46 protein-coding genes, 2 tRNA genes and 3 rRNA genes (2 of these 51 running past the window's edge) are annotated in these 57,671 nt (G+C 47.2%); 25 read left to right on the forward strand and 26 right to left on the reverse strand.

Translation table 11 applies throughout. From position 1 onward, the window contains the following. The 7 genes from murB to murI all read right to left on the reverse strand — a co-directional run. Nucleotides 1-588: the 5' portion of a UDP-N-acetylmuramate dehydrogenase gene (gene murB, locus QJR74_RS13895; protein WP_304372368.1), read on the reverse strand. It extends 444 nt beyond the left edge of the window; 588 of the gene's 1,032 nt are visible here — the first part of the coding sequence; its start codon is at nucleotides 586-588; the stop codon falls past the left edge of the window. A 136-nt stretch (nucleotides 589-724) separates the two neighbouring features. Further along, nucleotides 725-840 (reverse strand): 5S ribosomal RNA (gene rrf, locus QJR74_RS13900). 207 nt (nucleotides 841-1,047) lie between these two features. After that, a 23S ribosomal RNA gene (locus QJR74_RS13905) occupies nucleotides 1,048-3,955 on the reverse strand. 182 nt (nucleotides 3,956-4,137) lie between these two features. Further along, nucleotides 4,138-4,213, reverse strand: a tRNA-Ala gene (locus QJR74_RS13910). A gap of 114 nt (nucleotides 4,214-4,327) precedes the next feature. Beyond that, nucleotides 4,328-4,404: transfer RNA gene (locus QJR74_RS13915), tRNA-Ile, on the reverse strand. A 74-nt stretch (nucleotides 4,405-4,478) separates the two neighbouring features. After that, nucleotides 4,479-6,021 (reverse strand): 16S ribosomal RNA (locus QJR74_RS13920). The 16S, 23S and 5S rRNA genes sit together here with 2 tRNA genes alongside, the layout of an rRNA operon. Before the next feature lie 364 nt (nucleotides 6,022-6,385). Continuing rightward, nucleotides 6,386-7,246 carry a glutamate racemase gene (murI, locus tag QJR74_RS13925; protein ID WP_304372370.1) on the reverse strand — a complete coding sequence of 287 codons (861 nt, stop codon included), beginning with the start codon at nucleotides 7,244-7,246 and terminating at the stop codon, nucleotides 6,386-6,388. A 145-nt stretch (nucleotides 7,247-7,391) separates the two neighbouring features. Between murI and trmA the strand changes: the two genes are divergently transcribed. Beyond that, nucleotides 7,392-8,492, forward strand: a complete 1,101-nt coding sequence (gene trmA / locus QJR74_RS13930) for a tRNA (uridine(54)-C5)-methyltransferase TrmA (RefSeq protein WP_304372371.1) — start codon at nucleotides 7,392-7,394, stop codon at nucleotides 8,490-8,492. A 12-nt stretch (nucleotides 8,493-8,504) separates the two neighbouring features. Here trmA and fabR read toward each other — a convergent pair whose 3' ends face one another. Next, the gene (fabR, locus tag QJR74_RS13935) at nucleotides 8,505-9,167 is read right to left on the reverse strand and encodes an HTH-type transcriptional repressor FabR (protein WP_304374060.1); all 663 of its coding nucleotides are present in this window, start codon (nucleotides 9,165-9,167) and stop codon (nucleotides 8,505-8,507) included. 191 nt (nucleotides 9,168-9,358) lie between these two features. On the opposite strand from fabR, the gene sthA reads away from it, so the two are divergent. Then, nucleotides 9,359-10,759: a Si-specific NAD(P)(+) transhydrogenase gene (sthA, locus tag QJR74_RS13940; RefSeq protein WP_304372372.1), complete on the forward strand. Its 1,401-nt coding sequence runs from the start codon at nucleotides 9,359-9,361 to the stop codon at nucleotides 10,757-10,759. On the opposite strand, the gene oxyR is transcribed toward sthA, so the two are convergent. Beyond that, nucleotides 10,742-11,659 carry a DNA-binding transcriptional regulator OxyR gene (gene oxyR / locus QJR74_RS13945; RefSeq protein WP_304372373.1) on the reverse strand — a complete coding sequence of 306 codons (918 nt, stop codon included), beginning with the start codon at nucleotides 11,657-11,659 and terminating at the stop codon, nucleotides 10,742-10,744. The two genes, sthA and oxyR, sit on opposite strands and share 18 nt — an antisense overlap. Nucleotides 11,660-11,787: 128 nt before the next feature. Here oxyR and QJR74_RS13950 point away from each other — a divergent pair, with 128 nt between their 5' ends. Then, nucleotides 11,788-12,522, forward strand: coding sequence for a glutathione peroxidase (locus QJR74_RS13950; RefSeq protein WP_304372374.1), 735 nt, complete (start codon nucleotides 11,788-11,790; stop codon nucleotides 12,520-12,522). Between the two features lie 57 nt (nucleotides 12,523-12,579). On the opposite strand, the gene argH is transcribed toward QJR74_RS13950, so the two are convergent. The 4 genes from argH to argC are packed head-to-tail and all read right to left on the reverse strand — an operon-like array spanning nucleotide 12,580 to nucleotide 17,039. Continuing rightward, on the reverse strand, nucleotides 12,580-13,953 hold the full coding sequence (gene argH, locus QJR74_RS13955; protein ID WP_304372376.1) for an argininosuccinate lyase: 1,374 nt from the start codon (nucleotides 13,951-13,953) through the stop codon (nucleotides 12,580-12,582). A 53-nt stretch (nucleotides 13,954-14,006) separates the two neighbouring features. After that, complete coding sequence (locus tag QJR74_RS13960; RefSeq protein ID WP_304372377.1) at nucleotides 14,007-15,215, reverse strand: argininosuccinate synthase; 1,209 nt, start codon at nucleotides 15,213-15,215, stop codon at nucleotides 14,007-14,009. A gap of 27 nt (nucleotides 15,216-15,242) precedes the next feature. Next, on the reverse strand, nucleotides 15,243-16,019 hold the full coding sequence (argB, locus tag QJR74_RS13965; protein ID WP_304372378.1) for an acetylglutamate kinase: 777 nt from the start codon (nucleotides 16,017-16,019) through the stop codon (nucleotides 15,243-15,245). 15 nt (nucleotides 16,020-16,034) lie between these two features. Beyond that, nucleotides 16,035-17,039, reverse strand: coding sequence for an N-acetyl-gamma-glutamyl-phosphate reductase (gene argC / locus QJR74_RS13970; protein ID WP_304372380.1), 1,005 nt, complete (start codon nucleotides 17,037-17,039; stop codon nucleotides 16,035-16,037). A gap of 160 nt (nucleotides 17,040-17,199) precedes the next feature. On the opposite strand from argC, the gene argE reads away from it, so the two are divergent. After that, complete coding sequence (argE, locus tag QJR74_RS13975) at nucleotides 17,200-18,345, forward strand: acetylornithine deacetylase (protein WP_304372381.1); 1,146 nt, start codon at nucleotides 17,200-17,202, stop codon at nucleotides 18,343-18,345. 232 nt (nucleotides 18,346-18,577) lie between these two features. Further along, on the forward strand, nucleotides 18,578-21,229 hold the full coding sequence (gene ppc / locus QJR74_RS13980) for a phosphoenolpyruvate carboxylase (protein ID WP_304372383.1): 2,652 nt from the start codon (nucleotides 18,578-18,580) through the stop codon (nucleotides 21,227-21,229). Nucleotides 21,230-21,279: 50 nt separating this feature from the next. Here ppc and QJR74_RS13985 read toward each other — a convergent pair whose 3' ends face one another. Next, nucleotides 21,280-23,715 (reverse strand): bifunctional aspartate kinase/homoserine dehydrogenase II, encoded by a 2,436-nt coding sequence (locus QJR74_RS13985; protein ID WP_304372385.1) that lies wholly within the window; start codon nucleotides 23,713-23,715, stop codon nucleotides 21,280-21,282. 2 nt (nucleotides 23,716-23,717) lie between these two features. Continuing rightward, nucleotides 23,718-24,881 carry a cystathionine gamma-synthase gene (gene metB, locus QJR74_RS13990; protein ID WP_304374061.1) on the reverse strand — a complete coding sequence of 388 codons (1,164 nt, stop codon included), beginning with the start codon at nucleotides 24,879-24,881 and terminating at the stop codon, nucleotides 23,718-23,720. Nucleotides 24,882-25,140: 259 nt separating this feature from the next. On the opposite strand from metB, the gene metJ reads away from it, so the two are divergent. Then, nucleotides 25,141-25,458, forward strand: a complete 318-nt coding sequence (gene metJ / locus QJR74_RS13995; protein WP_048912975.1) for a met regulon transcriptional regulator MetJ — start codon at nucleotides 25,141-25,143, stop codon at nucleotides 25,456-25,458. 81 nt (nucleotides 25,459-25,539) lie between these two features. Here metJ and rpmE read toward each other — a convergent pair whose 3' ends face one another. Beyond that, complete coding sequence (gene rpmE / locus QJR74_RS14000) at nucleotides 25,540-25,752, reverse strand: 50S ribosomal protein L31 (RefSeq protein WP_062814690.1); 213 nt, start codon at nucleotides 25,750-25,752, stop codon at nucleotides 25,540-25,542. 233 nt (nucleotides 25,753-25,985) lie between these two features. Here rpmE and priA point away from each other — a divergent pair, with 233 nt between their 5' ends. The 6 genes from priA to rraA all read left to right on the forward strand — a co-directional run bounded on the left by priA (nucleotide 25,986) and on the right by rraA (nucleotide 33,138). Beyond that, nucleotides 25,986-28,181: a primosomal protein N' gene (gene priA, locus QJR74_RS14005; protein WP_304372387.1), complete on the forward strand. Its 2,196-nt coding sequence runs from the start codon at nucleotides 25,986-25,988 to the stop codon at nucleotides 28,179-28,181. Nucleotides 28,182-28,330: 149 nt separating this feature from the next. Then, nucleotides 28,331-29,335, forward strand: coding sequence for a substrate-binding domain-containing protein (locus QJR74_RS14010; RefSeq protein WP_304372389.1), 1,005 nt, complete (start codon nucleotides 28,331-28,333; stop codon nucleotides 29,333-29,335). A 155-nt stretch (nucleotides 29,336-29,490) separates the two neighbouring features. Further along, nucleotides 29,491-30,555, forward strand: a complete 1,065-nt coding sequence (gene ftsN, locus QJR74_RS14015; RefSeq protein ID WP_304372390.1) for a cell division protein FtsN — start codon at nucleotides 29,491-29,493, stop codon at nucleotides 30,553-30,555. An 87-nt stretch (nucleotides 30,556-30,642) separates the two neighbouring features. Further along, nucleotides 30,643-31,179, forward strand: a complete 537-nt coding sequence (gene hslV / locus QJR74_RS14020) for an ATP-dependent protease subunit HslV (protein WP_048912993.1) — start codon at nucleotides 30,643-30,645, stop codon at nucleotides 31,177-31,179. Nucleotides 31,180-31,182: 3 nt separating this feature from the next. Continuing rightward, complete coding sequence (gene hslU / locus QJR74_RS14025) at nucleotides 31,183-32,517, forward strand: HslU--HslV peptidase ATPase subunit (RefSeq protein WP_048912979.1); 1,335 nt, start codon at nucleotides 31,183-31,185, stop codon at nucleotides 32,515-32,517. Between the two features lie 132 nt (nucleotides 32,518-32,649). After that, the gene (rraA, locus tag QJR74_RS14030) at nucleotides 32,650-33,138 is read left to right on the forward strand and encodes a ribonuclease E activity regulator RraA (RefSeq protein ID WP_304372391.1); all 489 of its coding nucleotides are present in this window, start codon (nucleotides 32,650-32,652) and stop codon (nucleotides 33,136-33,138) included. Nucleotides 33,139-33,179: 41 nt separating this feature from the next. Here the strand turns inward: rraA and zapB are convergent, their stop codons facing one another. Then, a complete protein-coding gene (gene zapB / locus QJR74_RS14035; protein ID WP_048912981.1) occupies nucleotides 33,180-33,419 on the reverse strand; it encodes a cell division protein ZapB in 240 nt (79 codons plus the stop codon). A 341-nt stretch (nucleotides 33,420-33,760) separates the two neighbouring features. On the opposite strand from zapB, the gene QJR74_RS14040 reads away from it, so the two are divergent. The 6 genes from QJR74_RS14040 (at nucleotide 33,761) to tpiA (ending at nucleotide 39,506) form a co-directional block, all read left to right on the forward strand. Then, nucleotides 33,761-34,612 carry an MIP/aquaporin family protein gene (locus QJR74_RS14040; RefSeq protein WP_304372392.1) on the forward strand — a complete coding sequence of 284 codons (852 nt, stop codon included), beginning with the start codon at nucleotides 33,761-33,763 and terminating at the stop codon, nucleotides 34,610-34,612. Nucleotides 34,613-34,637: 25 nt separating this feature from the next. Beyond that, on the forward strand, nucleotides 34,638-36,149 hold the full coding sequence (glpK, locus tag QJR74_RS14045) for a glycerol kinase GlpK (protein ID WP_304372393.1): 1,512 nt from the start codon (nucleotides 34,638-34,640) through the stop codon (nucleotides 36,147-36,149). Between the two features lie 120 nt (nucleotides 36,150-36,269). Continuing rightward, the gene (glpX, locus tag QJR74_RS14050; protein ID WP_304372394.1) at nucleotides 36,270-37,247 is read left to right on the forward strand and encodes a class II fructose-bisphosphatase; all 978 of its coding nucleotides are present in this window, start codon (nucleotides 36,270-36,272) and stop codon (nucleotides 37,245-37,247) included. Between the two features lie 34 nt (nucleotides 37,248-37,281). Beyond that, on the forward strand, nucleotides 37,282-38,028 hold the full coding sequence (fpr, locus tag QJR74_RS14055; RefSeq protein ID WP_304374062.1) for a ferredoxin--NADP(+) reductase: 747 nt from the start codon (nucleotides 37,282-37,284) through the stop codon (nucleotides 38,026-38,028). 9 nt (nucleotides 38,029-38,037) lie between these two features. Further along, nucleotides 38,038-38,625 (forward strand): DUF1454 family protein, encoded by a 588-nt coding sequence (locus QJR74_RS14060; protein ID WP_304372395.1) that lies wholly within the window; start codon nucleotides 38,038-38,040, stop codon nucleotides 38,623-38,625. A gap of 116 nt (nucleotides 38,626-38,741) precedes the next feature. After that, the gene (tpiA, locus tag QJR74_RS14065) at nucleotides 38,742-39,506 is read left to right on the forward strand and encodes a triose-phosphate isomerase (RefSeq protein WP_304372397.1); all 765 of its coding nucleotides are present in this window, start codon (nucleotides 38,742-38,744) and stop codon (nucleotides 39,504-39,506) included. 37 nt (nucleotides 39,507-39,543) lie between these two features. Here the strand turns inward: tpiA and QJR74_RS14070 are convergent, their stop codons facing one another. From QJR74_RS14070 to QJR74_RS14085, 4 genes are all read right to left on the reverse strand, one after another. Then, nucleotides 39,544-40,293 carry a CDP-diacylglycerol diphosphatase gene (locus QJR74_RS14070; protein WP_304372398.1) on the reverse strand — a complete coding sequence of 250 codons (750 nt, stop codon included), beginning with the start codon at nucleotides 40,291-40,293 and terminating at the stop codon, nucleotides 39,544-39,546. Between the two features lie 61 nt (nucleotides 40,294-40,354). After that, the gene (locus tag QJR74_RS14075) at nucleotides 40,355-41,347 is read right to left on the reverse strand and encodes a sulfate ABC transporter substrate-binding protein (RefSeq protein ID WP_304372400.1); all 993 of its coding nucleotides are present in this window, start codon (nucleotides 41,345-41,347) and stop codon (nucleotides 40,355-40,357) included. A 105-nt stretch (nucleotides 41,348-41,452) separates the two neighbouring features. Continuing rightward, the gene (gene pfkA, locus QJR74_RS14080) at nucleotides 41,453-42,415 is read right to left on the reverse strand and encodes a 6-phosphofructokinase (protein ID WP_048912990.1); all 963 of its coding nucleotides are present in this window, start codon (nucleotides 42,413-42,415) and stop codon (nucleotides 41,453-41,455) included. Between the two features lie 168 nt (nucleotides 42,416-42,583). Further along, complete coding sequence (locus tag QJR74_RS14085) at nucleotides 42,584-43,516, reverse strand: omptin family outer membrane protease (RefSeq protein ID WP_304372402.1); 933 nt, start codon at nucleotides 43,514-43,516, stop codon at nucleotides 42,584-42,586. Between the two features lie 329 nt (nucleotides 43,517-43,845). Between QJR74_RS14085 and gmk the strand changes: the two genes are divergently transcribed. The 7 genes from gmk to QJR74_RS14120 all read left to right on the forward strand — a co-directional run bounded on the left by gmk (nucleotide 43,846) and on the right by QJR74_RS14120 (nucleotide 52,940). After that, entirely contained in the window at nucleotides 43,846-44,469 is a 624-nt protein-coding gene (gmk, locus tag QJR74_RS14090) for a guanylate kinase (RefSeq protein ID WP_048913034.1), read from the forward strand. Nucleotides 44,470-44,522: 53 nt separating this feature from the next. Beyond that, complete coding sequence (gene rpoZ, locus QJR74_RS14095) at nucleotides 44,523-44,798, forward strand: DNA-directed RNA polymerase subunit omega (RefSeq protein WP_304372403.1); 276 nt, start codon at nucleotides 44,523-44,525, stop codon at nucleotides 44,796-44,798. A gap of 21 nt (nucleotides 44,799-44,819) precedes the next feature. Beyond that, on the forward strand, nucleotides 44,820-46,937 hold the full coding sequence (gene spoT, locus QJR74_RS14100) for a bifunctional GTP diphosphokinase/guanosine-3',5'-bis pyrophosphate 3'-pyrophosphohydrolase (protein ID WP_304372405.1): 2,118 nt from the start codon (nucleotides 44,820-44,822) through the stop codon (nucleotides 46,935-46,937). Nucleotides 46,938-46,940: 3 nt separating this feature from the next. Beyond that, nucleotides 46,941-47,636 carry a tRNA (guanosine(18)-2'-O)-methyltransferase TrmH gene (trmH, locus tag QJR74_RS14105; protein WP_304372406.1) on the forward strand — a complete coding sequence of 232 codons (696 nt, stop codon included), beginning with the start codon at nucleotides 46,941-46,943 and terminating at the stop codon, nucleotides 47,634-47,636. Next, nucleotides 47,633-49,711: an ATP-dependent DNA helicase RecG gene (gene recG, locus QJR74_RS14110; RefSeq protein ID WP_304372407.1), complete on the forward strand. Its 2,079-nt coding sequence runs from the start codon at nucleotides 47,633-47,635 to the stop codon at nucleotides 49,709-49,711. Before trmH ends, recG begins: the two co-directional genes overlap by 4 nt. Before the next feature lie 93 nt (nucleotides 49,712-49,804). Then, nucleotides 49,805-51,187, forward strand: coding sequence for a uracil-xanthine permease family protein (locus QJR74_RS14115; protein WP_304372409.1), 1,383 nt, complete (start codon nucleotides 49,805-49,807; stop codon nucleotides 51,185-51,187). Nucleotides 51,188-51,299: 112 nt separating this feature from the next. Then, nucleotides 51,300-52,940, forward strand: a complete 1,641-nt coding sequence (locus QJR74_RS14120) for a hypothetical protein (RefSeq protein WP_304372410.1) — start codon at nucleotides 51,300-51,302, stop codon at nucleotides 52,938-52,940. A gap of 40 nt (nucleotides 52,941-52,980) precedes the next feature. On the opposite strand, the gene fabY is transcribed toward QJR74_RS14120, so the two are convergent. From fabY to typA, 5 genes are all read right to left on the reverse strand, one after another. Further along, nucleotides 52,981-53,922: a fatty acid biosynthesis protein FabY gene (gene fabY / locus QJR74_RS14125; protein ID WP_304372412.1), complete on the reverse strand. Its 942-nt coding sequence runs from the start codon at nucleotides 53,920-53,922 to the stop codon at nucleotides 52,981-52,983. A gap of 14 nt (nucleotides 53,923-53,936) precedes the next feature. Further along, nucleotides 53,937-54,374, reverse strand: a complete 438-nt coding sequence (gene dtd, locus QJR74_RS14130; RefSeq protein WP_304372413.1) for a D-aminoacyl-tRNA deacylase — start codon at nucleotides 54,372-54,374, stop codon at nucleotides 53,937-53,939. Then, nucleotides 54,371-55,228: a virulence factor BrkB family protein gene (locus tag QJR74_RS14135; protein ID WP_304372415.1), complete on the reverse strand. Its 858-nt coding sequence runs from the start codon at nucleotides 55,226-55,228 to the stop codon at nucleotides 54,371-54,373. Before QJR74_RS14135 ends, dtd begins: the two co-directional genes overlap by 4 nt. Before the next feature lie 15 nt (nucleotides 55,229-55,243). Then, the gene (locus tag QJR74_RS14140; protein WP_304372417.1) at nucleotides 55,244-55,849 is read right to left on the reverse strand and encodes an HAD-IA family hydrolase; all 606 of its coding nucleotides are present in this window, start codon (nucleotides 55,847-55,849) and stop codon (nucleotides 55,244-55,246) included. 182 nt (nucleotides 55,850-56,031) lie between these two features. Continuing rightward, nucleotides 56,032-57,671: the 3' portion of a ribosome-dependent GTPase TypA gene (gene typA, locus QJR74_RS14145; RefSeq protein WP_304372418.1), read on the reverse strand. The gene runs 184 nt beyond the window's last position; only the last 1,640 of its 1,824 coding nucleotides appear in the window; its start codon lies beyond the right edge, outside the window; it ends in the stop codon at nucleotides 56,032-56,034.

Consider the following 57,671-nt stretch of genomic DNA (forward strand, 5'->3'; position numbering starts at 1 on the left):
AGCCTTCAGCGGCCCATAAGACAGGTTTGGTTGCCATTGCTTAGCTAAACGAAAACCTACCGCAATAATGACATAACCTTGCTGGTACTGATGCTTGAAAATACTTTCCCGATAACCGAAAAGGCACTCTTTGTTAGTTAATCTTACTACCTTGTTCTGATCAAGATCGAGGATATCAACATATGCGCAAACGTCCTTCAATTCGACACCATAAGCACCTATATTCTGTATAGGTGCTGATCCTACCGTTCCTGGGATCAGTGCTAGATTTTCTAGCCCGGCCATACCCTCCCTTACGGTAAACTCGACGAACTGATGCCAATTCTCACCCGCCGCACAATGAATAAGCCAGTCCTCTTGCGTTTGCTCAATACTTATTCCTTTAAGTTGATTGACGACAACCGTGCCTTCAAAATCGCCGAGGAATAGCATATTACTACCTCCTCCCATCAGCAACCACGGCTTCTCTTGATGAGCTTGCCAGCTTTCACTGAGAGTTTGGATATTCTGTGCATAAACAATACGCTTTGCACTAACAGAAAGGCCAAAGGTATTTAAGGATTTTAAAGAGTTCTGCGAACAAGTCATGGCTTCACCTTGATAGGATATTCATGACTAGTTTACCTGATTTGATGGGATTTTTTTCATTAAACACTACAAGAAGTTAGCGTTTTTGCAACGCAAAAAGGCCATCCGTTAGGATGGCCTTTTTGACTTATTGGATGCCTGGCAGTTCCCTACTCTCGCATGGGGAGACCCCACACTACCATCGGCGCTACGGCGTTTCACTTCTGAGTTCGGCATGGGGTCAGGTGGGACCACCGCGCTAGTGCCGCCAGGCAAATTCTTGGTGCTAAAAACGTGTCTTTTTAACGTACTCGGCGTTAACTTCCCTCGCGCTATTCAGTCACATACCGGTGTATGCTCCTTCTTATCGCTCGGTTGTCGCCTTGATTACGATAAAAATCCATCGTTTCTACAAATTCGTTTCTTAAAATCTGTCAACGCGCTGATAAATCTCTCAATCCAAAACGCCTCTGGCGTTGTAAGGTTAAGCCTCACGGGTCATTAGTACTGGTTAGCTCAATGCATCGCTGCACTTACACACCCAGCCTATCAACGTCGTAGTCTTCAACGTCCCTTCAGGACTCTCAAGGAGTCAGGGAGAACTCATCTTGGGGCAAGTTTCGTGCTTAGATGCTTTCAGCACTTATCTTTTCCGCACTTAGCTACCGGGCAATGCCATTGGCATGACAACCCGAACACCAGTGGTGCGTTCACTCCGGTCCTCTCGTACTAGGAGCAACCCCCCTCAATTCTCCAACGCCCACGGCAGATAGGGACCGAACTGTCTCACGACGTTCTAAACCCAGCTCGCGTACCACTTTAAACGGCGAACAGCCGTACCCTTGGGACCTACTTCAGCCCCAGGATGTGATGAGCCGACATCGAGGTGCCAAACACCGCCGTCGATATGAACTCTTGGGCGGTATCAGCCTGTTATCCCCGGAGTACCTTTTATCCGTTGAGCGATGGCCCTTCCATTCAGAACCACCGGATCACTAAGACCTGCTTTCGCACCTGCTCGAACTGTCACTCTCGCAGTCAAGCTAGCTTATGCCTTTGCACTAACCTCACGATGTCCGACCGTGATTAGCTAACCTTCGTGCTCCTCCGTTACTCTTTGGGAGGAGACCGCCCCAGTCAAACTACCCACCAGACACTGTCCGCAACCCGGATCACGGGTCTACGTTAGAACATCAAACATTAAAGGGTGGTATTTCAAGGTTGGCTCCATGCAGACTGGCGTCCACACTTCAAAGCCTCCCACCTATCCTACACATCAAGGCTCAATGTTCAGTGTCAAGCTATAGTAAAGGTTCACGGGGTCTTTCCGTCTTGCCGCGGGTACACTGCATCTTCACAGCGATTTCAATTTCACTGAGTCTCGGGTGGAGACAGCCTGGCCATCATTACGCCATTCGTGCAGGTCGGAACTTACCCGACAAGGAATTTCGCTACCTTAGGACCGTTATAGTTACGGCCGCCGTTTACTGGGGCTTCGATCAAGAGCTTCTCCTTACGGATAACCCCATCAATTAACCTTCCAGCACCGGGCAGGCGTCACACCGTATACGTCCACTTTCGTGTTTGCACAGTGCTGTGTTTTTAATAAACAGTTGCAGCCAGCTGGTATCTTCGACTGGCTTCAGCTCCAGGAGCAAGTCCCTTCACCTACGCGCCAGCGTGCCTTCTCCCGAAGTTACGGCACCATTTTGCCTAGTTCCTTCACCCGAGTTCTCTCAAGCGCCTTGGTATTCTCTACCTGATCACCTGTGTCGGTTTGGGGTACGATTCAATGTTACCTAGAGCTTAGAGGCTTTTCCTGGAAGCATGGCATCAATTACTTCAGTTCCGTAGAACCTCGTCATCACGTCTCAGCCTTAAGATAGTCCGGATTTACCAAAACTATCAGCCTACTCGCTTAAACCGGGACAACCGTCGCCCGGATAACCTAGCCTTCTCCGTCCCCCCTTCGCAGTAACACCAAGTACAGGAATATTAACCTGTTTCCCATCGACTACGCTTTTCAGCCTCGCCTTAGGGGTCGACTCACCCTGCCCCGATTAACGTTGGACAGGAACCCTTGATCTTCCGGCGAGCGGGTTTTTCACCCGCTTTATCGTTACTTATGTCAGCATTCGCACTTCTGATACCTCCAGCAAACCTCACAGTTCACCTTCAACGGCTTACAGAACGCTCCCCTACCCAACAACACATAGTGTCGCTGCCGCAGCTTCGGTGCATAGTTTAGCCCCGTTACATCTTCCGCGCAGGCCGACTCGACCAGTGAGCTATTACGCTTTCTTTAAATGATGGCTGCTTCTAAGCCAACATCCTGGCTGTCTGGGCCTTCCCACATCGTTTCCCACTTAACTATGACTTTGGGACCTTAGCTGGCGGTCTGGGTTGTTTCCCTCTTCACGACGGACGTTAGCACCCGCCGTGTGTCTCCCGTGATAACATTCTTCGGTATTCGTAGTTTGCATCGGGTTGGTAAGCCGGGATGGCCCCCTAGCCGAAACAGTGCTCTACCCCCGAAGATGAGTTCACGAGGCGCTACCTAAATAGCTTTCGGGGAGAACCAGCTATCTCCCGGTTTGATTGGCCTTTCACCCCCAGCCACAAGTCATCCGCTAATTTTTCAACATTAGTCGGTTCGGTCCTCCAGTTAGTGTTACCCAACCTTCAACCTGCCCATGGCTAGATCACCGGGTTTCGGGTCTATACCTTGCAACTTAACGCCCAGTTAAGACTCGGTTTCCCTGCGGCTCCCCTATTCGGTTAACCTTGCTACAAAATATAAGTCGCTGACCCATTATACAAAAGGTACGCAGTCACACGCTCAAGGCGTGCTCCCACTGCTTGTACGTACACGGTTTCAGGTTCTATTTCACTCCCCTCGCCGGGGTTCTTTTCGCCTTTCCCTCACGGTACTGGTTCACTATCGGTCAGTCAGGAGTATTTAGCCTTGGAGGATGGTCCCCCCATATTCAGACAGGATACCACGTGTCCCGCCCTACTCTTCGAGCTCACAATCAGTGCATTTTCATGTACGGGGCTATCACCCTGTATCGCCGGACTTTCCAGACCGTTCCATTAACACACTGACTGATGCAGACTCTGGGCTCCTCCCCGTTCGCTCGCCGCTACTAGGGGAATCTCGGTTGATTTCTTTTCCTCGAGGTACTTAGATGTTTCAGTTCCCTCGGTTCGCCTCGTTAACCTATGTATTCAGTTAACGATAGTGTGTCGAAACACACTGGGTTTCCCCATTCGGATATCGTCGGCTATAACGGTTCATATCACCTTACCGACGCTTTTCGCAGATTAGCACGTCCTTCATCGCCTCTGACTGCCAGGGCATCCACCGTGTACGCTTATTCGCTTAACCTCACAACCCACAGACGTCTTAGACGCTGTAGACTGTAAAAGTCTTTGAGAGACTCCGAATAATTTTCATTATTCAGTGTTTTCAATTTATCAGCTTGTTTCCAGATTTTTAAAGAGCAATATCTTAAAGACGACTCGTAAGTCAGCTTTAAGATAATTTTATTTTCAGTGAGATACTGAAGATGGTGGAGCTAAGCGGGATCGAACCGCTGACCTCCTGCGTGCAAGGCAGGCGCTCTCCCAGCTGAGCTATAGCCCCATCGATTTTGCAAACATCAGAGTTACCGAAGCAATTCATTCTCAAGCAAGGCGTAACGTTACGAAGCATACATCAGTATGCGAGTGGCGTTACAACACAGCGTGAGGATGAATTTGGTAGGCCTGAGTGGACTTGAACCACCGACCTCACCCTTATCAGGGGTGCGCTCTAACCACCTGAGCTACAAGCCTGCAGATGTTTACTGCTCTCTTTAATTTTCATCAGACAATCTGTGTGAGCACTTCGCAGCAATGTATCTTACAGGTAAGGAGGTGATCCAACCGCAGGTTCCCCTACGGTTACCTTGTTACGACTTCACCCCAGTCATGAATCACAAAGTGGTAAACGCCCTCCCGAAGGTTAAGCTATCTACTTCTTTTGCAACCCACTCCCATGGTGTGACGGGCGGTGTGTACAAGGCCCGGGAACGTATTCACCGTAACATTCTGATTTACGATTACTAGCGATTCCGACTTCATGGAGTCGAGTTGCAGACTCCAATCCGGACTACGACGCACTTTATGAGGTCCGCTTGCTCTCGCGAGGTCGCTTCTCTTTGTATGCGCCATTGTAGCACGTGTGTAGCCCTACTCGTAAGGGCCATGATGACTTGACGTCATCCCCACCTTCCTCCGGTTTATCACCGGCAGTCTCCTTTGAGTTCCCACCATTACGTGCTGGCAACAAAGGATAAGGGTTGCGCTCGTTGCGGGACTTAACCCAACATTTCACAACACGAGCTGACGACAGCCATGCAGCACCTGTCTCAGAGTTCCCGAAGGCACTAAAGCATCTCTGCTAAATTCTCTGGATGTCAAGAGTAGGTAAGGTTCTTCGCGTTGCATCGAATTAAACCACATGCTCCACCGCTTGTGCGGGCCCCCGTCAATTCATTTGAGTTTTAACCTTGCGGCCGTACTCCCCAGGCGGTCGACTTAACGCGTTAGCTCCGGAAGCCACTCCTCAAGGGAACAGCCTCCAAGTCGACATCGTTTACGGCGTGGACTACCAGGGTATCTAATCCTGTTTGCTCCCCACGCTTTCGCACCTGAGCGTCAGTCTTTGTCCAGGGGGCCGCCTTCGCCACCGGTATTCCTCCAGATCTCTACGCATTTCACCGCTACACCTGGAATTCTACCCCCCTCTACAAGACTCAAGCTTGCCAGTTTCAAATGCAGTTCCCAGGTTGAGCCCGGGGATTTCACATCTGACTTAACAAACCGCCTGCGTGCGCTTTACGCCCAGTAATTCCGATTAACGCTTGCACCCTCCGTATTACCGCGGCTGCTGGCACGGAGTTAGCCGGTGCTTCTTCTGTCAGTAACGTCAATGCATGAAAGTATTAGTTTCACACCCTTCCTCCTGACTGAAAGTACTTTACAACCCGAAGGCCTTCTTCATACACGCGGCATGGCTGCATCAGGCTTGCGCCCATTGTGCAATATTCCCCACTGCTGCCTCCCGTAGGAGTCTGGACCGTGTCTCAGTTCCAGTGTGGCTGGTCATCCTCTCAGACCAGCTAGGGATCGTCGCCTAGGTAAGCCATTACCCTACCTACTAGCTAATCCCATCTGGGTTCATCCGATGGTGCGAGGCCCGAAAGTCCCCCGCTTTGGTCTTGCGACATTATGCGGTATTAGCTACCGTTTCCAGTAGTTATCCCCCTCCATCAGGCAGATCCCCAGACATTACTCACCCGTCCGCCACTCGTCAGCAAAGTAGCAAGCTACTCTCTGTTACCGTTCGACTTGCATGTGTTAGGCCTGCCGCCAGCGTTCAATCTGAGCCATGATCAAACTCTTCAATTTAAAGTTTGATGCTCAAAGAAATTGTTCTGTTATTCGTAAATGAATTTTCAGTGTCACTCTTCAAGACTTGATACTACAAAGTTTTTTGTGATATCAATCCTGCGAGTGCCCACACAGATTGTCTGATAAATTGTTAAAGAGCATTGCGAATCAACGTTTTAACTCGTTGTCGCGAGGTGGCGTATATTACTCGCTTCACCTCAGGAGTCAATCATTATTTTGATTTTTTCTCCTGGACCGAATCGCTTCAGTCCCTGTCACCGCGCTGCGTATCGTGCTTTGCCGTGTCAGTGGATGCGCATTATAGGGAGTTCCGCTCAGAGCGCAAGGGATTATTTAAAAAAAATCATCAGTTGCTGGAGAATCATGCAATCCGCTCAATATTTGTAAGATTTTCGAGTTTTTCAAACCGATATTGCTGTAAAACTGGCAAAAGTAAGGTCGATTTATCATCGTTAAGTGTACAAAATGCAATATTAGAAGATCGCGGCAAGGTCGGTAAAGCATAGTCTTTTAGTAGAAATACCGCTCTGCGAGCAACTGCGATGCCTGAATCGACGAAAATCGTCTCTTTCGGGAAAACTTCTCTCAACTCTTCTTTTAATAAAGGAAAGTGTGTACAGCCTAGAATGATAGTGTCTGGAACACTAGGCAGTCTCAACCAAGTCATTACCGCTGCCTTCACCTCATCTAAGCTTACCTCCTGTCGGTGAAGCTTGCGTTCTGCTAGCTCAACGAGAGATGTCGCCCCTAACATTTCAATCTGGCAGTTGGTAGCAAACTGCTTAATCAAGTCATAAGTATATTCCCTGCGTATTGTTCCTTGTGTTGCTAGCAAACCAATCACACCATTACGTGTTAATTGCGCCGCAGGTTTTATCGCAGGTACTACACCTATAACAGGAAAACTAAAAGTATCTCGAAGTCGAGGTAAAGTAATAGTGCTTGCCGTATTACAGGCAATAACCGCAAGATCGATCGAAAATCTCTCTGTTATCTGTTTGGTGATCTGCACAACGCGTTCAATAATAAACGACTCTTCTTTAGTTCCATAAGGGAAGCCTGCATTATCGAACACATAAAGATATCGAGCTGATGGTAATAGCTTTGCTATTTCGTCGTAAACCGAGAGTCCGCCGACGCCAGAGTCAATAATCAATATTGTTGGTACTGTGCCACCATTGGACGAACGTGTTTCTGAAGGATATTGAATCGGTATAACCATTTTTCTCTCGTGCGCTTCTGATTATAGTGACTATGATACCACCCTAGACGACGTTAACTCAGCAACTGATAACGATAGAAGCTGGACATCGTGAAGAGAATCCCTACAATTCTCCGCTGATCAGGCTATTCTATAGGTTCAATTTATGACTCCGGAACATCTTCCCACAGCACAATACGATTCGCAGCTCACTGAAAAGCATCAACGCCTTAGTCAGCTATTATCGTCCTATCAGCACCCTGAGATCGAAGTTTTCCGCTCGCCTGTGAGTCATTATCGTATGCGTGCAGAATTTCGGCTTTGGCATGAAGGCGACGACCTTTACCACATCATGTTCGATCAAGCGACAAAGTCACGCATACCTGTCATGCAGTTCCCTGCAGCGAGTGAATTAATTAATCAGCTAATGCCAATCATGATTGATGCACTTAAGCAGGAGCAAGTACTGCGACACAAAATTTTCCAAATCGATTATCTCACCACCTTGAGTGGCGAAGCGTTAGTCACGCTACTTTATCATCGGCCACTGAATGATGAGTGGATCGCTGCTGCAAAAGTATTACGGGACAAGTTAAGGCAGATGGGGTTCACCATCGACATCATAGGTCGAGCGACAAAAACGAAAATCGTCCTTGATAAAGACTATATAGAAGAAGCACTCAACGTAAATGGCGAAAGACTTATTTATCGACAAGTTGAGAATAGCTTCACGCAACCTAACGCAGCAATCAATATATCCATGCTTGAATGGGCGCAATCTATCACACAAAACGCCACAGGCGATCTGTTGGAACTCTATTGTGGGAATGGTAACTTCTCGATTGCATTAGCGAAAAACTTCAATCAGGTGCTCGCCACTGAAATAGCGAAACCTTCCGTGGAGTCCGCGCAATATAATATTAGCGTTAACAATATCGATAACTTACAAATTATCCGGATGTCCGCAGAAGAATTTACACAAGCGATGCAGGGCGTTAGGGAGTTTAACCGCCTCAAAGGCATTGATTTGAAGGCTTACAATTGCGAGACCATTTTTGTTGATCCCCCTCGTAGCGGGCTCGACGAGAAAACGCTGAGAATGGTACAACAATATCCGCGTATCCTCTATATATCCTGTAATCCAGAAACACTCTGCGAGAATCTGTCTGTACTTTCGGAAACTCACGCGATTTCTCGCGTAGCGCTATTCGACCAGTTCCCTTATACCCATCATATGGAATCTGGGGTGTTGCTGACATTGCGTTAATCTTTCGGAACCCTATTTACGAATAGGGTTCATCTCTTCATGCCCTTCATTATGTAACGCCAACCGTTCTTGCTCACGACGATACCAATAATAAGCCCCTTTCGAAATCATCCTAAGTTGGAGTACAAGGCGTTCCTCGAGTAAACGTCTATGTGTAAGGTCAATATCCAGCGCTTCTGCACCAGCACTAAACACTATTGTGACCATCGCTTCAGCCTGAGCCTCAGTGAAGCTTCGGGGCATATGATTTTCTAGTTCCAGATAGTCGGCCAATTCTGCAATAAAATGTTGAATCTCGCGCGCGACTGCAGCACGAAATGCAGAAGATGTCCCAGAGCGTTCACGCAAAAGAAGTCTAAAGGCATTAGGATTATTACCAATAAACTCCATGAAGGTCGAAACCGAGGTGCGGATGATACTCCCCCCTTTTGCTATACGCTGTCGTGCTTGACGCATAAGTTGGCGAAGCATCAGGCCACTTTCGTCAACCATCGTCAGACCTAGTTCATCCACATCTTTGAAATGTCGATAGAAAGAGGTTGGCGCAATTCCTGCCTCACGAGCGACCTCCCGTAGACTTAGGCTAGCAAAACTTCGTTCAGCACTGAGCTGGCTAAAAGCCGCTTCTACAAGTGCACGCCTTGTACGTTCTTTTTGCTGCGCTCTAACGCCCATGACTTCTGCCTTTTTATCTTTCATGGTAAGACTATACCAAAGTTTGAGCGTACAGCGTTGGAAACATTATTACGCTCTGTTACTTAAATTTTTGCGCAGAAATGCGGAAAATTGGTTTTACCATTTAGCAAATATCGTGAAGATGTTAGAATCTAGTTGTAAAAATGTATAGAGAAATAGGACATATGGGTATGAAACAGTCTTACGATTACGACGCCATTGTCATTGGTTCTGGACCTGGTGGTGAAGGTGCCGCAATGGGCCTAGTTAAACAAGGTGCTCACATTGCAGTTATTGAACGCTATCATAATATCGGTGGTGGTTGTACGCACTGGGGCACGATCCCCTCTAAAGCTTTACGTCACGCAGTTAGCCGTATCATCGAGTTCAATCTGAACCCCCTATACAGCGACCATACTCGCCTACTACGTTCTTCTTTTGCTGATATTCTCAAACATACTGAGAACGTGATTCAACAACAAACTAATATGCGCCAAGGGTTTTATGAAAGAAACCACTGCGCCTTATTCCAAGGTGATGCACGGTTTATCGACGAACACACCATTGAACTCACCAGTCACGACGGTTCGGTGGAAGTCTTAACCGCAGAAAAATTCGTTATTGCTTGTGGTTCTCGTCCTTATCATCCCGATAATATCGACTTCACGCATCCTCGTGTCTACGATTCCGATTCGATCCTAGATTTAAAGCATGAGCCAAGCCATGTCATCATTTATGGTGCAGGCGTAATTGGCTGCGAATATGCCTCGATTTTCCGAGGGCTAGGTGTGAAGGTCGACCTCATTAATACCCGTGATCGCCTACTGGCATTCCTAGATCAAGAGATGTCGGACTCTCTCTCTTACCACTTCTGGAATAATGGCGTGGTGATACGTCACAATGAAGAGTTTGAGAAAGTTGAAGGCGTTGAGGATGGCGTGATTATGCACCTCAAATCCGGCAAAAAAATGAAAGCGGACTGTTTATTATTTGCAAACGGTCGGACAGGGAATACCGATTCTCTCTCATTGGAGAATGCCGGACTTGAAGCCGATGGGCGCGGCTTGTTAAAAGTCAATAATATGTACCAAACCAATCAACCACATATTTTTGCAGTAGGGGATGTGATTGGTTATCCAAGCTTAGCTTCTGCAGCGTATGACCAAGGTCGTATTGCCGCACAAGCCATTATCAAAGGCGAGGCAACAGCACATCTCGTTGAAGATATCCCGACAGGTATCTACACCATCCCAGAGATCAGCTCGATCGGGAAAACTGAGCAACAACTCACTGCAATGAAAGTCCCTTATGAGGTGGGTCGCGCGCAGTTCAAACACCTTGCTCGTGCACAAATTGTAGGGATGAATGTCGGTAGCTTAAAAATCCTTTTCCATCGTGAAACGAAAGAGATCCTTGGGATACATTGCTTTGGTGAAAGGGCTGCTGAGATTATTCATATCGGCCAAGCCATTATGGAACAGAAAAATGGTGGTAATACCATCGAGTACTTCGTTAATACCACCTTTAACTATCCAACAATGGCCGAGGCTTATCGCGTCGCCGCATTAAATGGTTTAAATAGACTGTTTTAGAACATCTGCCGGTAGAGCGTACATATGTGCGCTTATCGCCTCTGCGAGTTGCTCATAGCGGCTACGCAGAGGTGATCCTGGACGGTAGATTAATGCTACCGTCCGTTGTGGCACTGGCAATTCACATCCAATGTAGCATACACCGTCTCTTTCCCTTTCCGCCGGAACGGACAGCGCGGGCATCAACGTCACGCCGCTACCCGCTGCAACCATATTCCGTAGTGTCTCAAGGCTGGTCGCACGAAAATGCGTATCCTCGTCAGCTCCCGCTTGGAAACAGAATCCCATCGCTTGATCGCGTAGACAGTGACCGTCCTCTAACATGAGTAATTTCTCACCGGAAAGCTCGCTCATTGAAATAGTCTGCCGCTGGCACCAAGGGTGATCACTGTAAACCGCCAACTTCATTGGTTCGTCGAATAAAGGCACTTCAATGAAAGTTTCTGACTCTTTAACTAACGCCATAATGGCACAGTCTAATTTACCGCTATCGAGCTGGGCTAATAGCTGATGGGTTTGTGCTTCATGAAGGTACATCTCAAGTTTCGGAAAACTTTTATGAAGCATAGGAATTATATGCGGCAATAAATAGGGGCCGACGGTAGGGATTAAGCCGATGTGTAAAGGTCCTGACATGGTTTCGCCTTGCTGGCTCGCCATCTCTTTAAGGATTTTCACTTCTCTCAAGACGGTCCGAGCTTGGTCGACAAGGAGTAAGCCTGCTTGCGTGAACAGAACTTTGCGACTGGTTCTTTCAAGTAACATGACGCCTAGCTCATCTTCCAGCTTGCGTATTTGTCCACTTAAGGTGGGTTGGCTAACATGACAAGCGTCCGCTGCTCGTCTAAAATGACGATGTTCTGCGAGCGAAACAAGATATTCCAGATCACGGATGTTCATTAATCCCCTTCCTTCATGATAGGTCGTAACGATAGGTAGCATAGCAACGAACGATTGGCCCTATCAAGGAATGTCTCATATTATTAACTCATCAAACAGTTAACCTATATCAAATAGTGGAGTACAACATGCCATTAGAGAATCAAGAAGGTAAAAACGTCCCGCAAGTAACATTCCACACCCGTCAAGGTGACAAATGGGTCGATCTGACAAGTGATGATTTATTCAAAAACAAAACTGTAATTGTTTTCTCATTACCTGGCGCCTTCACGCCAACTTGCTCTTCAAGCCATCTTCCACGCTACAACGAGCTACACAGCGTATTCGCTGCTCATGGCGTCGACGAGATCTTATGTGTCTCAGTTAACGATACTTTCGTTATGAACGCTTGGAAACAAGATCAACACGCTGAGAAAATTACCTTTATTCCAGACGGTAATGGCGATTTCAGTCGCGGCATGGGTATGTTAGTCGGCAAAGGTGATTTAGGCTTCGGTGAGCGTTCGTGGCGTTACTCTATGCTGGTGCGCGATGGTAAAATCGAGAAGATGTTTATCGAGCCGGACCAACCAGGTGACCCGTTTGAAGTTTCCGATGCTGACACCATGCTGAAATATTTGGCACCAGACCACAAATTACAGGAGTCTGTGTCAATTATTACTAAGCCAGGTTGTCCTTTCTGTGCAAAAGCGAAACAACTTTTGCAAGATAAAGGTCTACAATATGAAGAGCTGGTATTGGGACAAGACGCTACCACCGTTAGCTTACGTGCTATCACAGGACGTTCTACCGTACCGCAAATCTTTATCGGAGGCCGCCACATCGGAGGCAGCGACGATTTAGAGAAGCACTTCGCAGTATAAAATTATAAGAAGCTAGTGCCACACCAGGATAGCGGACGATTTCTCGTCCGCTTTTTTTTATGCTAAACGCGCCCGTGCTTGCTCAATCGCATAGGTAACTTGCTCGCGTGCTACGCCGCCTTTGGCATTACGCTTATCTAGGCAAGACTGAAGCGATAATAGTGGATAAACGTCTTCCTCAATCGTATCGCTAAATTGCTTGAAATGTTCCAAAGATAATTGTTCCAAAGGTATACCTTGTTTAATCGCTGCCACCACAACCTCACCGACAATATGGTGAGCTTCACGGAAGGGAACACCTTTAGCAACGAGGTAATCGGCCAATTCAGTGGAGTTAGCATAGCCTTGTTCTGCCGCTTCTTTGCAGCGAGCGGAATTAAGCTGAATATCTTCCAATACCAAACAGCTCATATGCAGACACTCTAACCAAGTATCTAACGCGTCAAATAGCCCTTCTTTGTCTTCTTGCATATCTTTGTTGTAAGCAAGAGGTAATCCTTTAAGCGTCATCATCATACCGGTCAAAGCACCCTGTACGCGGCCACACTTGCCACGAATCAGCTCTAACGCGTCAGGGTTTTTCTTCTGCGGCATTAAAGATGAACCAGAGGTGACTTTATCCGAAAGTTCGATGAACCCCGCCTCACCTGAGTTGAAGAAAATCATATCTTCAGCGAAGCGTGAAAGATGCATCATACTAATTGAAGCATGGCCCATTAATTCCAATGCATGGTCACGGTCCGAAACTGAATCAAGACTATTACGGGTAGCACTAGAGAAGCCTAACCACTCAGCAAGTTGTTCACGATCAATAGGGTATGCAGTTCCAGCTAGGGCGCCACAACCTAAAGGGCTAACATCAAGGCGCTTCAACGCATCTTCTAAACGACTTTGATCACGCGCTAACATCTCGGTATAAGCTAAACACCAGTGCGCAAAAGTGATAGGTTGAGCGCGTTGTAAATGGGTATAACCTGGCATTACTACGTCTTGGTGGGCTGCAGCAGTCTCGACCAGTGCACCTTGTACCGCACGCACCGCAGTAATTAATTCGTTGACTTGGAATTTACACCATAACTTTAAATCGGTTGCGACTTGATCGTTACGACTCCGGCCAGTGTGGAGTTTTTTCCCTAAATCCCCGACCTTGTCGATAAGTTTACCTTCGACCCAACTATGGATATCTTCTGCATCGCTTTCCAGAATCTGCATTGGGTTATCGCGTACTTCGGCCAATAATTCAGCTAAAGCTTGCTCCAGACGTTGTTGCTCTTCATGAGTCAAAACATTGACGGTAACTAAGGCTTTTGACCATGCCACCGAGCCAGTAATATCTTGCTCAGCCAATCTATAGTCAAAACGTAATGAGTCGTTGAAATGTTTGAACCGTTGATCGGCTGCCTGGGTGAACCGTCCGCCCCACAATGCCATGGTAACTCTCCTGAAAAATAGATAAGGAGGTGGCCCTGCGGCCACCTAAAGACTTATTGTTGTTTTAATGCCCGGATACGAGAAGAGAGCGAGTAAAGACGGATGAATCCTTCCGCATGGCTATGATCATAAACTTCATCTTCACCAAAGGTCGCGAACTCTTCAGAATAGAGACTATTCTCAGATTTCTTCTTAATTGCCGTGGCGTGTCCTTTATAAAGGCGGATAACGACTTCGCCATTTAGCTCTTCTGCTAATGATTCAGCAGAGGCTTGCAGCGCTTTACGGATCGGAGTAAACCAACGTCCGTCATAAACCACATAAGACATTTCTAAGCCAAGCTGCTCACGCCATTTGAAACTATCACGATCTAATACCAGTTGTTCAACAGCACGTAAGGCATTCACCATAATGGTACCGCCCGGCGTTTCATAACAGCCACGTGACTTCATACCAACTAAACGGTTCTCAACAATATCAATCCGACCAACACCGTGTTTGGCACCAAGAACATTCAGTTTTTCTAACGCTTGGAACGGACTTAATCTTTCACCATTGACGGCGACGACTTTACCTTTCTCGACCGTCAGGGTCACTTCTTCTGGTTGATCTGGCGCTTCTAATGGGTCGACTGTCCATACCCAGCAATCTTGATTTGCAGCATTGGCAGGGCTCTCTAATACGCCGCCCTCAGTGGAGATGTGCCACGCATTTTCATCACGGCTATAAATCTTTTCTAAACTGGCAGTGGTAGGGATATCACGCTGCTTGAGGTAATCCAAGAGGGCTTCACGAGAACGTAGATCCCACTCACGCCAAGGTGCAATTACTTTCAGCTGTGGCGCTAGGGCCGCGTAAGTGCTCTCAAAACGAACTTGGTCATTACCTTTACCCGTTGCACCGTGGCATAGTGCGTCTGCACCCACTTTTAGAGCCACTTCAACTTGGGCCTTAGCGATAATGGGACGTGCCATAGAGGTACCTAGCAAGTAGGTTCCCTCGTACAGAGCGCCGGTTTGAAGTACTGGATAAACATATTCACGGATGAACTCTTCACGCAAATCAACGACGTGACATTCGCTCGCGCCAGACTGCATCGCCTTTTTCTCAACACCTTCTAAATCAGCAGGATCTTGGCCAACGTTGGCAACAAATGCGACAACTTCACAGCCATAATTTTCTTTTAACCACGGAATAATCGCCGAAGTATCAAGACCACCTGAATACGCTAAAACAATTTTATTAATATTTTGAGTTTGCATTATAGATCCTTGAAAATATTCTTTAGTTCACGCAACAATTCGCGTACCAATGGCTAGGCCATTAAATAAGTCTGGCAGTTTTTCGGCATGTCGCCAGCTGGCAATATCGACCGGTCTGTTTAAGGTCCGTGCAGCATCTAACGCCGCATTCACCTTCACAATCATTCCATCAGTAATGATGCCTTGTTCAATCAACGTTTCCGCCATTTGTGCTGACATCTCATCAATCTTTTGCCCTTTGCCGTCCAAAATACCGCTTACGTCGGAAAGGAGAATTAAATCTGCACCTAAAGCTGCTGCCAGGGCCGTCGCCGCTTGGTCTGCATTAACATTCATGAGCAGCCCCCCATCAGTAATACCGATAGAACTGATAATTGGCAAATATTCAGCTGCTAAAAGTGTATGTAATAGTGCCGGATTCCCGGCAGTGGCCTTACCTACGTGGCCAAGTGATTCATCTAATTGTGTGACGTCTGTGATATTGCCATCGCCCAGCGACAGTCCAACAGCAGAAATACCATATTTTTTTGCCCAGGCTAACAAAGTCTTATTCGCTGTTCCGGCTAAAGCACCAGTGATGATATCGATTTGGTCAGCAGGGGTGACACGTAATCCGTTCTGCTTTTTCACTGGAAGATTAAGTTGGCTCATGAGTTCATCAACCAAACAGCCCCCACCGTGCACAATAACTAACGGTCGTTGATGTTGCATACGATACTGCTGCAGGGCGTCAAAGAGCCGAGACAGAGCTTCTTCACTGTCTAGCAGAACCCCACCTAGTTTAATAATTAATGGATTTTCCATAATCGATAACTCTTCTTAAAGTAAAGAAAGGGTGGATGAAAAATTAAACCGAATATTCAAGCATTGTACTGCTTGGGAAGCCGCCCCTTTTAATAAATTATCTTCAACACTCACCAGGATCAGATGCTGATCTTCGACGGCAAAGCCAATATCACAATAAGGTAGCCCTACTACGGATTTCAATGCAGGAACCCCTTCATCATAAATTCTGACTAACGGCTGACTATCGTAAGCTTGATGGAAGATTGCCAAAATGTCTTCACGAGAGACCGCCTGTGTTAATTGGCAAGTGATTGTTTCTGATATGCCTCGAGGAAAATTGCCCAAATGAGGCGTAAAGATAACTGGTGTACCGAGATGTGTCGCAATCTCAGGCTGATGACGATGAGTAAAAATACCATAGGGTTGTAAGCTGACTTCGCACAGACTTGTTTTCAGTGAAGCCTTACGTCCTGCTCCGCTCACACCGCTCGTCGCATTGATAACTGGCCAGAATTCGGTGTTCAGTAATTGGCGGTCCAGTAAAGGTTTTAACGCTAATTGGGCAGCTGTTGGGTAACAACCTGGTACTGCAATCAGTTGTGCAGTTTGAATTTTTTCAGCCTGCCACTCGGCTAAACCATATACTGCCTTCGCTAACCAGTCTGGATGTTGGTGAGTAAAACCATAATAACGGGTATAAAACGCCGGATCATTCACCCGATACGCGCCAGATAGATCGAACACAGTACAACCTGCATTAAGAAAGATTGGGGCGAGATCATGGCTTACTTCATGAGCAGTAGCTAAGAACACTACATCGTGCTGGTCAGCAAGAGCTTGTGGGTCAGACATACCGTGTAAAGGGATATCAAGGCAGCCTTTGAGTTGCGGATAAAGATCTGATAATAATTTACCTGCATCTTCACTTTTCGCAGACACTGCCAGTGTGGCGAGGTTAACTTCAGGGTGACGATTCAAGTAGGTTGCCAGTTCCGCACCGGCATACCCGCTAGCGCCAACAATTAATGCATTTAACATTAGAAAAGACCTTTCTTAGCTCTCGTAAACAGGTGCGGGTTAAGTTACTACTTTCCCTTGAATCGTGAATAAATCGTTGTCATCTCAACGGTCAATAATGTATTTTTATTCACATAATTTGCATGATTATTTGTACATCCTAATCAAAGGAGCGTCAACAGTGAATAACAAATTACCACCATTTATTGAGATTTATCGTCAGTTAATTGCCACCCCTTCTATTAGTGGTACAGAATCTATACTAGATCAGAGTAATGAACCTCTCATTACGTTACTCGCAGGTTGGTTCGAAAATTTGGGATTTCAAGTCGAACTTCAGCCCGTGCCGAATACACGGAATAAATTCAATTTATTGGCGAAGTATGGGCAAGGTTCTGGTGGTTTGTTATTAGCGGGACATACTGATACGGTACCCTATGATGAAGGGCGTTGGACACAAGATCCTTTCACGCTTACAGAGCGAAATGACCGTTTATATGGGCTAGGGACCGCAGATATGAAAGGTTTTTTTGCGTTTATTTTGACGGCATTAACGCAGTTGGACCTGAGTAAGCTCACTAAACCACTCTATATCCTCGCCACCGCCGATGAAGAAACAACAATGGCGGGTGCAAGTTACTTTGCGCAATCGACTTCTATCCGCCCTGATTGTGCCATCATTGGTGAGCCAACCTCATTACAGCCGGTACGGGCGCACAAAGGTCACCTCTCTAAAGCCATTCGCATCGAAGGCCATTCGGGTCACTCCAGCGATCCGGAAAAAGGGATCAATGCGATCGAGCTCATGCATGATTCCATTACCGCACTTCAAGGTTTGCGCCACCAATTAAAAGATCGTTTCAACCATGATGGGTTTGTTATCCCTTACCCCACGATGAATTTTGGTAAAATTTCTGGCGGGGATGCCCCAAATCGAATTTGTGCCTGTTGTGAATTGCATATGGATATACGCCCTCTTCCTGGGCTCTCTCTTACCGATTTGCACGACTTGCTCGCACAAGCATTAGCGCCAATTAGTGAGCAATGGCCTGGACGGTTAACAATCACTGACTTACATCCGCCTATTCCCGGTTATGAATGTCCGGTACATCACCCATTGGTAGCATTAATCGAAAAAGTATTAGATACCGAAACCGCGATCGTCAATTACTGCACTGAAGCTCCTTTTATTCAGCAGCTGTGTCCGACCTTAGTGTTGGGGCCAGGTTCAATTGAGCAAGCGCACCAACCTGATGAATATCTTGAGACAAAATTTATCGAGCCCACTGATCAATTGCTGAAAAAATTAATTCATCATTTTTGCTAAGTGAGAGATCGGGTCTCTGCTTCAAGAGATAGCTTAAAAAGCTTTATGACTTGAGTAAGCTCAACATAATTCGCTCCTAAAGTACTCATTGAGCATTCACACACTAGGTTTTGAAAACACTGGACACTTTACTGGCATTTGACGTTCTTTCCGTTACATGGCTAGATAGGTATACAGAAAACCAATAACAATAATTAATGGGCAGACAACAGTTAAGGGGTTAACGCGTCACATGAACGAACAATATTCAGCTATGCGTAGTAACGTGAGTATGCTTGGAAAACTACTTGGCGATACGATTAAAAATGCCCTCGGCGATGAGATTTTAGAACGTGTTGAATCGATAAGAAAACTTTCCAAGGGTTCACGTTCTGGAAGTGATGAGGACCGTGAAGCCTTACTGAACACTTTACAGAATTTATCTAATGATGAGTTGCTCCCTGTAGCCCGAGCATTCAGCCAATTCCTTAACCTAACGAATGTTGCAGAGCAGTATCAAACTGTTTCACATCAATCTCCCGGCGAAAGCCCACCGGAAGTATTACAAGCGACCTTCGAACGTTTGAAAAAAATCCAAAACATTTCTGAAAAAGATATTTGTCAGGCAATCGAAGAACTTTCTATCGAGCTGGTATTGACTGCGCACCCGACCGAAATTACCCGTCGGACGCTCATTCATAAGCTAGTCGAAGTTAATAACTGCCTTGAACGCCTCGACCATAATGACTTAACCGAATATGAGACGTCGAAAATTATGCGTCGTCTCCGCCAGCTCGTCGAGCAAGCTTGGTACACCGATGAAATACGTAAACAACGGCCAACTCCTATCGATGAAGCGAAATGGGGCTTTGCAGTCGTTGAGAATAGCTTATGGGAAGGTGTTCCTGCTTTTTTACGTGAATTAAATGAACAAGTTCATGCCACCTTTGGTATCACTCTCCCTGTTGATTTCGTACCAGTAAAGTTTACCTCTTGGATGGGGGGAGATCGCGACGGTAACCCTAACGTCACCGCGACCGTTACTCGTCAAGCTATTCGACTGAGCCGTTGGAAAGCTGCGGACCTTTTCATAAAAGATATGACAGTGCTCATTTCTGAGCTATCGATGTCGAACTGTGACGACGTCGTTAGGGCAATGTGCCACGATCCGGAAATTCAAGAACCTTACCGCTTTATCCTTAAGCGCTTAAGAACCCAACTTATCTCTACTCAAACTTACTTAGAGTTACGCTTAAAAGGCGAAGATGCTACCCCGCCTAAAGATATTATCGTCAGTAATGAACAACTTTGGACCCCTCTCTACGCACTCTACGAGTCGCTACAAAAAAGTGGAATGGGGATTATTGCCAATGGTCATCTTCTCGATACGTTACGTCGCGTTAAGTGTTTTGGTGTGCCACTGGTACGGATCGATTTGCGTCAAGAGAGCACTCGCCACACGGAAGCCATTTCTGAAATTACCGGTTACTTAGGACTGGGTGATTATGAAAGCTGGTCTGAGGCCGATAAACAAGCTTTCTTAATTCGTGAACTCTCTTCTCCTCGTCCATTATTACCTCGTCACTGGCAGCCAAGTGAGTCCACCCAAGAAGTATTAGATACCTGCCAAGTCGCGGCAGAAGTTCCACAAGGGTCGATTGCGGCCTACGTCATCTCTATGGCGAAAACGCCCTCTGATGTGTTAGCGGTACATTTACTCTTAAAAGAAGCGGGTATCCGCTATGCGCTTCCTGTTGCACCGTTATTTGAAACATTGGATGACTTAAATAACGCTGATAGCGTCATGACACAATTACTCAGTATTGATTGGTATCGTGGCTTTATCCAGGGCAAACAGATGGTCATGATCGGTTATTCCGATTCCGCTAAAGATGCCGGTGTGATGGCGGCCAGCTGGGCACAATATCAAGCCCAGGATGCCCTCATTAAAACCTGTAATAAAGCTGGCATCGCCTTAACCTTATTCCACGGTCGTGGGGGGTCGATTGGCCGTGGCGGTGCCCCCGCCCATGCTGCCTTACTATCACAACCGCCAGGTAGCCTGAAAGGCGGACTTCGTGTCACCGAACAAGGCGAAATGATCCGCTTTAAATATGGCCTGCCAGAAATCACTATTGCGAGCTTAACCCTCTATACCAGTGCAATTTTGGAAGCGAATCTACTACCACCTCCAGAACCCAAAGCTGAATGGCGTGAGGTGATGAAACAACTCTCGGCAGACTCCTGTGACATGTATCGCGGATATATCCGTGAAAACAAGGATTTTGTCCCTTACTTCCGTTCCGCTACGCCAGAACAAGAATTAGGTAAACTGCCGCTGGGTTCTCGACCAGCCAAACGCCGTCCAACCGGTGGCGTTGAGTCGTTACGCGCTATCCCTTGGATTTTCGCTTGGACCCAGAACCGCTTAATGCTTCCTGCATGGCTGGGTGCTGGCGCAGCTTTGAATAATGCGATTGATCAGGGCCAACAAAAAAATCTAGAAGAGATGTGCCGGAATTGGCCTTTCTTCTCAACGCGTATCGGTATGCTGGAAATGGTATTTGCTAAAGCTGACCTTTGGTTGGCTGAATATTATGACCAGCGTTTAGTCGATCCAACACTCTGGTCTTTAGGTCAGCAATTGCGTGATCAACTTGCAGAAGATATCAAAACCGTATTAACCATCGCTAATGATGCACATCTGATGGCTGACCACCCATGGATCGCTGAATCTATTGCGTTACGTAATGTCTATACCGATCCGCTTAACGTACTACAGGCAGAGTTATTGCATCGCGCTCGTCAAGCTGAAGCCAATAACCTCCCGACGGACCCTAATGTTGAACAAGCGTTAATGGTCACCATAGCTGGCGTTGCGGCAGGAATGCGTAATACAGGCTAGATTACAAAAGACCGAAAAAAAAGCACCTTATTAGGTGCTTTTTTATTGAATTAAATTAGCTTGGCTAAACGATTAAGATCCGAGAGTAACGCCCCCGCGGTCACATCCCGCCCTGCTCCCGGTCCACGTATCACTAATGGATTATCCCGATACCATCGACTTTCAATTGCAAAAACATTATCACCTGGCAAGAGAGCGGCCAGAGGATGATCTTGACGCAGAGCTTCTAAACCGACTCGGGCTTTACCCCGTGTATCAAATCGAGCGACATAGCGCAGTACTAAACCTAGCTCTTGAGCCGCCTCAAAACGCTGTTGGATCTGCTCATCTAAGGCTTCACTATTTTCAAAGAAATAGTCCATCGAATTTTCACGACAGGCTTCGGGAACTAATGACTCTACTTTCACTTGATGGGGTTCAATATCTGATCCCGCCTCGCGCGCAAGAATAACTAATTTACGCATCACATCGATGCCGGAGAGATCGACACGTGGATCCGGCTCTGTAAGCCCTTGCTGCCAAGCTTGATCAACTAATTCGCTAAAAGGAATAGACCCATCATACTGCAGGAACAGCCATGAGAGCGTGCCGGAAAAGATACCGCTAATTGATAGAATGGTATCTCCGGAATTGCGTAAATCCCTTACCGTATAGTTAATAGGTAAGCCAGCACCGACTGTTGCGTTAGTTAACCAATAACGCCCGGTCTTATCAAAAGCATCACGAAGCTGCCGCCACCGCTGATTAGAGGAGGCCCCCGCCACTTTATTCGCACTGATTACATGGAAACCATAGCTGGCAAAATCTAAATATTGCTCTGCCAGCGCTGCATTCGCGGTCACATCGAGTACCACTAAATCATCAAGAGGATGATCACGCATCCAGAGAAAGAGGGATTCTTCATCTAAAGCTGTCGCATCGCGCTCGAAGTTTGCCAAACTTTCTGCGGCGTTAAGCCCCTCGTAGTTGAGTAGACTCCGTCGGCTGTTGGCAACACCGACTAATACAAAATCCATCCCGGTACGTTCAGAAAGATTCTCTTGTTCGCGAGAAAACAGCTCTAACCAGCGAGATCCAATGTTCCCTTTACCAAACAGCATAATACCTACACGCTTTTCGGCACGAAATAGTGATTGGTGCAGCCCTTGAACTATCGGAGGGAGTGCCGTTTTACGTAACACAGCAACTAAACTCAGTTTTTCCTCCGACTGCCAAACGAACTCCACCGGTAAGTCTTTAATTTGTTGCCAAAAACGGTGACAGTGAAGTGGGTTTTGTGTCACCCCTGCGCCCACCATTGCCACCAGCACCCGGCCTTCACGTAACCGTAAACTAATCGGTAGTCCTGATGCTTGAAGCTGTGAAAATGCACTCTCGACAAGTTCTGAGGTATAGCACAGTTGCAGCAACTGGCGGTCGGTATGGACACCGCGCGCTAAAGGCCGAAGCTGTGTACGAATTAAGAATTGATCGACCTCTTTCAATAATTGAGTGAAGTCGTGGCGTGGTCCAATTTGTATTTCGATTAAGCAGACATCTTCGTGACTGGTAACAATCCTCGCACCTGTGCCCGATGCTAAGACTCGTTCAATACGGGTAGAGCCCACCTCTGGCTGGTAACTGCAGCGAAGTTGTAGATCTATCTGACTAGTCGCGACGGGCTGCAACGTACGAGTATGCAGTACTGGTGCAGCGAGGCGCGCTAACTCTGCCGCCTCATCTAGACGTAATAAGGGCAGTAAGCAAGCGTCGGAAACAACCCGCGGGTCAGCGCTATAAACCCCTGCTACATCGCTCCAAATCGTCACTCGCTCCACACCTGCCAACGCGCCAATTTGGGTCGCAGAGTAGTCTGAACCATTACGTCCCAATAAAACCGTTTCACCTAAACGATTCGCAGAGATAAAACCTGTTATAACCAGCCTTTTATTCGGATACTGCGCCAAAATTGTTTGTAAAAGTGGATAAGACTCGCCCTCGTCAACTTGCGGCTGTCCCGAACGCTCTGCTCGTAAAAAAGTGCGCGCGTCAATCCACTGCGCTTCAATTCCGGAGTGATTAAGTACCGCGCTCATAAGCCGTGCTGACCAAATCTCGCCATGGCCGACCACTTTTGCATACAGCGCATCACTTCCTTCCCCATCTAAAAGAATGGAAAGATGATCAACATCAGCAACAAATTGTTGAGTTAGCGGTTCCGCCAACTCTGCAGGCAGTAAACTCTCTACCAACTCAACTTGATAGCGTCGTAAATGTTGTTGGACTTGGAAGGCGGATAGCCGGTCAGTTTGACTGAGACGATACCAATTAATCAGCTGATTGGTCGTACTCCCCGCCGCAGAAACCACCATAATATCGTTTACATGACTGTACTCAGTCATAATTTCTGCAACACGTAAATGGCAGCGTCGATCAGCAAGGCTACTACCACCAAATTTATGCAACTGACGATTTTCAGTTTTTTTCGCAACTATACCGCCGACCATAATTACTCCTGAGTAAGGCTTTGGAATGCTTGGTCGAGATCAGCGATTAAATCATTGTGATCTTCAATTCCCACTGAAACACGTAGCAAGGTCTCGGAAATGCCTGCAGCGGCTCTAGCTTCTGCAGACATTCCAGCATGCGTCATCGTTGCAGTATGTGAAATCAAACTTTCGACGCCACCTAACGATTCAGCCAAGGTGAAGAGCTTTAAGGCTTTGAAGAATTGACGAACCGTATTTTCATCACCGGCTAACTCAAAACTTAGCATTGCTCCAAATCCACGTTGCTGGCGACACGCAAATTCGTGGCCCTGATTCTCAGGAAGAGAAGGATGGTAGAGCTTACTGACCAGAGGCTGACTTTTAAGATAATCGACAATGGCTAAAGCGTTCTCTTGAGCCGCTTTCGTCCGTAGTGATAGTGTCCGCATCCCTCTCAGTAAGAGATAGCTATCAAAAGCCGAACCGGTCACACCAATATTGTTCGCCCACCACGCTAAGTCGGTCGCGACTTGAGGATCTCGAGCAATAACTGACCCTGCAACAATATCCGAATGGCCGTTAAGGTATTTGGTGCAAGAGTGCACGACCAAATCGGCGCCGAGTTGAAGAGGGTTTTGTAACGCAGGGCTAAGAAATGTGTTATCGACAACCGTCACGGCACCCACGGCACGGGCGGCTCGGCATAAGCTTTCAATATCCACCACCCTTAGTAGAGGGTTACTCGGGCTTTCGATTAAGAAAAGCTTTGGATTAAGTTTTAAGGCTTCTTCAACGGCTTGTGGATCACCCTGATCAATGAATTTAACATTGAAGGCACCACGTTTCTGTAAGCTATCAAACAGCCGGTAACTTCCACCATAACAATCATGCGGCGCGACTAACCAGTCTCCTGGTTTCAAAAAGACGGTGGTCACAAGCATAATGGCTGACATCCCGGTATTCGTCATCACCGCGCCAGCACCGCCTTCTAACTCAGCTAGGGCTTGCTGGACAACATCACGTGAGGGATTACCTCGACGGGAATAATCGTGTGCACGAGGTTGATTATAATCCGTGAAATTATAGGTGGTCGAAAGATGGATGGGAGGAACGACGCAGCCATACTGGTGATCTTCATTTAACCCGCTGCGTACCGCAATTGTCGCCTGCTTGAATTGTGTCATAGGGAAGTAACCAAGAATCATAAAGTGATCCTTAGCATATCCTTGCAGAAAATAGACGTCAACACATCTAGACATCCAAATAGATTTGCGTGTAGATTGAGCAATACGAGGATTAGAGGTAAAATTAGACCTTAACGTCCGGTCTTAGAAGAGAATATTTTCTTTTGCTGGCTCTTGGACCAATAAATCCAGTTTTATCTGCAATATCTGGCATAATAAGCTGAATTCAAGCAATTAACATTTATTAATAAGGTACCCCATGGCTGAGTGGAATGCCGAATATATCAGCCCTTATGCTGAACATGGCAAAAAAAGTGAGCAAGTAAAGAAAATCACTGTTTCTATCCCGCTAAAAGTTTTGAAAATCTTGACGGATGAGAGAACTCGTCGGCAAGTCAATAATTTACGTCATGCGACGAATAGCGAGTTATTATGCGAAGCTTTCCTGCATGCTTTTACTGGCCAACCTTTGCCAGACGATAACGATTTACGAAAAGAAAGAAGTGATGAGATCCCTGAGACCGCAAAATTAATTATGCGTGAAATGGGTATTGATCCGGATACTTGGGATTACTGATATTACGCTTTTTTCCCCATAAAAAAACCCGGCAATGCCGGGTTTTTCATACAGCGGGGAAATCCCCACTGATCAAGAAACTTATTTAGAGCTTGGGATGCTGAAACGCTTGTTGAAGCGATCAACACGACCACCAGTGTCTACAACACGTTGCTTACCGGTGTAGAATGGGTGGCAGTTACCACATACGTCTAAGTTTAAAGGCTGACGCAGGGTTGAACGCGTTTCGATTACGTTACCGCAAGAACAAGAAATGGTAACGTTGTTATATTCTGGATGAATACCTTTTTTCATGGGATAACCTCAGTAGAAGGCCGTGTCGCTCTCCGTGCCAAGCTTAGCTTGCACAGCACCACACGCGATTGAACAATATTGTTAAGTGTATATCTTCGCCGCGCGATAAGACCGCTGTCTAACGAAGGCCCCATATTATACAGAAAATAGACAACAACATGCAAATGACGATTTCAAACACTTTACGATCAGCGGTACACTTATCATGTCGATTCACTGAGTATGAGTAACGCATGACCATCGTTAAGGTAGCTTTACCGGTTCCTCTCCCCAAATTGTATGACTACACCGCAGACCCTGCGAAGGTTCCCCGAATAGGGTGCCGTGTCCGCGTCAATTTTGGCCGCCGTAAAATGATTGGAATCGTGGTAATGCACAGTGCGAGCAGTGATCTCAGTGCCGAACAGCTTAAGCCTATCGACGAAATCCTTGATACCCATAGCCTTTTTCCACCGAGCCTTTGGGCGTTACTCACTTGGTCAAATCGCTATTATCACTACCCCTTGGGCGAAATTCTATTTCATGCCATTCCCTCCCAACTCCGCCAAGGTAAAGAGGCCCGTAAAACAGTCGAGTATGAATGGCGGTTGACCGAGATGGGGCGCATCATCGACCCCAGTGAAATAAAGCGTTCGGAGAAACAGCGTCAAGCGATGATGTTGCTGCGCCAAGGTGGGCTTTTACGATCGACGATTACTCACCACGGCTTAGCGGAAAGTACTTTTCAAACGCTTCGTAAAAAAGGCTGGAGTGATCTCTATGAACTCGCTGAATCCCTTAACGATTGGCGTCCACAGTTTCGAATTCTTGGTGAACGTCTTAAGTTAACGACGGAACAAGCCACTGCTGTAGGCGCTATTCATAGTATGAATCAACAGTTTAGCCCATGGCTGTTAGCCGGTATTACCGGTTCTGGAAAAACAGAAGTCTACCTTAGCGTTATCGAAAATGTCCTCGCACAAGGCAGACAAGCCTTAGTATTAGTCCCTGAAATAGGATTAACCCCACAAACGATCGCCCGCTTTCAGGAGCGTTTTCAGGCCCCGGTTGAAGTGCTCCACTCTGGGCTAAATGATAGTGAACGTCTCAGTGTCTGGCTAAAAAGTAAAACGGGTGAGGCGGCAATTATTATCGGTACGCGCTCAGCGATTTTTACTCCACTCGCGCGGCCAGGTGTAATTATTGTCGATGAAGAACATGATAACTCTTATAAACAACAAGATGGCTGGCGCTATCATGCGCGTGATCTCGCCGTCTTTCGGGCAAATAAAGAAAATATACCGGTTATTCTTGGCTCGGCAACGCCAGCCTTGGAAACCTTACATAATGTGCGTGTAGGAAAATACCGCCAACTTAACCTCACTCGACGAGCAGGGAGTGCCACAACAGCTCATCAACAACTCATCGATCTCAAATCCGTTACCCTACAATCGGGATTATCCCCCCAGCTTATTCGGCGAATTCATACTCATCTTCAAGCCGGTAATCAGGCGCTACTCTTTCTGAATCGTCGTGGATACTCGCCAGCCTTACTCTGTCACGATTGTGGGTGGTTAGCGGAATGCCAACGTTGTGACCACTACTATACTTATCATCAGCAGCAACGTAGCCTTCGCTGTCACCACTGTGATAGCCAGCGACCAATACCTTGGCAATGCCCTGAGTGTGGCTCCTCTCATCTTATGCCCGCTGGATTAGGCACCGAACAATTAGAAGAGCATCTACAACGATTATTCCCAGATACGCCCCTAACCCGTATCGACCGTGATACCACACGTAGAAAAGGTATGCTTGAACAACATCTTGAGCAAATCCAACAAGGTGGGCCGCGAATCCTTATTGGTACGCAGATGCTTGCTAAAGGCCATCACTTTCCTGACGTGACCTTAGTTGCATTGTTAGATGTCGATGGGGCGCTATTCTCAGCTGATTTTCGTGCTACTGAGCACTTCGCACAACTTTATGTTCAAGTGGCAGGCCGAGCTGGACGTGCTGGTAAACAAGGTGAAGTGTTATTGCAAACTCACCAACCGGAACACCCTCTTCTTCAAACTTTACTCACCAAAGGCTATTTTCAGTTTGCTACAGACACACTGGCGCTTCGCCAACAATTACAGCTGCCCCCTTATTCGAGCCAAGCTATTTTTCGTGCCGAGCACCAAGATAGCGATCAAACAGAACGTTTCTTGCAACAGTTACGTAATCTCATCGAAGCGAGCCCATTGAAAGATAACGAATGTTGGATTATCGGGCCTGTTCCCGCCCTACATGCTAAACGTCAAGGACGTTGGCGCTGGCAGCTGGTCATACAAAGTCCTTCACGAGGCAGGTTGCAGCAGCTTATCTCGCAAAGCTTACTGTTAGTAGGCACCTTAGCGGGTGAGAAAAAAGTTAAATGGTCTTTAGATATTGATCCGACTGAGAGTTAAGGCGTAAAGATTGTGAAGTAACTCTTAAAATTAATCGATGAATAACAATTAGTTAGTAGATTTTGTTACGCTCTAAAACGTTCGAAATCTACACTGACACCGCTCAATAATTAATTGAAATAGAAGCATATTCATTGAGGAGTTATGTATTGAAAACACCCCTAAACCCCTCCTCAGCCACCATGAAAGCGGTCGCTCTCGCAGCAGGGGTATCGACCGCTACCGTTTCACGAGTATTTACGACGCCAGAAAAGGTCTCCTCGACGACCCGACAACGGGTCGAATCCGCTGCAATCAAAGTAGGTTATCCAACCATTCCCTTATTCTCTCAGAGTAAAACACTTCACTGGCGCAGGGTCATGGTGTTTGTTGCCGACATTACCGACAGCTTTTATAGTGAAATTATTCGGGGTATTGAAACGCAGGCAACCCACCAACACTGTTCGATAACCTTATTTGACTGTGGCCAGCAATCCATTGAGAGCTATCGTGCGTACGCGGGAAGCTTAGCTGAGGGGTATGATGGCATACTCTATGTCGGTATTTCTCCCACGCACGCCGACCATCATCTCAAACTCCCCAGCGTTATCATTAATGAATATTCCTCAGATCACGGCGCCCCTACCCTACATATTGATAACTTAACAGCCTCCTTCAACGCCGTTAACTATCTTATTCAACGCGGCCATCATCACATTGCCTGCATAACAGGCCCTGAAAAATTAGCGATCTGCCAGTATCGTCGCCAAGGCTACCTGCAAGCATTACAACGACATAGTTTTCCTTTAAACCCCTATTACATCACTCAGGGCGATTTTTCTTTTCAATCTGGAATCGCCTCTGCTGAGCGCCTGCTAACACTTTCCCCCCCTCCCGATGCCATTTTCTGCCATAACGACAAAATGGCTCTGGGTGCGATGTACCGCGCCAAACAACTCGGTATTGCAATACCTAGGCAGCTTTCCATTATTGGCTTTGGTGATATCGAAGAGAGCCAATATGCAGACCCACCGCTGACCACCATTGCACAGCCGAGAGTCACGCAAGGAGAAACCGCAATATCTCTATTAACGACGCTAATGGAGGGAAAACCGCTTATCCATCGTTCCTACCTGTTGGAAACAGAATTTATTTTAAGGCGGTCTACGCGCTGACCGCCATAATAGAAAATTTCACTCCAAATAATAGAATCTCAACTAGAGTTTACTGGTCAAACTTCATTCGGTTAAGTAACATAGTAGTAATTGTTATAAATCAATTCTTCGGGCAATCTTGCCTTTCAGCTGGCTTAAATAATATCGGTACCGGTGTGGCACAAAAAGACTATGTAGGACGCGGACGTTCATCGACGCCGCAACGAAAAAAAAATAATGGCCGACGTAAAAACTCTAAGGCGAATACTGGTATTTCCAAGGTAATTGTTGTCATTGCAGCGGCAGCATTAGTGCTTTTTGTTGGTGTATTAGCACTGCTCGCTCACCATAAGAAGCAAACGGAAAAAGAAGTCGCCCCGCATAAAACAACCACTAATGGGCTTCCGCCGAAACCGGAAGAACGCTGGAAATACATTAAAGAGTTAGAAAACCGCCAAATAACTGTACCTAGCCCAGTGGAACCAAGCGCCGGCGGAGAAGTTAAATCACCTACACAGCTGACTGACGAGCAACGACAGCTTCTGGCACAAATGGCCGAGGATATGCGTCAGCAACCTACCCAGTTGAGTGAAGTGCCTTGGAATCAGCAAACGCCTGAACAACAACAGCAAACCATCCGCCGGCAGCAGCAAAATGCGGCGTTACAACGTAAGTATCAGCAACAAGAACAGCAATTTATTTCGCAGCAACAGCAGCTCAATCAGTCTCGTCCCGCTCAGCCAGCGAACAAAGAGTTACAAGAACAGAATCGACAAATACAGCTACAGCATGAACGCCAGCAAAAGGCTTACGCTGATCAGCAAAAAAAGCTTGAGCTTGATCGCCAGCAACAGGCATACCGTGAACAGCAAAAGCAGCGCCAACAACTAGAGCGTCAAATTCAACAACAACAGCATAGCGCACCAATTACTTCTGCTAAGCCAAGTACGTCGCAACCGGAAAAAGTCGCGACTACGACTCCAGTCTCGCCTCCCGCGGCAGCTGAAACGTCTTCAAAACATTGGTTAATTCAATGTGGTTCGTTTAAAGGAGCCGCTCAGGCAGAGTCGACTCGAGCTAAGCTCGCTTTTGAAGGTTTTGAGAGCCGCGTTACCACGGGTGGTGGCTGGAATCGTGTTGTGATTGGTCCTTACACTCAACGCTCGAAAATCGATTCCGTCGTTAAACAGTTAAAAAATTCTGGACATACAAACTGTATAACTCTCTCTGTAGGGGGTTGAAAGTTTTAAACCCACCCCCATATGTTTGAGTAAGTGACTCCGCGCTTTGTCGCGGAGTTTTTATTTCAAGAGATTAAGGGGCAGCCCGTGACAACGATAGTAAGCATACGACGTAACGGTAAAGTCGTCATTGGCGGTGACGGCCAGGCAACGCTCGGTAATACCGTGATGAAAGGTAACGTGAAAAAAGTCCGTCGCCTTTACAACGATAAAGTCATCGCTGGTTTTGCGGGAGGCACCGCAGATGCCTTCACACTTTTCGAACTTTTTGAGCGCAAGCTTGAAATGCACCAAGGCCACTTGGTTAAGGCAGCCGTTGAGTTAGCCAAAGATTGGCGAACGGACCGTATGCTACGTCGTTTGGAGGCACTCTTAGCCGTAGCAGATGAAAATGCCTCACTGATCATCAGTGGTAACGGAGACGTCATCCAACCAGAAAATGATCTCATTGCTATCGGTTCAGGTGGCCCTTATGCCCAAGCGGCTGCGCGGGCAATGCTCGAAAACACAGAATTAGATGCTCGTGAGATCACCGAAAAAGCGTTAGAAATCGCCGGTGATATCTGTATTTATACCAACCACAATCTCACGATCGAAGAACTCAACTCAGGGGATAAGGAGTAAGTTATGTCTGAAATGACTCCTCGCGAAATCGTCAGTGAACTGAACCGGTTCATTATTGGCCAAGACAATGCAAAACGCGCGGTTTCGATCGCACTCCGTAACCGTTGGCGTCGTATGCAGCTTAACGATGAGCTGCGCCATGAAGTTACTCCGAAAAATATCTTAATGATTGGCCCAACGGGCGTGGGTAAAACAGAGATTGCCCGTCGCCTCGCTAAACTTGCCAACGCGCCGTTCATTAAAGTCGAAGCGACGAAATTTACCGAGGTCGGTTACGTCGGTAAAGAAGTTGACTCTATTATCCGTGACCTAACCGAAGCTGCGGTAAAAATGGTACGTTCGCAGGCGATCGAGAAGAATAAAGCTCGTGCAGTCGAACATGCTGAAGACCGAATTCTCGATGTCCTGATTCCTCCGGCAAAAAATAACTGGGGACAATCTGAAAGTTCTCAAGAAGAGTCGTCGACCCGTCAATCTTTCCGTAAAAAACTACGCGAAGGGCAACTGGATGACAAAGAGATCGAGATCGATTTAGCCGCGTCGCCGATGGATGTCGAAATTATGGCACCTCCGGGTATGGAAGAGATGACGAATCAGCTTCAATCCATGTTCCAAAACATGGGTAACCAGAAGCAGAAATCGCGTAAGCTAAAAATCAAAGACGCCATGAAATTATTGATTGAGGAAGAAGCTGCACGTCTCGTCAATCCAGAAGAGCTTAAACAACAAGCTATCGAAGCGGTCGAACAGCACGGTATCGTCTTTATCGATGAAATCGATAAAATCTGTAAGCGTGGCGGACAATCCTCAGGCCCAGACGTATCCCGCGAAGGGGTACAACGTGACTTGCTACCACTCGTTGAAGGGTGTACGGTTTCGACTAAACACGGTACGGTAAAAACTGACCATATCTTATTTATCGCGTCAGGCGCCTTCCAAGTGGCGAGCCCGTCTGATCTTATCCCTGAATTACAAGGACGTCTGCCAATTCGTGTCGAATTACAGGCCTTAACGGTTAATGATTTTGAACGTATTCTGACTGAACCAACAGCTTCAGTAACTGTGCAGTATAAGGCACTGATGGAAACCGAGGGAGTGAATATCGATTTCACCGACGACGGCATCCGACGTATCGCTGAAGCGGCATGGCAAGTTAACGAAACAACCGAAAACATTGGTGCGCGTCGACTCTATACCGTATTAGAGAAGCTGGTAGAAGATATCTCCTTCGAGGCCAGTGATCGCTCCGGTGAGACCGTTACGATTGATGCGGACTACGTCAGCAAACACTTAGATGTACTGGTTGCAGATGAAGATCTAAGCCGCTTCATTCTTTAACCTGTCCCGTTACCCAGAGCCACATGGGCTTTGGGTAACGCCCGCTTCACGCTCGAGCTTCCCCAAGAACTTTGCCGCAACACTAAGAAAGAGATATACTTAGTCTACCTCTGGCAACCAGATGAAACGACTATGAAATATGATACTTCCGAACTCTGTGATATCTACCATGAAGAAGTGAACGTGGTTGAACCCCTTTTCTCTAATTTTGGGGGCCGTACTTCGTTTGGTGGACAGATCACAACAGTAAAATGTTTCGAAGATAATGGGCTACTCTACGATCTGCTTGAAGAAGATGGCTCAGGAAAAGTTTTACTTGTAGATGGTGGTGGTTCAGTGAGACGCGGACTAGTCGATGCACAACTTGCTCAGCTAGCGATGAGTAACCACTGGGAAGGTATTATTCTTTACGGCTCAGTGCGCCAAGTCGATGAACTTGCAGAGTTAGATATCGGTATCCAAGCTATTGCGGCCATTCCGGCGGGTGCTTCGGGAGATGGTGTGGGCGAAAGCGATATTCGTGTCAATTTCGGCGGCGTCACCTTTTTCTCTGGGGATTATGTCTATGCCGATAATACCGGGATTATTCTCTCTGATACGCCATTAACTGAAGACGAGTAATGGTCGTAACGGCGGACAGTAATACTGCCCGCCCGTTTTGCTTATACTTCTTCCATCTTGCCTAGCAGAGCACGTAAACGCTCTTGCCACTGCGTTTGCTCTTCTTTTAGCTGTTGATTTTCACGGGTAAGTGACTCGTGATTACCGACCGCTTGTTGGGCGTCTTGCTTAAGAGCACTGTTTTGCTCTTTCAATTCTTCAATTTCCATTTGTAGCAGGGTAATGGTGTCAATCGCCTGCTGTACTTTTGCTTCCAATTTCTCAAACATTTCAAATGACATTGTTACTATCTCCAATTAACGCCAGGCGTTGAAAACCGCATCCTTCAATATATCGTAATGATACATTATAAAGCCGCGCTGATAGTCCGATTGTATGGAGGGTAGCGGTGCAAGTCCAGAGGGGAAACCATTTCAGGAGTTGTCTGCCTGCTTTTTTTCACCTTAAAAACACCAAAAGAAAAAGAGAATATGCGAAAACGCGCATTTTTTTTGACCAAGTACACATTTTTAGCGTGCGGTATTTTGCGTTTTTTTTCGTTAACGATAAATTCACAAGAAAAATACATTTGAGAAGTTTGAAAAACTCAAATACTGTCTCTTTCTCCGTCAAGGAATACGCTATGAGTAAATCAACCAACACGCTCACTGGTCAGTGTATTGCAGAATTTATCGGTACTGGCTTAATTATCTTTTTTGGCGTCGGTTGTGTCTCTGCGCTAAAATTGGCCGGTGCAAATTTTGGTCAATTTGAAATTAGTATCGTTTGGGGACTTGCCGTGGCGATGGGTGCTTACGTCAGTGCTGGTGTATCTGGCGCTCACCTTAACCCTGCGGTCAGCATTGCATTATGTGTATTTGGTAACTTCGAAGCCCGTAAGCTTTTCCCTTATATCTTCGCACAAACAGCCGGAGCCTTCTGTTCAGCGGCTTTAGTCTATGGATTATACCAAAGCCTCTTTATTGATTACGAACAGACTCATCATATTGTTCGCGGCACCCTAGACAGCTTGCCGATGGCAGGGATCTTCTCAACTTATCCCGATGCACATCTCACAATCGCTCAAGCTTTCTTAATTGAGATGACAATTACTGCGGTATTAATGGGCGTCATCATGGGGCTGACCGATGACGGTAACGGAATCCCTCGCGGACCTTTAGCTCCCTTATTAATCGGTTTACTGGTTGCCGCCATTGGTGCTGCTTTCGGTCCTTTAACTGGTTTTGCCCTGAATCCTGCGCGTGACTTCGGTCCTAAACTCTTTGCTGATTTAGCAGGCTGGGGCCATTTAGCCTTGACGGGGGGTAAAGATATTCCTTACTTCTTAGTCCCTGTCTTTGCCCCAATTGTTGGCGCATTGGTTGGCGCATTTCTGTATCGGACCCTGATTGGCCGCCATCTTCCCTTAGCAGTACAAGTTGAACCCGAGCAAGTCACTGCTGAAAAGGCGACTGTACAAGAACGTAAAGTATAATCTTCACGGCGAATAGGAACTCACTATGTCTAGTAAAGAAAAAAAATATATCGTCGCACTCGACCAAGGAACAACCAGCTCTAGAGCCGTTATTCTTGATCATGATGCAAACATCGTCGCCGTTTCACAACGTGAGTTCGAGCAAATCTATCCGAAAACCGGCTGGGTAGAACATGACCCAATGGATATTTGGGCGACACAGAGTTCGACACTGGTCGAAGTCTTGGCTCATGCCGACATTAGTTCAGATGAAGTCGCAGCAATCGGCATCACTAACCAACGCGAAACTACGATTGTATGGGACAAAGAAACCGGTAAGCCGATTTACAATGCTATCGTCTGGCAGGATCCCCGTACTGCAGATTATTGTTCAGGCTTGAAAGACGAAGGCTATGAAGATTATATCCGTGATACCACGGGCCTCGTTATCAACCCTTACTTCTCAGGGACTAAGGTCAAATGGATCCTTGATCACGTTGAAGGGTCTCGCGAACGAGCGAAACGCGGAGAGCTTCTATTTGGAACCGTCGATACCTGGTTAGTCTGGAAAATGACTCAGGGCCGTGTGCACATCACGGATTACACCAATGCATCACGAACTATGCTCTTCAATATCCACACCTTAGAGTGGGATCAGAAGATGCTGGATTTACTTGATATCCCGCGTGAGATTTTACCTGAGGTAAAAGCCTCATCTGAAATATACGGCCAAACCAACATCGGTGGTAAGGGCGGTACACGTATTCCGATTGCTGGGATAGCAGGTGACCAACAAGCAGCGCTTTACGGACAACTTTGTGTTCAGCCGGGGATGGCAAAAAATACCTACGGTACTGGCTGTTTTATGTTGATGAATACCGGTAAAGAAGCGATCACCTCAAAAAATGGATTATTAACCACCATTGCATGCGGCCCACGTGGTGAAGTGAACTATGCATTGGAAGGTGCGGTTTTCATCGGAGGGGCATCAATTCAGTGGCTACGTGATGAACTTAAGCTGTTTAACGATGCGGATGATTCAGAATACTTTGCTAACAAGGTTAAAGATTCTAATGGCGTTTACATGGTACCAGCCTTCACTGGTTTAGGGGCGCCGTATTGGGATCCCTATGCGCGCGGTGCCATCTTCGGCCTTACTCGCGGCGCGAATGCTAACCATATCATCCGTGCGACCTTAGAATCGATCGCTTTCCAAACACGCGATGTATTGGAAGCGATGCAGCATGATGCCAACACTCGTTTACAAACACTACGCGTAGATGGCGGGGCTGTTGCCAATAACTTCCTCATGCAATTCCAGGCCGATATTTTAGGGGCGCATGTTGAACGTCCTGAAGTGAAAGAGGTGACGGCATTGGGCGCAGCTTACTTAGCAGGTCTTGCTGTCGGATTCTGGAACGATTTAGAAGAAGTCCGTTCTAAATCGGTTGTGGAGAAAGAATTCCGCCCATCCATTGAAACTACCGAGCGTAATTATCGTTACGCAGGATGGAAAAAAGCGGTCTCACGCGTAAGAGGTTGGGAAAAAGAAGAATAGCACACAGAGTGCTAAACAATAGCACTCACAGCCTCCTGCGCTCTGCAGGGGGCATCCCTCCCCTTTCCTCGCTATGATACACTGAGTCCCTGTTTTCTCTGACTAACCTAATGACTCAGCATGAAACACACTCTCACACAACACTTCAATGGCGTGACCGAAGCTGCGGCAATAGCCGGTTTCCAATGGCTTGGGCGGGGCGATAAAAACCTAGCAGACGGTGCAGCGGTGACGGCTATGCGCCAGCAACTTAATGCGATGCCTATTTACGGCACCATCGTCATTGGCGAAGGTGAAATCGACGACGCCCCCATGCTTTATATCGGTGAAAAAGTCGGACAATCCTCTGGCCAGCGCATCGATATCGCCGTCGACCCAATAGAAGGTACTAGGATGACGGCGTTTGGCCAAGGTAATGCCTTATCAGTGATGGCAGTGGCCGAAGCGGGAACCCTGCTCCATGCCCCGGATATGTACATGGAAAAGCTGATTGTGGGTCCTGCGGCAAAAGGCGTTATCGATCTGCAACTCACTCTTCAAGAAAACCTGCAACGTATTAGTCAAGCTTTACAAAAAAACCTGACTGACTTGACGGTGTCGATTCTCGATAAGCCACGCCATGCTCCGGTTATCACCGCCCTTTATCAATTAGGGGTTCGGGTTTTCACCTTTCCCGATGGGGATGTCTCGGCGTCGCTATTAACTTGCTTCCCTCATCAACCGATAGATGTCATGTACGGTATCGGTGGTGCACCAGAAGGGGTTATTTCTGCTGCGGCAATCCGAGCATTGGGCGGCGATATGCAGGCACGCTTACTCACCCGCGAACAGGTTAAAGGGAGTAGCGCTGAAAATAGCCTCGCAAGCCGTGAGGAAATAACCCGATGCCAAGCCATGGGCCTTACGCTGGGGCAAGTACTTCGTCTAGAAGATCTCGCTAGCAGCGATAATGTGGTCTTTAGCGCGACAGGAATTACCGATGGTGATCTACTGAAAGGTGTTGAAGTTTCTGAGTCGTCGATAACGACCCATAGTTTACTTATTGATGGTCAACGTCAGACCCAACAATGGATTAAAACGGTCAGTACCTTGACCTAATCACAACAATAATATTGAGTTACTGGAGGCAATGATGGCGGTATGGTGTACAGGAAAAATTATTGAGGTTAAGGCGTGGACCGACACCCTTTTTAGTTTAATTGTCGACGCGCCCATCGCGCCCTTCACTGCGGGCCAATTTGCTAAACTTAGCCTGACTATTGAGGGTGAGACCGTGCAGCGAGCTTATTCCTACGTCAATGCGCCGAGCGAAACTCCTCTTGAATTCTACCTTGTCCATGTTCCTGAAGGACGTCTAAGCCCTGCGCTCTTATCACTGAAACCCGGCGACGAAGTACTGGTGACGGAAGAGGCTGCTGGATATTTTGTATTAGAAGAAGTGCCCGACGCAAAAGAGTTATGGATGATTGCGACGGGGACTGCGATAGGCCCTTACCTCTCTATTTTAGCGCAAGGCGAGGATCTCGACCGTTTCGAGACGATTATCCTCGTCCATGCCGCCCGTTATGCAGCCGACCTCAGTTATGTACCTTTATTCAAAGAACTCCAACAACGCTATGGCAACAAGTTGCGTATACAGACCGTGGTTAGTCGAGAAGAGTCTGCGGACAGTTTGCGAGGTCGTGTCCCAGCATTACTGGATAACGGTACATTAGAAGAGGCGGTAGGGACTCGCATCTCCGCGGAACAGAGCCATGTGATGATCTGTGGTAATCCGGAGATGGTGAGAGAAACACAAAAGTATCTTAAAGAACAGCGAGGGCTACGTAAGCATCTTCGTAGAAAACCCGGTCATATCACCAGCGAACACTATTGGTAAGGGGCCCGCATGCGATACGCCGTTTATGTTTCCCTAATACTTCTTAGCTGCACAGCGGCCAAGCAGGTTAATGCACAACCCGTATCGATGCCATTACCTGAGACCGCCCCATACCTGTCGCCCGATGCTCCCACCTTTGAGCTAACGATCACTCAGTTTCGCCAACAATTCAGCCAGCAATTTCCGACCACACCTCTGCAAGAATTTCGGGCGATTAAAACGGGCTCGATGCAGAAACTGGTCACCATTGCCGCGACTAAAATCAGTGAAACAGTTTATGCCTCCACCGTATTGGAAGTTGGCACGGCAAAAATAAAATCGATACAGCTCACTTGGCTACCGGTACCGGGAAATCAAGCCAATGCATCGCGCCAGCAAGCGATGAGCTATATCACCAATATCATCCGCTTTTTCTCACCGCAATTTACCGACAAACAGAGTCGAGAACATCTGGAACAATTACTGACAGTGGGAAAAGGTAAAGCCTATACGCTATCGAATGAGGGCGCAGTACGGTATATTTTATCTGATAAGGGCGAAGGGGGTATGACCTTTGCCGCAGAACCGGTTAAATTGATACTCAGTGAGACCAAATGATCCGCCGGTTTGTGATCCTACGCAAGTTGGGGGCTTCAACACGGTTTATAGTGAACTTAGACGCTATTACCCCTGCGTAATAGCATTTTACTCAAGCGCGTAATGCGGAGGAAAGCATGCGACATCCATTAGTCATGGGTAACTGGAAGCTTAACGGTAGTAAACAACTTACAGCAGACTTAATCAGTGGTCTACGCACAGCCCTTGCAGAAGTACAGGGATGTAAAGTCGTTGTCGCCCCACCAGCTCTATATCTGGCTCAAGCCGCTTCTGCCGTCGAAGGAAGCGATATTGAGGTCGGAGCGCAAAATATCGATGTGAACCTTTCAGGTGCGTTTACGGGTGAGACCTCTGCAGAAATGCTGAAAGACTCAGGCGCTCGTTACGTTATTCTGGGTCACTCAGAACGACGTACCTATCACCACGAAACCGATGAACTCGTTGCTGAGAAATTTGCCATTGTAAAACAGCAAGGCCTCATCCCCGTTTTATGCATTGGCGAGACGGAAGCAGAAAATGAAGCGGGTAAGACCGAAGAAGTCTGTTCACGTCAAATTGATGCCGTTATCAAAGCACAAGGTGTTGAAGCCTTCACTGGTGCTGTGATTGCTTATGAACCCGTATGGGCCATTGGTACCGGAAAATCAGCTACACCTGCGCAAGCACAAGCTGTACATAAATTTATTCGTGACCATATAGCCAAACAGAGCCGTGAAGTGGCCGAACAAGTCATTATTCAATACGGTGGTTCCGTTAACGATAAAAATGCGGCCGAGCTATTTGGTCAGCCAGATATCGACGGTGCTCTAGTCGGCGGTGCATCGTTGAAAGCGGATGCTTTCAGTGTCATCGTTAAAGCGGCTGCGGCGGCTAAAGCTTAATGGCAATCAGTATCGCAGCTTAGCTGCGATACTGATTTCACACTGCGTGGCATTGATGGTCTTGCAGTTCTTCAGCAGAACCTAGTACTCCCTTCACCCAATCCGTGCGTAACACCAATACCACTAATCGTCCATCCGCAAGCACCGTAACCGCTATCCCTTCTCGACCACTGCTTGGGTCAATGTCGGGTAGCTCCGTAAATACCCGCTGAAATAACGAACGAGCATTAAGTTGCTCGAGTGACAGTGTACGTACCCAATAGGAATGGTTAAGTAAGGAAAGCGGCTGCCACTTATCCGTCAACGTTGCCTGCTTTTCCGCTAGGCGCTGTCGAATATCACCCCGCAGGCAGGACATATGAATGTGCAGCTGATTTTGTGTTCTTCCCCACTTCGAATTAATCGCCAAAGAAAGTAAGGTGCTGGGAATAGGCTTCTCCAAGTGCTGGTTTAGCTGCGGCATCAATGACCATGCTAATGAAAAATAATTCGGTGTCGTTGGGGCTAATAACTTTTCACTCTCAATTCCCGAAACCTGATCGGTTGGAATCAATAAATATTGAGCAATACCGACTTTATCTTTTAGCAGAGCATAGCCTTGGGAAAGGTTAACCTGTTGGCAAGGCGTTGGCCTATGTTGTTGCTGTTGATGGGGAACGCATTGACGAGAGACTATTTGCCACAATGCATCGCTATTGCTGTGAAGCGAATATCCCCGCCATACGCCATACACCACAATACTCACAACACTGACTATGCAGACCCTTTTTACGACTTGCCAATTCATCTCTATTATTCCGCCGAGAAACCTTATCTCAGTTTACGACTTCTCGGCGAAATGTCAGGGACTATTGCGGCTTCATAATCTGATCGTAGGTCCCGCCATCACTGAAATGTGTTTTTTGTGCATTCGACCAGCCGCCAAACTTCTCTTCAACTGTAAACAGATGGAGAGGCTTGAACACAGCAGAGTACTGTTTCTCGACCGCTTTATCTCGAGGTCGATAATAGTTTTGCGCAATGATTTGTTGTCCTTGCGGAGAATAGAGGTATTTCAGATAGGCCTCTGCTACCGGACGGGTACCTTTCTCGTCCACGACTTTATCCACGAGGGAAACCGTCGGTTCGGCGAGGATAGACTCTTTCGGGGTAATAATTTCAAACTGATCTTTTTTCAGTTTATTGACCGCCAAGTAGGCCTCATTTTCCCACGCGATAAGCACGTCACCAATGCCCCTCTCGACAAAGGTATTGGTAGCCCCTCGCGCGCCAGAATCTTGTACTTGGACATTTTTATATAATGCTCTAACGAAGGCTTCTGCTTGTTTGGCATCACCATGATGGCTATCTAACGCGTAACCCCAGGCAGCAAGATAATTCCAGCGTGCTCCACCCGACGTTTTAGGGTTTGGTGTGATAACGTTTACGCCAGGCTTAATCAAGTCATTCCAATCATGGATCCCTTTTGGATTGCCTTTACGCACTAGAAAAACGATTGTCGAGGTATAAGGGGCTGAATTATCGGGAAGCCTTTTTTGCCACTGCTTATCGATACGCCCTCGTTGCGCGATCGCATCGACGTCAGATTGCAAAGCGAGGGTGACAACATCGGCACGAATACCATTGATTACCGAAGTAGCTTGTTTACCCGATCCACCATGTGACTGACGGACAACAACGTTGTCACCCGTTTGCTGCTTATAGTAAGCCGAGAAAGCTTTATTGTACTGCTCATAAAACTCCCTCGTTGGATCGTAAGAAACATTTAACAACTGAAAGTCTTTTGCTAGTACGCTAGCAGAGACCATCAGCAGTCCTACCCCGAGTTGCCACTTTTTCATAGTCACCCCTTATCGTTTAATACCCGTAGAGTGACATGAGATCCTGCAGAGTTTAAAGAATAAAAAGTGTATTTTTATATCTCAAAAGCATATAGCAGCCGAGTGCTAGTAAAGCCGTTTAGCTGTCGCCATGAGATCGCCACGGAAAGGTCTACGCATATTTTCGATAGCATCGATAATATCATGGTGAACCATCCGATCGTTCTGGACTCCCACACAGCGACCGCCAAAGCCTTGTAGCAACAAATCTACTGCATAAGCGCCCATACGTGACGCGAGAATACGGTCAAAAGCACAAGGGGCACCGCCACGTTGGATATGCCCTAATACTGTGGCGCGCGTCTCTCTTCCTGTCTCTTTCTCAATATACTGAGCAAGTTCAGCACAGTCGCAGATTAACTCTGTAATCGCGACGATCGCATGTTTCTTACCTTTTTTTAGACCAGCGCGAATTTCTGCGACCAATTCTTCACGGGTATAAGGGATTTCGGGAAGCACCACGTACTCACAACCCCCTGCAATTGCCGCCGAAAGGGTAAGATCACCACAATGGCGTCCCATGACTTCGACAATTGAAATGCGTTGGTGTGAAGAGGAAGTATCACGTAGACGATCAATAGCTTCAACGACAGTTTCGAGGGCGGTTTGATAACCGATCGTATAATCCGTGCCCGCTACATCATTATCGATAGTACCTGGTAATCCAATACAAGGGAATCCCATCTCAGTCAGACGCTTCGCTCCCATGTAAGACCCGTCCCCGCCGATAACGACTAAGGCGTCTAGACCGCGCTTGCGCATATTCTCAATCGCAATTTGTCGTACCGCTTCTTCCTTAAACTCAGGAAACCTGGCAGAGCCAAGAAAGGTTCCGCCGCGGTTAATGACATCCGAAACACTATAACGATCTAAGCTCAACATCCTGTCTTCATATAAACCAAGGTAACCATCATAAATGCCAAATAATTCTAAACCTTCAGCAAGACCAGCCCGCACAACGCCGCGAATTGCAGCATTCATGCCTGGGGCGTCTCCCCCACTGGTCAATACACCGATTTTTTTGATCATAGCAACCCCTGGATAATGAATAAAAGATGCAAGGCAAATGAAAAGCATTGGCCCAGTCCGCCTACGCCGACCGGGCCAAAATTATAATATAACATACCCAATAGCTAGATTTGATATAGGTCATCGAAACTTGCCACTGTCGGGTAATGCTATCGGTCCTAAAACCGCTTAGAAGGTATAACGCATGCCTATGCTCGCCATGAGTGAGGTATTTTCTATACCCGCACTGTTTTTTGACGAACCAGAGGTACCTTCTTCACGATCATGATAACGACCCGTTCCTTTTCGATTAAAGGTGCGTCCCCAAGTTCCTTCAAGATAAACCTTGGCATTATCGGTGAGATAATAACCGCCATTAAGCGTTAAGGACGTTGATTTTTGTTTTGTGACTAACGATGTGAAAGTGGTATCAACGGCATGATGATCGTCAACATCCGAAGCTCGTCCCCAAGCACTGTACTTAAACCCACCGCCCACTTCCCACTGTTGGTAACGGTAAGAAGCTAGAAGACCAATATAAGGGGTTTTATACGTCTGTCGATACGAAATACCCAATAGATCATCAGGAGCCTGACCAATTTGAGCACCGTTGTTATAGTTATAATTGCCACCGTAGGCACTAAAACGATAACGCGTTTGCTGATAACCGCTGACCACACCAATTCGCGCAGCGTCATTCGATAAAAGCCAATACTTCACATTTAGATCGAATTGATTCGAGCGGTTCAAATAACTTCTAGGATGATGACTTTTCGAGGTCCAACTTTTTTGGTCTTCATCTTCCCAATCATAGTCATTCATCATACCACCACGTTTCGAAAACGTGGTCCATCCTGAAAGGCCGAAGGAAAGTTTAGGGAGTACCCGCCACTCCACTCCAGCATTGAGGACTGGAGCATTACGTACACGCCAATTTAATTGGCTGTCTTTGTGGCCGTTCGTTGGATCATAAAGACGTTCTTTGGTGGTTGTAGAAAGCATTCCTACACCAACATCCACCGAAACATCGTCCCAAGAAGGACGGAATTGATCACTGGCATAAACATTGCCGATCAGATTACTACCAATTAAAACGATAACTGCGCGATTAATTTTACTCATTATTATCTCATCCTTGTTGATATAAATCCTTTATATTCAAACCATTAATATGAATTACCACAACTAATTTCTGCGTGGCGTTTACTCTTTATTTAGCTAAATTTTATTTATCAACGCCGTTTTTATCTCTCACTTTTGACCTGCTAACTCGCTCAACAACAACAGAATCCGTTCCCTCCTCTCATCGCCTGACAGTCAGAATAAAACGCTTAATTGTTCAAAAACCCTCCCTTTTTCTCTACTTTTTAGACAAAAGACTGCTTCATTAGCAAAGGCTGTGTATAATGGCTCAGATATTGTCCCCGCTCTTTATCTAATCCAAGAAGACTATGGCCCAAGGTACGTTATTTATTGTTTCCGCTCCCAGTGGCGCGGGTAAATCGAGTTTGATCCAAGCGTTGCTGAAAACCCAGCCGCTCTATGACACTCAGGTTTCTGTCTCTCACACCACACGAAATATCCGTCCGGGAGAAGTGCACGGTGAGCATTACCACTTTGTGACAAAAGAAGAATTTACCGCGATGATCGCGGAAAATGCTTTTTTCGAGCATGCACAAGTGTTTGGAAACTATTACGGCACTTCCCGTCATGCTATCGAACAAGTGTTGGCAACGGGCGTGGATGTTTTCTTGGATATAGACTGGCAGGGTGCTCAGCAAGTTCGTCAACAAATGCCTGGCGCGCGGAGTATCTTTATTCTCCCCCCTTCCCAAGACGAACTCGATCGCCGTTTACGTGGCCGAGGTCAAGATGACGGTGACGTCATCGCGTCTAGAATGGCCAAAGCGGTTGATGAGATGAGCCATTACGCCGAATACGATTATCTGATCGTCAATGACGATTTCGATCTCGCGCTGTCCGACCTTAAGACTATCATCCGCGCTGAACGCTTACGGATGCATCGTCAAAAGTCTCGACATAGTGCGCTTATTAGCAAATTATTGGCAGACTGAATTCGCTTCAGTATCATGCCTTATCTATACCCGATCAGTGGAGTAATACCTATATGGCACGCGTAACCGTACAAGATGCAGTAGAACAAGTTGGCAACCGTTTTGACTTAGTGTTGGTCGCTGCACGCCGCGCTCGTCAATTACAAATCGGTGGCAAAGATGCATTAGTCCCCGAAGAAAATGATAAGCAAACCGTTATCGCTCTGCGTGAAATCGAAGAAGGTTTAATTACTAACAGTATTCTTGATGTCCGTGAGCGCCAAGACCAGCACGAGCAAGAAGCGGCTGAACTACAAGCCGTCAACGCTATCGCTGAAGGCCGTCGTTAATTCTTATAGTGAAGGTAGCCCTTGTATCTGTTTGAAAGCCTTAACCAACTGATTGAAAAGTACCTGCCTGAGGAGCAAATTTTGCGACTCAAGCAGGCTTATCTCGTCGCGCGTGATGCTCACGAAGGACAAACTCGTTCGAGTGGTGAGCCGTATATCACTCACCCAGTAGCCGTTGCTTGCATACTGGCAGGAATGAAGCTGGACCATGAAACTCTCATGGCCGCGTTACTGCATGACGTGATTGAAGACACCGCCGTCACCTATCAAGAAATTGAGCAGTTATTTGGTGAGAGCGTTGCAGAGTTGGTGGAGGGGGTTTCTAAACTGGATAAATTAAAATTCCAGGATAAGAAAGAAGCCCAAGCAGAGAACTTTCGCAAAATGATCATGGCGATGGTGCAAGATATTCGCGTGATCTTAATTAAACTGGCTGACCGTACCCATAACATGCGTACGCTCGGCTCGTTGCGCACCGATAAACGTCGTCGTATCGCGCTTGAAACCCTCGAAATTTACAGTCCGCTTGCCCATCGTCTCGGTATCCATCATCTAAAAACGGAATTGGAAGAACTTGGTTTTGAAGCCTTGTATCCCAACCGTTACCGTGTGATCAAAGAAGTCGTTAAGGCGGCACGCGGCAACCGTAAAGAGATGATTCAGCGTATTTTGAGTGAGATAGACGGCCGTTTACAAGAAGCAGGCATCCCTTGTCGCGTCAGCGGACGCGAAAAGCACCTTTACTCTATTTACCGTAAAATGCACCTGAAAGAGCAGCGTTTCCATTCCATTATGGATATTTATGCCTTTCGCGTCATCGTTAAAGATATCGATACCTGTTACCGCGTCTTGGGGCAAATGCATAGCCTATTTAAGCCGCGCCCAGGGCGAATGAAAGACTATATCGCCATTCCGAAAGCGAACGGCTACCAATCGCTGCATACCTCGATGATCGGCCCACACGGTGTTCCTGTTGAAGTCCAAATTCGTACTGAAGATATGGATCAGATGGCTGAAATGGGGGTCGCTGCACACTGGGCCTATAAGCAGCAAGGTGAAAGCGTTACTACCGCTCAGTTACGCGCGCAACGCTGGTTACAGAGCTTAATTGAACTACAACAGAGCTCAGGTAACTCCTTTGAATTCATCGAGAGTGTGAAGTCGGACCTGTTCCCAGATGAAATCTATGTCTTCACCCCAGAAGGCCGCATCGTTGAACTACCGGCCGAAGCGACACCTGTCGACTTCGCCTATGCGGTTCATACCGATATTGGTCATGCTTGTGTGGGGGCGAGAGTGGATCGTCAACCTTATCCGCTGTCACAACCGTTGACCAGTGGACAAACCATTGAAATTATTACCGCACCAGGCGCCCGCCCTAATGCGGCCTGGCTGAACTTCGTCGTCAGCTCCAAAGCGCGCGCTAAAATTCGTCAACTCCTTAAGAATCTTAAACGTGAAGATTCAGTATTACTGGGTCGACGCTTACTCAGCCACGCACTAGGTGGTAGTAAAAAGCTGGCTGAAGTTCCGCAAGAAAGTATTCAGCATGAGCTGGAGCGTATGAAGCTCGCCAGCTTTGACGATCTACTGGCTGAAATCGGTCTGGGTAATGCAATGAGTGTCGTTGTGGCAAAGAACCTTCTTCCACAATTGGAATCTCATGACACTACCACCAGTACCCATTCAAAACGCCACAAGCTTCCCATCAAAGGGGCTGAAGGCGTATTGATTACCTTCGCAAAATGTTGTCGTCCTATTCCTGGTGATCCGATCTTGGCCCATATTAGTCCTGGAAAAGGGCTAGTCGTACACCACGAATCCTGCCGTAATATTCGTGGTTTTAGTAAAGACGCTGAGAAATTCATGCCGGTTGAGTGGGATACCCATACTGAACAAGATTTTATCGCCGAATTAAAAGTCGATATGTTTAATCATCAAGGGGTATTAGCTAACTTAACCGCCGCGATTAACCAAGAGCGTTCCAATATTCAGAGCCTGAATACCGAAGAGCGCGATGGCCGGGTTTATACCGCTTATCTACGACTGACGGTACATGATCGCGTTCATTTAGCTAACATCATGCGTAAATTACGGGTGATGTCAGATGTCATTAAAGTCCAACGTAATCGTAACTAGTTTATGAATGCTCAACGGCTTGCTCGAATTCAGGAAATGTTGGCGAGGCGTCAGCCAGACCTCACTCTGTGTCTCGAGCAAGTCCATAAGCCGCATAATATTTCAGCGATTATTCGTACGGCTGATGCGATCGGTATTCATGATATTCATGCCGTATGGCCAGAAGAGCGGATGCGAACTGCAGTTTCCTCTTCAGCAGGCAGCAATAATTGGGTCAATGTCCACACCCATGACAGTATTGAGCAGGCCGTCGCTGACTTCACGTCGCAGTCTATGCAGGTCCTCGCGACCAACTTGAGTGATAAAGCGGTTGATTTTCGAGAGATCGATTACACCAAGCCTACTTGTATCATCGTGGGCCAAGAAAAAACGGGCATCAGTGATCAAGCGCTCGCCCTGGCTGACCACCATATTGTCATCCCTATGCTCGGAATGGTGCAGTCGTTGAATGTATCAGTGGCCGCGGCCTTAATCTTGTACGAAGCTCAACGCCAACGTCAGGTTGCAGGCTTATATCACCGCGACTACAGCGATATAGACCCACAAGAGCAGCAACGACTACTATTTGAAGGGGGTTACCCTACTCTGGCTCGGGTCGCTAAACACAAAGGCTTACCCTATCCGCATATTGATTCCGATGGAAATATTCGTGCCGATCAAACGTGGTGGGACAGTATGCAGGCCACGAGAAAACGATGAAAGGCCGCCTACTTGATGCCATTCCGCTCACTACCCTGACCGGTGTTGGTGCCAGCCAATCCGCTAAATTAGCGAAAATCGGCCTCCATACGTTACAAGATTTACTGTTACATCTGCCCTTACGTTACGAAGACCGTACGCATCTCACCGCCATTAATGACTTACAAGCCGGTTCACACACCACCGTCTGTGGAGAGGTGCTGCATAGTGAGATCACCTTTGGCCGTCGACGTATGCTAGTTTGCCAAATCAGTGACGGTACCGGAACGCTAACAATGCGGTTTTTCAACTTCAATGCGGGGATGAAAAATGGCTTGGCGACGGGTAAGAGAATCATTGCATGGGGTGAGATCCGACGCGGGCAGCGCGGCCCAGAAATTATCCATCCTGAATATCGTCAGCAGGACGAGCAACAATCCATTACCCTGCAAGAGACCTTGACCCCGGTTTATCCGGCTACCGACGGTATCCGTCAAGCCACGCTGCGTAATTTAACGGATCAAGCTCTGGTCTTGCTGCAACATAATCCTATTCAGGAATTACTGCCCCAAGAACTTTGCCGTAGTTTGCTGTCCCTGACTGAAGCATTACAGCTATTACATCGCCCGCCTCCGGAGATGCAATTAGCCGATGTCGAGCTGGGTCGTCATCCTGCACAATTGCGACTCATTACCGAAGAGTTATTGGCACATCAGCTCAGCATGTTACAGGCACGGGCTGGGGCGCAGCAATATCGTGCATTATCCTTCAAACCCGATTATCGTTTATCGGCACAACTGTTAAGTCAGCTGCCTTTTACGCCGACCGGCGCTCAGCAGCGAGTCGTCAAAGAGATCGAACAGGATTTAGCACATCCCTATCCGATGTTACGTCTGGTACAAGGTGATGTAGGATCGGGGAAAACCTTGGTGGCCGCCTTGGCTGCATTACAAGTGATTGCCGCCGATCAACAAGTCGTAATGATGGCCCCTACCGAGTTACTCGCCGAGCAGCACGCCCATAATTTCCGGTCATGGTTCGAACCACTTGGCATACAAGTCGGCTGGCTAGCAGGAAAACAGAAAGGGAAAGCACGTGCTGCAGAACAAGAGCGTATTGCCCGCGGCGAAGTACAAATGGTGGTAGGAACTCATGCCCTCTTCCAAGAACATATTCAATTCCAACATCTGGCACTGGTCATTATTGATGAGCAGCACCGTTTTGGTGTTCATCAACGCCTCGCGCTGTGGGAAAAGGGCCAGCAGCAAGGTTTCCATCCACATCAATTGATTATGACGGCAACACCTATTCCACGTACCTTGGCAATGACCGCGTATGCCGACCTTGAGACGTCGACCATTGATGAGCTACCGCCTGGACGTACCCCAGTCACGACAGTGGCCATTCCAGATTCACGCCGTAGCGAGATTATTTCCCGGGTAGAGAAAGCCTGTGCTGAAGGACGACAAGCTTATTGGGTCTGCACCTTGATAGAAGAATCAGAGCAGCTCGAAGCGCAAGCCGCTGAGAACACCTTGGTCGAACTTCAAGCTGCTTTACCCACAATGCGTATCGGTTTAGTGCACGGCAGAATGAAACCGGCTGAAAAACAGCAGATTATGCAACAGTTTAAAGGTCATGAACTGGATCTCCTGATTGCCACAACCGTGATTGAAGTGGGCGTAGATGTGCCTAATTCAAGTTTAATGATTATTGATAACGCCGAGCGTCTTGGCTTAGCCCAGTTGCACCAGTTGCGCGGACGTGTCGGTCGTGGTGCTGTCGCCTCCCATTGCGTTTTATTGTATAAACCCCCTCTCAGTAAGACTGCGCAAAAACGTTTGCAAGTCCTGCGTGATACCAATGATGGATTCGTCATCGCTCAACATGACCTGGAAATTCGGGGCCCGGGTGAACTACTCGGCACCAAACAAACCGGCAACGCAGAATTTAAAGTCGTAGATTTGGTACGCGACCAACGCTTAATCCCGGAAATACAACGTATTGCTAAACATCTCCACCAGCATTACCCCGAACAGTCGAAAGCATTGATTGAACGATGGCTACCCGCTAAAACCTTATTCAGTAATGTTTAAGCCTCTAATACTGTTTTTAGGCTAAGCAATCGTTTGCAATCATAATCGACTCCATTAAAATTGCCCCTTTTATGACTCTGCCAGAGAAAAAATATGTCTGCCGAACGTGTCGAACCGACTGAAAACCCGTCACCCGCTCCGCGTAGCGAGTTAATCTTTCCGCTGGAAGCTCGTCCTCCGCTTCCACAAGCCATATTTGCCGCCTTACAACACTTACTCGCCATGTTCGTGGCAGTGATTACGCCAGCACTTCTCATCTGTAAGGGCTTAAATTTACCGGCTGAAGACACACGACATATTCTCAGTATGTCGCTGTTTGCTTCCGGTATTGCCTCTTTATTACAGATTAAGACTTGGGGGCCCATCGGCTCAGGCTTATTATCGGTGCAGGGCACTAGCTTTAACTTTGTCTCACCACTGATCATGGGTGGACTGGCCTTAAAACAAGGCGGGGCAGACACCTCTCATATGATGGCGGCGCTCTTCGGTACACTGATGCTCGCCTCCTGTACCGAAATGATCATTTCACGCATACTCCCTTACGTTCAGCGAGTTATTACCCCATTAGTCTCGGGGATTGTGGTGATGATTATCGGCCTTTCACTGATACAGGTTGGCTTGACCTCTGTCGGGGGGGGATTCAGCGCGATGGCTAACCATAGTTTCGGATCACCAACCAATTTGCTGCTAGCCGGTGTCGTGTTGTTGACCATCATCTTGCTTAATCGCCAAAAAAATCCTTATCTAAGAATTGCCGCGCTTTTTATTGCCATGCTAATCGGTTATATCCTTGCTTGGGCGATGGGGGTGCTACCGAGCGCATTACCGAGCGCAAGTCATCCACTCGTCATGTGGCCACAACCATTACGCTATGGCTTACAGATAGATTGGAATCTATTGCTCCCCCTCATGCTGGTCTTTATGGTGACCTCGCTGGAAACCATTGGAGATATTACTGCAACCTCTGATGTCTCAGAGCAACCCGTAAAAGGCCCGCTTTATATGCAGCGTCTTAAAGGTGGAGTCCTCGCTAACGGAATCAATAGCTGCGTTTCCGCACTGTTTAACACCTTTCCAAACTCTTGCTTCGGACAAAATAATGGGGTGATTCAACTGACCGGCGTCGCGAGCCGTTATGTCGGCTTCATTGTTGCGATAATGCTTATGCTGTTAGGGCTTTTTCCTGCGGTCAGTGATATTGTACAAAATATCCCCGAACCAGTACTCGGTGGTGCAACCTTGGTGATGTTTGGAACCATTGCGGCCTCAGGCGTGCGTATTGTGGCTCGGGAAACCTTAAATCGTCGCGCGATCATGGTGATGGCATTATCTTTAGGGATTGGATTAGGGGTTTCGCAACACCCAGAAATTCTTCAGTTTGCGCCTGAATGGCTACGTACACTCTTTTCCTCAGGTATCGCTGCAGGTGGTGTCACGGCTATCGTGTTAAATCTGATTTTGCCTCGCGAGGAATAAGTCAAATTATGCGACTGATTATTGATCCAGATAGTCAGTCGTCTTTATGCTCCTTGAGCTGACAGTGATTTTAAGGCATAACCTACCGTTCGCCCATCATTAGGAAACGTCGATGAAGTTACTCGTTAAATTGCTGCTCTCTCTCGTAGTACTGCTTATCGTGCTAGTAAGTCTCGGCTATGCCACCTTACGCAGCCATTGGGGAATCTCTGCAGCATGTCGCTGGATCAGTGATGCAACGCCTTACCATTTATCGATTGAGCGACTTTCCCATGACTGGTCGCACCCTTTAACTTTTACGATTGATAAAGTCACCTTCGGCGAAGATGGCCAACCGGCATTACTTATTGCCGGTAAGCTTTCCTTATCATTTACCCCTCGCCAGTTTTTCAATCCCGCACACTTTTCACAGATTACGGTTCAACAAGGCACACTGATCCTGAGTAATTTAACCCCTGACGCGACACTCCCAATCAGCGCCGATCGCTTAGCGCTTCAGGAGGTAAAATTATTAAACCCTTATCCAACCAATTGCCTCTCTGCGACGCGTATCAACGGGATATTATCGCCTTGGGTGCCAAGTCAACAGGCAGTACTCGGGAAAAGGTTTAGTTTTTCTTTCGCGGCGGAAGGTGTACATGTCGCGCATCAACAGTTCGATAAGCTGGTTGCTCAGGGCGATAAAGACTTACATCGTTTAAACGTGACGAAGCTATCGGGTGAAGTTGACCGTGGGACGTTCGAAGGACAATTAACGCGTTCAGAGGAAGGCCAGTGGTCAATTCCCCGACTACAACTTAATAATATTCGTTTTCAAACCGATAAACGGTTGGCTGATCTGATGGGAATAAACAATGTCACTCAGGTCACGGTAAAAGATCTAGCACTCAATCATCTCAGCATTGTAGGCCCAGACTGGGTTATCAATGACCTGAATATCAATGGTCAAAACCTTACCAATCACGCAATGTTCGCCGGCCACTTAACCGCTGATGCTGAGAGCATCATTCTTGGAATTGAAGAATGGTCCCAACCTCATCTAAAGCTGACGGCTACGCAGGGGAATATTACTCTCGACCAATTTGACGCAGGGTGGGCGAAAGGAACGGTCTCCGCCCAAGGCCAGTGGCAAAGCAAAACTGGCGCGATAAATGTCGATAAGTTATCGCTTAGCAATATTCGCTATACGCTGCCTGCCGGATGGCGTCAGTTTCTGACGACACCTCTCCCGCAGGCTATTCGCTCCCTCACACTGCATAATGTTAATGTAGATAACGGCCTATTCATTGATATCAACCCTGTCTATCCCTTCCAGATGACCGCGACACACATTACAGGCACTGAGTTAAAGATTGCACAACAACATCAGTGGGGGCTTTGGGCGGGGAATGCGGAGTACTATGCCGCTGCAGCAACGTTTAATCGCCAAGATGTGCGAGCGCTATGGTATAAACTCAATGCGACTCAGGACAGGTTGAGTATTGAAGATATTAAAGGATTAGTACAAGAAGGACCTGTGGTCGGCCGCTTCGATATTTCCCAAGCTCCCACACACCCTTTTGAACTTTCCCTGCGGGGCGAAAAAGTTCCTTATGGCGCATTCACACAGTGGTTCTGGCCACAACCTCTGTCAGGGCAAGGTAACTTTACTCTTCAGCTTAAAGGAAATCTGCCTTCACTTACCGCACCACCCTCTTCATTACGGGGGGCATTTACTACCCCGAGTTTTAGCCAGCAGGTTGGCGCGGAGTAAAGATTAAGGTAACAAGCTCTGCTTGTTACCTTAGTTCCCGTTAATGGGGCGCTGAACCACCCTCTTCCAAGGGTTTCTCCGCTTCAGCGGGTAACACAAGGTAAACGCCTTGGAATACCGCACCTTGATGATGCTCATCACTAAGCGTAACGTCTAAACTTACCCTCGCCTTACGACCACACGCCAATCGGTCTAAGTCACCTTTTAGCGATCCCAAATCGGCACTGGCTGTCGGACGTCCTTGTAAGGGTTGGCTGTAACGGATATGGGCATCCGCCAAGACGATAGTTCCTCCCAGTTTCCGCTCTCTTAGTAGTAACCAGATTAGTCCCCAACCCGTTAAGGTTGCCAAAGAAAATTGGCTTCCTGCAAAGAGAGTATGATGCGGATTTTGGTTACCGGTTTCCGGCATGGTCGTCATAAACTTCTGACCGGTATATTGCTGGATACGTACGCCCATTTTTTCACTTAACGGGATATGCTGATACCAGGCTTGTTGTAACTGTTCACACCAATCAGCACGATGAAGAATATCATCCATTGACGCCATCGGCTTAATCATCAAAAAGTGACGAATCCGAGTGGTCTGCGAAGTTGTCACACGACCTTGATTGATATAACCGAGCTGAGCAAAAAACTCGACAGCATCTTCTCTCGCGCTACAGGTAACCCGTTTAACCCCCTCTTGGCGCGCTACCGACTCCAAAGTCATGATCAGTAATCTCCCTAACCCTTTACCACGTAGTTCCGGGGAGACGGCGAGAAATCGGATGGACGCCTCGTTATCGCCACTAATGGAAAGCCGTCCAACGCCTACTACATTATTTTCATCATCAACCAACATTTGGTGATGTGCCGTGGTATCCCAAGCATCCTGTTCCGAACCCGGCGGCTGATTTAAGGGCTTGCGTAGCATCTGCCAACGAAACTGGAAATACTCGGCAAGATCACTGGCCGTTTCAGGAACGCGTAATTGGTACATTTAGTCGCTCTCCTTCAACACTGGAGCCAGAAAGTTACTGGACCATCATTCGTTAACGATACCTGCATCTCTGCAGCGAACTGCCCATTCTCTGTTTTAATACCTATTTCTCGACAGTAGTCACTGAAATACCGGTACAGCTCACGGGCTCTGTCAGGAGAGGCACCTTTAGAAAAAGAGGGACGCATCCCTTTTTGCGTATCAGCAGCAAGCGTGAACTGTGAAACAACCAATAACTCGCCTTCAGCTTGTTGTAGGTTAAGATTCATCTTTCCTTGTTCATCACTAAAGACCCGGTAATTCACGACTTTCTCGGCTAACTTACGGGCCTTAGCTTCATCATCATCCTTTTCAATACCGAGCAGGACAAGAAGCCCCCCGGCAATCTTACCGACCACGCTCCCTTCAACACTGACGTGGGCCGCTGAAACACGTTGAATTAATGCAATCATGAAATATCCGCTTCTTGTTGACGCTGACGACGAAGTTTACGGTAGTGCTCAAGCGAGACAGTAATCTCTGCACCGAGTAACACAATACACCACGTCCAATAGACCCAAAGGAACAGCATGGGAATCACGGCAAGCACGCCGTAAATAAGCTGGTAGGCGGGAAACATCGTCACGTACAGCGTAAAAACTTTTTTACCAATCTCGAATAATACCCCAGCAACTAATGCCCCAATTAACGCATCTTTACCCGCCACATTACAGGTGGGTACCACACTAAACAGTAGCCAGAAGGCAAGCCATGAAAGAAGTAAGGGAAAACTTCGCAGCACTAATTGAATGATCTCGCTAATACCGGGCATATTCAGCCATTGCGGTGAAAGCAAATAGGAACTGAGCGCAATACTTGCTCCAGCGAGTAAGGGCCCCAGTGTTAGGATCATCCAATACACCGCAAACGAGAAAACAAGCGGTCGCTTGCGCGAGCTGCGCCAAATACTGTTTAACGCGCTATCGATGGAGAACATCAATAATAATGAGGTAAAAATAAGGCCAATCGCACCGAATACCGTCATGCGATGGACATTGACGACAAAACGGTCAATGTACTCTTCAATCACATTTCCCGTCGTGGGGACAAAATTTCGGAAAATAAAATGTCGGATCTCACCACTAATATCATTGAAGACCGGAAAGGCGGAAAAGATAGCGAAAATTACCGTCACAAAGGGGACTAGCCCTAATAATGAAACAAAGGTGAGATTTCCCGCTTGTACTGTCATGTTGTCATCGTTAATTCGCCGCCAAAGTACGCCTAACCAGCGAAAGAACGAACGTGTCCTGAGTTTTACCCGCATAAATAATTGGCTTCCCTACGAAAAATGACTGGTACCTTGAATGGCCGCTTCTAACCCTTCAACGTCCTGATAAAGATGAGTGTTGATCCCTAACTGTGTGGCCGCTTCAATATTTTCAAACAGGTCATCAACAAAGAAAGCGTGTTCAGGCGCAACGCCCTCTTCTGCCAATACGTGGTGAAAAATTGCCGTATCCGGTTTACGTAACCCAATACGATGAGAGAAATAGCTTTGGTCGGCGGCCGCCAGTAACTCAGGATACTGCTGCGCCAAAAATTCGGTATGTATTTGATTAGTATTGGAAAGGAGGACGACACGATGTCCCTCTGTACGCAATTGCTGAATAAGCGTTAACACGGCTTGATTAACGCCGGTAAAAATTGCTTGCCAGCCACTGACAAATTGCGGATAGCTGAGATTTACCTCCAACTCGTCACACAGTGCCTCAGCAAATTGTTCATCCGATATTTCCCCCCGCTCATGGCGCTCAACCTGTGGCCCGAGCTGGAAGTGTTGTTGAACATGCGCAAGCGGGGTACCGCTTAGGTTACTCCAGACGCCTAAAGCACGGGTGAAGTCGAGATTAACGATAACGTTTCCCACATCGAAAATATATAACATTGCGTCTCTCCCGTAAGTTTTACTTATCTACACTATAAAGCCGACCTTCCCATTCTACCAATCGAGTTTTGGAAAATTGATCGCGTTTTGCGCCGAACATTCGACAGGCTAAACGCAAGGTAAAAAAAAACCTGAACCAGATAGGTCTGGTTCAGGTTTAGCTCAATACTCAAAACTGAGAATTAAGACTCTTTACTACCACGCGATGCACGTTTACGGTCATTTTCAGTTAAATGACGCTTACGGATACGAACAGAGACAGGTGTGACTTCAACTAATTCGTCATCATCGATGAACTCAAGCGCTTGCTCAAGGCTCATTTTGATTGCTGGAACCAGTGTTGTTGCTTCATCAGTCCCTGACGCACGCATGTTAGTCAGTTTCTTACCGGTTAAGCAGTTAACCGTCAGGTCGTTAGAACGTGAGTGAATACCGATGATTTGGCCTTCATACACTTCCGCACCGTGCCCTAAGAATAGCTTACCGCGGTCTTGCAGGCTGTACAGGGCAAATGCTACTGCTTTACCTTGACCGTTAGAGATCAATACACCGTTTTGACGTTGACCCACTTCACCTGGACGCATATCGTCGTAGTGACTGAAGGTTGAGTACAGTAGACCTGTACCTGAAGTCATGGTCATGAATTCGTTACGGAAACCAATCAATCCACGGCTTGGGATAACGTAGTCTAAACGTACGCGGCCTTTACCATCTGGATCCATGTTTTTCATGTCGCCTTTACGCTCACCCATCGCTTGCATCACAGAACCTTGGTGCTGTTCTTCGATATCAAGGGTCACGTTTTCGAATGGCTCTTGTTTACGTCCATCAATTTGACGGAAGATAACTTTAGGACGAGATACTGCCATCTCGAAGCCTTCACGACGCATGTTTTCGATCAGTACCGATAGGTGAAGTTCACCACGGCCTGAAACACGGAACGCATCAGCATCTTCAGTTTCTTCAACGCGTAAAGCAACGTTGTGTACCAGCTCTTTCTTCAGGCGGTCAAGGATTTGACGTGAAGTCACGTACTTACCTTCTTTACCACAGAATGGAGAGGTGTTTACACAGAAGAACATGCTAACAGTTGGTTCATCAACGCTCAGCGCTGGCAGGGCTTCAACTTTCTGAGTATCACAGATAGTGTCAGAAATGTTCAGCTCACCTAAACCAGTGATTGCAATGATATCACCCGCTTCCGCTAAATCAGATTCGATACGCTCAAGACCTAAGTGGCCCAGTACTTTACCGACTTTACCGTTACGAGTTTTACCTTCGCTATCGATAACCGTAACCTGTTGGTTAGGTTTGATTTTACCGCGCTTGATACGGCCGATACCGATAACACCTAAGTAGTTGTTGTAATCAAGTTGCGAAATCTGCATTTGCAGCGCTCCATCTTGATCAACATTAGGAGCAGGAACGTGTTTTACGATCGCTTCGTACAGTGGCGTCATATCTTCAGCCATGTCTGCGTGATCGTCGCCCGCAATCCCTTGGATTGCAGAAGCGTAGATAATTGGAAAATCTAGTTGCTCATCTGTCGCGTCTAAGTTAACGAACAGATCGAAGACTTGGTCAACCACCCAATCAGGACGCGCGCCCGGACGGTCAATTTTGTTGATAACAACAATTGGTTTTAGACCATGAGCAAACGCTTTCTTCGTTACGAAACGGGTCTGTGGCATAGGACCATCAATCGCATCAACGACTAACAGTACGGAATCGACCATAGACATAACACGCTCAACTTCACCACCGAAGTCGGCGTGTCCCGGGGTATCAACGATGTTGATACGGTAATCATTCCACTTAATAG

This window comes from Tatumella ptyseos, assembly GCF_030552895.1.
Taxonomy (GTDB): Bacteria; Pseudomonadota; Gammaproteobacteria; order Enterobacterales; family Enterobacteriaceae; genus Rosenbergiella; species Rosenbergiella ptyseos_A.

Bases quoted from the DNA above. Each gene is read 5' to 3' on its own strand.
- argH (WP_304372376.1), bottom strand. From the start codon at position 13,953: ATGGCATTGTGGGGCGGACGGTTCACCCAGGCAGCCGATCAACGGTTC.
- trmA (WP_304372371.1), top strand. From the start codon at position 7,392: ATGACTCCGGAACATCTTCCCACAGCACAATACGATTCGCAGCTCACT.
- QJR74_RS13960 (WP_304372377.1), bottom strand. From the start codon at position 15,215: ATGCAAACTCAAAATATTAATAAAATTGTTTTAGCGTATTCAGGTGGT.
- QJR74_RS14115 (WP_304372409.1), top strand. From the start codon at position 49,805: ATGTCTGCCGAACGTGTCGAACCGACTGAAAACCCGTCACCCGCTCCG.
- rpmE (WP_062814690.1), bottom strand. From the start codon at position 25,752: ATGAAAAAAGGTATTCATCCAGAATATAACAACGTTACCATTTCTTGT.
- fpr (WP_304374062.1), top strand. From the start codon at position 37,282: ATGGCGGTATGGTGTACAGGAAAAATTATTGAGGTTAAGGCGTGGACC.
- zapB (WP_048912981.1), bottom strand. From the start codon at position 33,419: ATGTCATTTGAAATGTTTGAGAAATTGGAAGCAAAAGTACAGCAGGCG.
- priA (WP_304372387.1), top strand. From the start codon at position 25,986: ATGACCATCGTTAAGGTAGCTTTACCGGTTCCTCTCCCCAAATTGTAT.
- tpiA (WP_304372397.1), top strand. From the start codon at position 38,742: ATGCGACATCCATTAGTCATGGGTAACTGGAAGCTTAACGGTAGTAAA.
- argB (WP_304372378.1), bottom strand. From the start codon at position 16,019: ATGGAAAATCCATTAATTATTAAACTAGGTGGGGTTCTGCTAGACAGT.
- sthA (WP_304372372.1), top strand. From the start codon at position 9,359: ATGAAACAGTCTTACGATTACGACGCCATTGTCATTGGTTCTGGACCT.
- trmH (WP_304372406.1), top strand. From the start codon at position 46,941: ATGAATGCTCAACGGCTTGCTCGAATTCAGGAAATGTTGGCGAGGCGT.
- rraA (WP_304372391.1), top strand. From the start codon at position 32,650: ATGAAATATGATACTTCCGAACTCTGTGATATCTACCATGAAGAAGTG.
- dtd (WP_304372413.1), bottom strand. From the start codon at position 54,374: ATGATTGCATTAATTCAACGTGTTTCAGCGGCCCACGTCAGTGTTGAA.
- QJR74_RS14075 (WP_304372400.1), bottom strand. From the start codon at position 41,347: ATGAAAAAGTGGCAACTCGGGGTAGGACTGCTGATGGTCTCTGCTAGC.
- QJR74_RS14140 (WP_304372417.1), bottom strand. From the start codon at position 55,849: ATGTTATATATTTTCGATGTGGGAAACGTTATCGTTAATCTCGACTTC.
- oxyR (WP_304372373.1), bottom strand. From the start codon at position 11,659: ATGAACATCCGTGATCTGGAATATCTTGTTTCGCTCGCAGAACATCGT.
- QJR74_RS14120 (WP_304372410.1), top strand. From the start codon at position 51,300: ATGAAGTTACTCGTTAAATTGCTGCTCTCTCTCGTAGTACTGCTTATC.
- argC (WP_304372380.1), bottom strand. From the start codon at position 17,039: ATGTTAAATGCATTAATTGTTGGCGCTAGCGGGTATGCCGGTGCGGAA.
- fabY (WP_304372412.1), bottom strand. From the start codon at position 53,922: ATGTACCAATTACGCGTTCCTGAAACGGCCAGTGATCTTGCCGAGTAT.
- pfkA (WP_048912990.1), bottom strand. From the start codon at position 42,415: ATGATCAAAAAAATCGGTGTATTGACCAGTGGGGGAGACGCCCCAGGC.
- ppc (WP_304372383.1), top strand. From the start codon at position 18,578: ATGAACGAACAATATTCAGCTATGCGTAGTAACGTGAGTATGCTTGGA.
- QJR74_RS14070 (WP_304372398.1), bottom strand. From the start codon at position 40,293: ATGAATTGGCAAGTCGTAAAAAGGGTCTGCATAGTCAGTGTTGTGAGT.
- fabR (WP_304374060.1), bottom strand. From the start codon at position 9,167: ATGGGCGTTAGAGCGCAGCAAAAAGAACGTACAAGGCGTGCACTTGTA.
- QJR74_RS14040 (WP_304372392.1), top strand. From the start codon at position 33,761: ATGAGTAAATCAACCAACACGCTCACTGGTCAGTGTATTGCAGAATTT.
- glpX (WP_304372394.1), top strand. From the start codon at position 36,270: ATGAAACACACTCTCACACAACACTTCAATGGCGTGACCGAAGCTGCG.
- recG (WP_304372407.1), top strand. From the start codon at position 47,633: ATGAAAGGCCGCCTACTTGATGCCATTCCGCTCACTACCCTGACCGGT.
- QJR74_RS14085 (WP_304372402.1), bottom strand. From the start codon at position 43,516: ATGAGTAAAATTAATCGCGCAGTTATCGTTTTAATTGGTAGTAATCTG.
- murI (WP_304372370.1), bottom strand. From the start codon at position 7,246: ATGGTTATACCGATTCAATATCCTTCAGAAACACGTTCGTCCAATGGT.
- hslU (WP_048912979.1), top strand. From the start codon at position 31,183: ATGTCTGAAATGACTCCTCGCGAAATCGTCAGTGAACTGAACCGGTTC.
- rpoZ (WP_304372403.1), top strand. From the start codon at position 44,523: ATGGCACGCGTAACCGTACAAGATGCAGTAGAACAAGTTGGCAACCGT.
- glpK (WP_304372393.1), top strand. From the start codon at position 34,638: ATGTCTAGTAAAGAAAAAAAATATATCGTCGCACTCGACCAAGGAACA.
- QJR74_RS13985 (WP_304372385.1), bottom strand. From the start codon at position 23,715: ATGGTCGGCGGTATAGTTGCGAAAAAAACTGAAAATCGTCAGTTGCAT.
- gmk (WP_048913034.1), top strand. From the start codon at position 43,846: ATGGCCCAAGGTACGTTATTTATTGTTTCCGCTCCCAGTGGCGCGGGT.
- QJR74_RS14135 (WP_304372415.1), bottom strand. From the start codon at position 55,228: ATGCGGGTAAAACTCAGGACACGTTCGTTCTTTCGCTGGTTAGGCGTA.
- QJR74_RS13950 (WP_304372374.1), top strand. From the start codon at position 11,788: ATGCCATTAGAGAATCAAGAAGGTAAAAACGTCCCGCAAGTAACATTC.
- metJ (WP_048912975.1), top strand. From the start codon at position 25,141: ATGGCTGAGTGGAATGCCGAATATATCAGCCCTTATGCTGAACATGGC.
- QJR74_RS14060 (WP_304372395.1), top strand. From the start codon at position 38,038: ATGCGATACGCCGTTTATGTTTCCCTAATACTTCTTAGCTGCACAGCG.
- metB (WP_304374061.1), bottom strand. From the start codon at position 24,881: ATGACACAATTCAAGCAGGCGACAATTGCGGTACGCAGCGGGTTAAAT.